At 41.0% G+C, this 47,989-nt stretch carries 44 protein-coding genes, 1 tRNA gene and 2 pseudogenes (1 of these 47 only partly in view); 44 read left to right on the top strand and 3 right to left on the bottom strand.

All coding sequences use genetic code 11. The annotated features are described in order from the left end of the window. The 9 genes and pseudogenes from DW059_RS01585 to spoIVA form a co-directional block, all read left to right on the top strand. On the top strand, positions 1–36 hold the end of the coding sequence (locus DW059_RS01585; protein ID WP_117697145.1) for a class II aldolase/adducin family protein. Its footprint begins 702 nt before the window's first position; 36 of the gene's 738 nt are visible here — the last part of the coding sequence; the start codon falls outside the window, past its left edge; it ends in the stop codon at positions 34–36. A gap of 90 nt (positions 37–126) precedes the next feature. Then, positions 127–537 (top strand): C-GCAxxG-C-C family protein, encoded by a 411-nt coding sequence (locus tag DW059_RS01590; RefSeq protein WP_117697147.1) that lies wholly within the window; start codon positions 127–129, stop codon positions 535–537. A gap of 230 nt (positions 538–767) precedes the next feature. After that, positions 768–2,162, top strand: a complete 1,395-nt coding sequence (locus DW059_RS01595; RefSeq protein WP_117697149.1) for an ABC transporter substrate-binding protein — start codon at positions 768–770, stop codon at positions 2,160–2,162. 86 nt (positions 2,163–2,248) lie between these two features. Then, positions 2,249–3,091, top strand: a complete 843-nt coding sequence (locus tag DW059_RS01600) for a carbohydrate ABC transporter permease (RefSeq protein ID WP_117697151.1) — start codon at positions 2,249–2,251, stop codon at positions 3,089–3,091. Beyond that, a pseudogene (locus DW059_RS01605) lies at positions 3,091–3,974 on the top strand (carbohydrate ABC transporter permease). The gene DW059_RS01600 and the pseudogene DW059_RS01605 overlap by 1 nt, the downstream one beginning before the upstream one ends. Before the next feature lie 54 nt (positions 3,975–4,028). Next, positions 4,029–5,039, top strand: coding sequence for a LacI family DNA-binding transcriptional regulator (locus tag DW059_RS01610; RefSeq protein ID WP_117697153.1), 1,011 nt, complete (start codon positions 4,029–4,031; stop codon positions 5,037–5,039). A gap of 25 nt (positions 5,040–5,064) precedes the next feature. Then, positions 5,065–6,582: a 4-alpha-glucanotransferase gene (gene malQ / locus DW059_RS01615; RefSeq protein WP_117697155.1), complete on the top strand. Its 1,518-nt coding sequence runs from the start codon at positions 5,065–5,067 to the stop codon at positions 6,580–6,582. 1 nt (position 6,583) lies between these two features. Further along, the gene (locus DW059_RS01620; protein WP_117697157.1) at positions 6,584–7,513 is read left to right on the top strand and encodes a diacylglycerol/lipid kinase family protein; all 930 of its coding nucleotides are present in this window, start codon (positions 6,584–6,586) and stop codon (positions 7,511–7,513) included. A 52-nt stretch (positions 7,514–7,565) separates the two neighbouring features. Continuing rightward, complete coding sequence (spoIVA, locus tag DW059_RS01625) at positions 7,566–9,053, top strand: stage IV sporulation protein A (RefSeq protein ID WP_117697158.1); 1,488 nt, start codon at positions 7,566–7,568, stop codon at positions 9,051–9,053. Here spoIVA and DW059_RS01630 read toward each other — a convergent pair. After that, positions 9,033–9,875: an AraC family transcriptional regulator gene (locus DW059_RS01630; RefSeq protein ID WP_117697160.1), complete on the bottom strand. Its 843-nt coding sequence runs from the start codon at positions 9,873–9,875 to the stop codon at positions 9,033–9,035. The two genes, spoIVA and DW059_RS01630, sit on opposite strands and share 21 nt — an antisense overlap. Before the next feature lie 184 nt (positions 9,876–10,059). Between DW059_RS01630 and galE the strand changes: the two genes are divergently transcribed. The 18 genes and pseudogenes from galE to cls all read left to right on the top strand — a co-directional run bounded on the left by galE (position 10,060) and on the right by cls (position 29,692). Next, positions 10,060–11,076: a UDP-glucose 4-epimerase GalE gene (gene galE / locus DW059_RS01635; protein WP_022242586.1), complete on the top strand. Its 1,017-nt coding sequence runs from the start codon at positions 10,060–10,062 to the stop codon at positions 11,074–11,076. Positions 11,077–11,160: 84 nt separating this feature from the next. Next, positions 11,161–11,232: transfer RNA gene (locus DW059_RS01640), tRNA-Glu, on the top strand. Between the two features lie 398 nt (positions 11,233–11,630). Further along, positions 11,631–13,610: a type I pullulanase gene (gene pulA / locus DW059_RS16265; RefSeq protein WP_242986052.1), complete on the top strand. Its 1,980-nt coding sequence runs from the start codon at positions 11,631–11,633 to the stop codon at positions 13,608–13,610. Continuing rightward, positions 13,607–14,266, top strand: coding sequence for a hypothetical protein (locus tag DW059_RS16270; protein WP_242986053.1), 660 nt, complete (start codon positions 13,607–13,609; stop codon positions 14,264–14,266). Before pulA ends, DW059_RS16270 begins: the two co-directional genes overlap by 4 nt. 144 nt (positions 14,267–14,410) lie before the next feature. Beyond that, entirely contained in the window at positions 14,411–14,878 is a 468-nt protein-coding gene (rimP, locus tag DW059_RS01655) for a ribosome maturation factor RimP (RefSeq protein WP_022242582.1), read from the top strand. Between the two features lie 51 nt (positions 14,879–14,929). After that, on the top strand, positions 14,930–16,090 hold the full coding sequence (gene nusA / locus DW059_RS01660; RefSeq protein ID WP_117697162.1) for a transcription termination factor NusA: 1,161 nt from the start codon (positions 14,930–14,932) through the stop codon (positions 16,088–16,090). Next, a complete protein-coding gene (gene rnpM / locus DW059_RS01665; RefSeq protein WP_022242580.1) occupies positions 16,077–16,355 on the top strand; it encodes an RNase P modulator RnpM in 279 nt (92 codons plus the stop codon). Before nusA ends, rnpM begins: the two co-directional genes overlap by 14 nt. Further along, a complete protein-coding gene (locus DW059_RS01670; RefSeq protein ID WP_022242579.1) occupies positions 16,342–16,659 on the top strand; it encodes a L7Ae/L30e/S12e/Gadd45 family ribosomal protein in 318 nt (105 codons plus the stop codon). The genes rnpM and DW059_RS01670 overlap by 14 nt, the downstream gene beginning before the upstream one ends. Positions 16,660–16,674: 15 nt before the next feature. Further along, positions 16,675–19,505, top strand: a pseudogene (gene infB, locus DW059_RS17490) (translation initiation factor IF-2). Positions 19,506–19,528: 23 nt separating this feature from the next. Continuing rightward, on the top strand, positions 19,529–19,891 hold the full coding sequence (gene rbfA, locus DW059_RS01685; protein WP_022242577.1) for a 30S ribosome-binding factor RbfA: 363 nt from the start codon (positions 19,529–19,531) through the stop codon (positions 19,889–19,891). Between the two features lie 35 nt (positions 19,892–19,926). Further along, positions 19,927–20,877, top strand: a complete 951-nt coding sequence (locus DW059_RS01690; RefSeq protein WP_117697168.1) for a DHH family phosphoesterase — start codon at positions 19,927–19,929, stop codon at positions 20,875–20,877. A gap of 12 nt (positions 20,878–20,889) precedes the next feature. Next, positions 20,890–21,822, top strand: a complete 933-nt coding sequence (gene truB, locus DW059_RS01695) for a tRNA pseudouridine(55) synthase TruB (RefSeq protein WP_117697170.1) — start codon at positions 20,890–20,892, stop codon at positions 21,820–21,822. A 32-nt stretch (positions 21,823–21,854) separates the two neighbouring features. After that, a complete protein-coding gene (locus DW059_RS01700) occupies positions 21,855–22,778 on the top strand; it encodes a bifunctional riboflavin kinase/FAD synthetase (RefSeq protein ID WP_022242574.1) in 924 nt (307 codons plus the stop codon). A 174-nt stretch (positions 22,779–22,952) separates the two neighbouring features. Further along, on the top strand, positions 22,953–24,071 hold the full coding sequence (locus DW059_RS01705) for a C40 family peptidase (protein ID WP_117697173.1): 1,119 nt from the start codon (positions 22,953–22,955) through the stop codon (positions 24,069–24,071). A 144-nt stretch (positions 24,072–24,215) separates the two neighbouring features. Further along, positions 24,216–24,482, top strand: a complete 267-nt coding sequence (gene rpsO, locus DW059_RS01710; protein ID WP_022242572.1) for a 30S ribosomal protein S15 — start codon at positions 24,216–24,218, stop codon at positions 24,480–24,482. A 293-nt stretch (positions 24,483–24,775) separates the two neighbouring features. After that, a complete protein-coding gene (locus tag DW059_RS01715; RefSeq protein WP_117697175.1) occupies positions 24,776–26,869 on the top strand; it encodes a polyribonucleotide nucleotidyltransferase in 2,094 nt (697 codons plus the stop codon). A gap of 238 nt (positions 26,870–27,107) precedes the next feature. Next, complete coding sequence (locus DW059_RS01720; RefSeq protein WP_117697177.1) at positions 27,108–27,998, top strand: S8 family peptidase; 891 nt, start codon at positions 27,108–27,110, stop codon at positions 27,996–27,998. Positions 27,999–28,156: 158 nt separating this feature from the next. Then, positions 28,157–29,692, top strand: coding sequence for a cardiolipin synthase (gene cls, locus DW059_RS01725; protein WP_117697179.1), 1,536 nt, complete (start codon positions 28,157–28,159; stop codon positions 29,690–29,692). 8 nt (positions 29,693–29,700) lie between these two features. Here the strand turns inward: cls and DW059_RS01730 are convergent, their stop codons facing one another. Further along, positions 29,701–30,963, bottom strand: a complete 1,263-nt coding sequence (locus DW059_RS01730; RefSeq protein WP_117697181.1) for a D-alanyl-D-alanine carboxypeptidase family protein — start codon at positions 30,961–30,963, stop codon at positions 29,701–29,703. Between the two features lie 98 nt (positions 30,964–31,061). Between DW059_RS01730 and DW059_RS01735 the strand changes: the two genes are divergently transcribed. From DW059_RS01735 to DW059_RS01810, 17 genes are all read left to right on the top strand, one after another. Continuing rightward, entirely contained in the window at positions 31,062–31,919 is an 858-nt protein-coding gene (locus DW059_RS01735; protein ID WP_117697182.1) for a metallophosphoesterase, read from the top strand. 107 nt (positions 31,920–32,026) lie between these two features. Continuing rightward, the gene (locus DW059_RS01740) at positions 32,027–32,776 is read left to right on the top strand and encodes a segregation and condensation protein A (protein ID WP_022243723.1); all 750 of its coding nucleotides are present in this window, start codon (positions 32,027–32,029) and stop codon (positions 32,774–32,776) included. Between the two features lie 23 nt (positions 32,777–32,799). Continuing rightward, entirely contained in the window at positions 32,800–33,369 is a 570-nt protein-coding gene (gene scpB / locus DW059_RS01745; protein ID WP_022243724.1) for an SMC-Scp complex subunit ScpB, read from the top strand. A gap of 80 nt (positions 33,370–33,449) precedes the next feature. Next, entirely contained in the window at positions 33,450–34,334 is an 885-nt protein-coding gene (locus DW059_RS16275; protein WP_242986054.1) for a D-alanyl-D-alanine carboxypeptidase family protein, read from the top strand. Continuing rightward, positions 34,232–34,711: a hypothetical protein gene (locus DW059_RS16280; protein WP_242986055.1), complete on the top strand. Its 480-nt coding sequence runs from the start codon at positions 34,232–34,234 to the stop codon at positions 34,709–34,711. The genes DW059_RS16275 and DW059_RS16280 overlap by 103 nt, the downstream gene beginning before the upstream one ends. 141 nt (positions 34,712–34,852) lie before the next feature. Beyond that, the gene (locus DW059_RS01755; protein WP_117697184.1) at positions 34,853–36,289 is read left to right on the top strand and encodes an acyl-CoA carboxylase subunit beta; all 1,437 of its coding nucleotides are present in this window, start codon (positions 34,853–34,855) and stop codon (positions 36,287–36,289) included. A 13-nt stretch (positions 36,290–36,302) separates the two neighbouring features. Next, positions 36,303–37,037, top strand: a complete 735-nt coding sequence (locus DW059_RS01760; protein WP_117697185.1) for an OadG family protein — start codon at positions 36,303–36,305, stop codon at positions 37,035–37,037. Positions 37,038–37,065: 28 nt separating this feature from the next. Then, on the top strand, positions 37,066–37,431 hold the full coding sequence (locus DW059_RS01765) for a biotin/lipoyl-containing protein (protein WP_022243728.1): 366 nt from the start codon (positions 37,066–37,068) through the stop codon (positions 37,429–37,431). 10 nt (positions 37,432–37,441) lie between these two features. Next, positions 37,442–38,593, top strand: a complete 1,152-nt coding sequence (locus tag DW059_RS01770) for a sodium ion-translocating decarboxylase subunit beta (RefSeq protein WP_117697187.1) — start codon at positions 37,442–37,444, stop codon at positions 38,591–38,593. Positions 38,594–38,603: 10 nt separating this feature from the next. Further along, entirely contained in the window at positions 38,604–40,022 is a 1,419-nt protein-coding gene (locus DW059_RS01775) for an oxaloacetate decarboxylase subunit alpha (protein ID WP_022243730.1), read from the top strand. Positions 40,023–40,262: 240 nt separating this feature from the next. Continuing rightward, entirely contained in the window at positions 40,263–40,904 is a 642-nt protein-coding gene (locus DW059_RS01780; protein WP_117697189.1) for a PilZ domain-containing protein, read from the top strand. A 73-nt stretch (positions 40,905–40,977) separates the two neighbouring features. Then, positions 40,978–41,907 carry a MurR/RpiR family transcriptional regulator gene (locus DW059_RS01785; protein WP_022243732.1) on the top strand — a complete coding sequence of 310 codons (930 nt, stop codon included), beginning with the start codon at positions 40,978–40,980 and terminating at the stop codon, positions 41,905–41,907. Next, positions 41,900–43,135, top strand: a complete 1,236-nt coding sequence (locus DW059_RS01790) for an NAD(P)/FAD-dependent oxidoreductase (protein ID WP_117697191.1) — start codon at positions 41,900–41,902, stop codon at positions 43,133–43,135. Before DW059_RS01785 ends, DW059_RS01790 begins: the two co-directional genes overlap by 8 nt. A 36-nt stretch (positions 43,136–43,171) precedes the next feature. Continuing rightward, positions 43,172–43,837 (top strand): (d)CMP kinase, encoded by a 666-nt coding sequence (gene cmk, locus DW059_RS01795; RefSeq protein ID WP_117697193.1) that lies wholly within the window; start codon positions 43,172–43,174, stop codon positions 43,835–43,837. Position 43,838: 1 nt separating this feature from the next. Next, the gene (gene ispH / locus DW059_RS01800) at positions 43,839–44,717 is read left to right on the top strand and encodes a 4-hydroxy-3-methylbut-2-enyl diphosphate reductase (protein ID WP_022243735.1); all 879 of its coding nucleotides are present in this window, start codon (positions 43,839–43,841) and stop codon (positions 44,715–44,717) included. Further along, on the top strand, positions 44,698–45,789 hold the full coding sequence (gene rpsA, locus DW059_RS01805; protein ID WP_117697195.1) for a 30S ribosomal protein S1: 1,092 nt from the start codon (positions 44,698–44,700) through the stop codon (positions 45,787–45,789). Before ispH ends, rpsA begins: the two co-directional genes overlap by 20 nt. Positions 45,790–45,809: 20 nt before the next feature. Continuing rightward, on the top strand, positions 45,810–46,583 hold the full coding sequence (locus DW059_RS01810; protein ID WP_117697197.1) for a CheR family methyltransferase: 774 nt from the start codon (positions 45,810–45,812) through the stop codon (positions 46,581–46,583). 169 nt (positions 46,584–46,752) lie between these two features. Here DW059_RS01810 and DW059_RS01815 read toward each other — a convergent pair whose 3' ends face one another. Further along, positions 46,753–47,859 carry a ribonuclease H-like domain-containing protein gene (locus tag DW059_RS01815; protein WP_117697199.1) on the bottom strand — a complete coding sequence of 369 codons (1,107 nt, stop codon included), beginning with the start codon at positions 47,857–47,859 and terminating at the stop codon, positions 46,753–46,755. Positions 47,860–47,989 lie beyond the last annotated feature (130 nt).

The raw sequence follows: 47,989 nt of genomic DNA on the forward strand, positions 1-47,989 counted from the left end.
TGTATCCGCAGGAAAAATCTTTTGCCAGATGGATAGAAAAGAAAACGTTTGGCAGAAGGCAGCATTTTATAAGCAAGAAAAAGTTATTACAGAGAATAGCGGGAAACAGAAAAAGGAGATTAGAAGATGACAATAGAAGAAAGAGTAAAATTAGCAGAAGAAAAACATCACAGTGGTTATAACTGTGCGCAGGCAGTATTATGCAGTTACAGTGATAAGCTTGGAATTGACGAGGAAACTTTATTCCGTCTGTCCGAAGGATTCGGCGCAGGAATGGCAGATATGCAGGGAACCTGTGGAGCAGTAACCGGCATGTATATGATTGCAGGAGCACTGGGAAGCTCGGGAGCAATTGAAAAGGGCATGACCAAAGGCAGAACATATCAGACAGTAAAGGGACTGACAGCAGCATTTGATGAAAAAAACGGCTCTCATATCTGTAAAGAATTAAAAGGAATTGAAACCGGAAAGATTTTGCGGAGCTGCGATGGCTGTATTGAAGATGCAGTCCGTATAGCAGAGCACTTGTTTTCATAGAAAAAACACAATTTTATGGTAAAAGTGCACAAAAACAGAATGCTAAAATTATATAAGTGTACAAAATGTTAAAAACCCCATTGCTATTTTTGAGTAATGGGGTTATATTATATACATCCACTGAAAACGTTACCGAGAACGTAACCAACCAGGTTTCAGACGAGTCGGAATACAGATTGGGGAAGAGGTTTTCAGGAAGGACAGCATATTATATTTTAGGAGGATGTACTATGAAAAGAAAATTAGTATCTCTCATGTTAGTTGTATCTATGACAGCAGCTATGGTTGCTGGATGTGGAAGCGACGACAAGAAAACAGCTGACAATAATGCAGCAGGAACAGAGAAGACAGATGACAACAAAGAAGCAGCAAGTGGTTCTGTTTACTACTTGAACTTCAAACCAGAACAGGATCAGCAGTGGCAGGATCTTGCAAAAGCTTACACAGATGAGACTGGTGTTCCAGTTGAAGTTGTTACAGCAGCATCTGGTACATATGAAGAGACTTTAAAGTCTGAGATGGCTAAATCTGATGCACCTACACTTTTCCAGGTAAACGGACCGGTTGGTCTTGCAACATGGAAAGATTACTGTGCAGACTTATCAGGAACAGATGTTTATTCACATGTTAAGAGTGATGACTTTGTACTGAAAGATGGAGATGAAGTAAAAGGTATTGCATATGTACTTGAGACTTATGGTCTTATTTACAACAAAACAGTATTAAACGCATATTGCGGAATGGATGGAGCTAAAGTTACTTCTATCGATGAAATCAACAACTTTGCAAAATTAAAAGAAGTAGCAGATGATATTCAGTCAAGACTTGCAGAAGTAAGTGAAGCAGCTGGTCCTGAATATGACCTTAAGGGTGCATTTACTTCAGCAGGTATGGATTCATCTTCTGACTGGAGATTCAAAACCCATTTAGCAAACCTTCCAATCTACTATGAATACAAAGCAGATGGAATCGGATCTACAGATGCTATCAAAGGAACTTACCTTGATAACTACAAACAGATCTGGGATTTATACACAACAGATTCTACTTGCGAAGGCTCTATGTTAGCAAGCAAGACTGGTGATGATGCAACAGCTGAATTTGGCTTAGGTGAAGCTGTATTCTATCAGAATGGTACATGGGCATACAATGATATTATCAATGCTGGTGTATTAACAGATGATGACCTTGGAATGATGCCTATCTACATCGGAGTTGATGGAGAAGAGAATCAGGGACTTTGTACAGGATCTGAGAACTACTGGTGTATTAATGCTAATGCTTCTGAAGAAAACATCAAAGCAACAGAAGATTTCTTGAACTGGGTTATTACAAGTGACACAGGACGTGACGTTGTTGCTAACCAGATGGGCTTCACAACACCATTTGATACATTTGATGATGGATATCAGGCAAGCAATGCATTCATGGATGCAGCTAACCAGTACATTGCAGATGGTAAGACTTCTGTAGCATGGTGCTTTACAACAATGCCTTCTGAGGCTTGGAAAGATGGCGTAGGTTCTGCATTAACAGCTTATGCTGCTGGAACAGGTTCCTGGGATGATGTTGTAACTGCATTCGTTGATGGCTGGGCTTCTGAGTACGCAGCAGCAAACGAGTAAGACTTATCACATATAATTAGAACGATATGTGAAAAAAGGGCGGGCGGATATCGCCTGCCCTTTATAAAAGGGAAAGGAAAAATATTATGAACAAATCAATTAAAAAATATTTTCCTCTTTTTGCACTTCCAACGTTAGTTGCATTTACAATTGGTTTTATAATTCCTTTTGCTATGGGTATCTATCTTTCTTTTTGTAAATTCACAACTGTTACGGATGCAAAGTTTGTAGGACTATCTAACTATACCAAAATCTTTGGAGATGAGACATTTGTTCACTCATTATGGTATACAGCACTCTTTACAATTGTTTCTGTGCTTGCCATTAACTTTTTTGCATTCGTAATTGCGATGCTTTTAACAAAGGGTATTAGAGGAACAAATGCGTTCCGTACCATTTTCTTCATGCCGAACCTGATTGGTGGTATTGTATTAGGATATATCTGGCAGTTGATTTTCAATGGTATTCTCGCAAATTACAGCAGAACATTGGTATATAATGAAAAATATGGTTTCTGGGGTATGATTATCCTGATGTGCTGGCAGCAGATAGGTTATATGATGATTATCTATATCGCAGGTATCCAGAATATTCCTGGAGATTTGATTGAAGCTGCAGAAATCGACGGGGCAACTTCCTGGCAGGTACTTAAAAATGTAACCTTACCGATGGTAATGCCATCTATTACCGTATGTACATTTTTAACACTGACCAACGGATTTAAATTATTCGACCAGAACTTAGCATTGACAGCAGGTGAACCTGCAAAGAGATCACAGCTTTTAGCATTGAACATCTATGATACTTTCTATGGTAGAAACGGATGGGAAGGCGTTGGTCAGGCAAAAGCAGTTGTATTCTTTATTCTGGTAGCAATAATTGCACTTGGACAGAACTATCTGACCAGACGTAAGGAGGTGCAGCAGTAATGAGTAATGTAAGAAAAGCAAAACATGGCTGGATTTTTACCATTATATTTACTATTTTAAGTGTACTGTGGGTACTTCCAATTGTAATCGTATTTATGAACTCCTTTAAATTAAAGGCATATATTAACCGATTCCCGTTCCAGTTAGGACCGTTTAAAATGACTGACGGATGGGACAGATTTGTTGCCGGAGTACAGAAGGCATTTGTTGGATTAACCAACTATGCAGAAGGTATCCGCAAGATTAACTTCTTTAATGCGTTTGGAACATCATTATTTATCACAGTATGTTCTGTTGCGGTAATTATTCTCTGCACATCTATGTGTGCATGGTATATCATCCGCGTGAATGATAAGTTTTCAAAAGGTTTATATTGCCTTTGCCTGTTTTCCATGATTGTACCTTTCCAGATGGTAATGTTTACATTATCCAAGCTGTCCAATATGTTACATCTTGGAAATCCGGTTGGAATCATTTTAGTATATCTTGGATTTGGAGCAGGACTTGCGGTATTCATGTTTACCGGCTTTGTAAAGAGTATCCCGCTTGAAATCGAAGAAGCAGCAATGATTGATGGATGCAGTCCGATTCAGACATATTTCCAGGTTGTATTTCCGATTTTAAAGCCTACGGCAATTACAGTTGCAATTCTTCAGGTAATGTGGATTTGGAATGACTACCTTCTTCCATATCTGGTACTCGATATCAGAAAATGGAAAACGATTCCGATTGCAATTCAGTATTTGAAAGGTGGATATGGCTCTATCGACTGGGGTGCAATGATGGCTATGCTGGTACTGGCAATTCTTCCAATTATCATTTTCTATGGATCTGTCAGAAATATATTATCGAAGGCGTTGTTGCAGGAGCTGTAAAAGGTTAAGCATTTATATAATAAGTATTTCGCTATAGATATAGTGTAAAGGCAGGACAAAACATGACAATAAAAGATATTGCAAAAGAATCCGGGTATTCAGTAAGTACTGTGTCGAGGGTTCTGAATAACAGGGATGATGTGAGTCCGGAAGCAGAAAAGAAGATTCGGCGGATTGTTGCAGAACACAATTTTGTTCCAAATGGAAATGCGAAGCATTTGAAACAGATTGCCTCTAAAACCATCTGCGTACTGGTAAAAGGTACGTCAAATATGGTTTTTTCAGGGATAGCAGAAGAAATTCAGACGATTGTAAATAAGACCAGTTATACATTGAATATGATATATCTGGATGAAGAAGAAAATGAAGTAGAACAGGCAATTATTCAGTGTCGTGAAAGAAAACCTCTGGGGATTTTATTCCTCGGAGGTAATCCTGCATTTTTCAGGGAAAAGTTTCATGAAGTAAAAGTTCCATCGGTATTAGTGTCTACTGCAGGAAAAGATCTTGGCTTTCCGAACCTGTCCAGTGTAGCAACAGATGATGTGGAAGCGGCGAAATGTGCCATGAATTATCTGGTGAATCAGGGGCATGTTCATATTGGGGTAATTGGAGGAAATTTAAGTTCTTCTTATGTCAGTGAACAGCGTTATATCGGGTGCGAGAAATGCTTTGGTGAAAAGGGAAGAATATTTGATTACGATAAATATTTTGTGAAAGCAAGATTTGACTTTGGAAGTGCATATCGGGCTACGGAAAAACTTTTGGAGAAGGCAAAGGATGTGACTGCTATATTTGCGATGAGTGATGTCATGGCAATTGGAGCAATTCGTGCGATACGAGACAGAGGCCTGTTGGTACCGGATGATATTTCCGTTGTGGGGTTTGACGGAATACCAATGGCGGATTACTATAATCCAAAGCTGACCACTATAAGACAGCGGTACCAGACGATGGCACAACGCAGTCTTGAAATACTATTTCGTACAATTGACTTGAAAACCAAGGCAGTACATGAGATAATACCTTTTGAACTTGCACTGGGGGAAAGTGTTCGTGAGATAGGAAAATAATCTAGTTTGCAGGAGGAATTTAATTATGAGAACAAGTGGGATATTAATGCATATATCTTCACTTCCGTCACCATACGGAATTGGTACAATGGGAAAGGAAGCCAGAAAATTTGTAGACTTTTTGGATAAAGCAGGACAGACTTACTGGCAGATATTACCGATATGCCCAACCAGTTATGGAGATTCTCCGTATCAGTCATTTTCAAGCTTTGCGGGGAATCCATATTTTATTGACTTAGATTATCTTTGTAAGGATAAGTTACTGACAAAAAAGGAATGTTTAAGCTATGAATGGGGAGAAAATCCGGAATTTGTAGAGTATGGAACACTTTATGAAAACCGTTTTCCTTTATTGAAAAAAGCATATCAGCGCTTTAAAAAAGCATTACCGGATGATTTTGCGGACTTTTGTGAGAAAAACAGTGACTGGTTAGAGGACTATGCACTGTTTATGGCATTGAAGGATGCAAATGGCGGGGTTGCATGGTTTGAATGGAAGAAAGATTTAAAACTCCGCAAACCATCAGCAATTGAAAATGCGAAAGAAGAATTTGCAGATGATGTTGAATTCTGGAAAATGCTGCAGTATCTGTTCTTCAAACAGTGGACAGAGCTGAAAGCATATGCTAATGAAAAAGGCATTCAGATTATCGGTGATGTACCTATTTATGTTGCTGGTGACAGCGCAGATGTATGGGCAAATCCGGGACAGTTCTATTTAGATGAGAACCTGGATCCAATTGATGTATCCGGATGTCCTCCAGATGCGTTCTCTGATGATGGACAGTTATGGGGTAACCCGTTATTCCGTTGGGATACAATGAAGAAGGATGGTTATACCTGGTGGACAAAACGTATCAAAGCAATGTCTGAATTGTATGATGTTGTTCGTATTGACCACTTCAGAGGTTTTGATTCATATTACGCAATTCCTGCAAAGGATAAGACAGCAAGAAATGGAGAGTGGAGAGAAGGTCCTGGTATGGACCTGTTCAATGCTCTGGAAAAGAAACTTGGCAGATTAAATATTATTGTAGAAGATCTGGGTTATTTAACACCGTCCGTAAAACAGTTGTTAAAGGATACCGGTTTCCCTGGAATGAAGTTAATCCAGTTTGCTTTTGACAGCAGAGAAGAGAGTGATTACCTTCCACATACATATCAAAAGAATTGTGTTGTTTATACTGGAACTCATGATAATGATACCATTATGGGATGGTTTAAGACGGCTCCAAAGGAAAGCGTTAAATATGCCAAAGAATATTTAAGATTAAACAAAGAAGAAGGATATAACTGGGGCACCATGAAAGCAGTATGGGGCTGTGTTGGTGATATGGCTATTGTTCCGATGCAGGATATTCTTGGAATTGGCAGTGAAGGACGTATGAATACACCATCTACACTTGGCATGAACTGGAAATGGCGTGCAGTAGATGGACAGATTACTTCGGCACTTGCAAAGAAAGTCTGCAAAAATATGGAAATCTACTGTAGAAAGAGAAAAACAAAAGAAGAGCTGGAAGCTTTAGAAACAGCAGAATAAAATGTATCATTTTATAGTAAACAATACCTCGGGAGGCGGCAGGTCCAAACGGGTCTGGGAGGAACTGCAGAATTACCTTCTGGAGCATGAAATAAGGTATAAAGCACATTTTACAGAGTATGAGGGTCATGCGAAGAAGCTTGCAGACCGTGTATGTGATATTGATAGAGAAAAAGTGTATCTTATTGTGGTCGGTGGTGATGGTACGTTAAATGAAGTACTGAACGGGATGCATGATTTTGAAAAAATCCGGTTTGGCTACATACCGACCGGCTCTGGGAATGATTTCGCAAGAGGTATGAAAATCAATGGAACACCTACAGAAAATTTAGAGCGGATACTTCAGGCGGAAGAGACAACGCCGATTGACTTAGGCTGCGTCAGCTGGGTGGAAGAAGGACAGAAGGAACAGAAGATTTTTGCAATTAGTTCCGGTCTTGGACTGGATGCGGATGTATGTAAACAGGCACTGCATTCCGGATTAAAGAAAGCATTAAATAAACTGGGACTTGGTTCATTAACCTACGTCTGTCTTACGATAAAATCCCTGTTTACCATGCCGACAGCAGAGGCGAAGATAGTATTTGACGATGAAGTGGAAGAGCCGATTCCCCGGATGATTTTTATTGCTGGAATGAATCAGTATTGTGAAGGCGGTGGAGTGCCGATGGCTCCGGAGGCCGTGGCTACGGATGGAGAATTTTCGGTCTGCTGTGGCTATGGAGTGGCAAGGTGGCGCACCTTTTTCCTGTTGCCATTTCTGGTAAAGGGAAAACATACAGGATTTAAGTGCTTTGATATCCATAACTGCAGAAAATTCAGCGTGGATTTGGAAAAGCCAATGGTATTGCATGCTGACGGAGAATATTGCGGGGATGTGACACACGCAGAGTTTAGATGTCTTTCAGGAAAACTGAATATTTTGTTATAATGGTGACTTCCTCCTGCATATACATATAACAGTATAGGCAGGAGGAATTTATATGGAAAATTTTAATACAGGCACTTACGATATGTATAAAGATATCAGTGCAAGGACAAATGGGGAAATTTACATAGGTGTGATTGGAGCTGTGCGGACCGGAAAGTCATCTTTTATCAAACGTTTCATGGAGCTGATGGTACTTCCGTTTATGGAGGATGAAAACAGCCGCCAGCGTGCGGTGGATGAAATGCCACAGGCGGCCCAGGGGAAAACCATTATGACAACAGAGCCGAAGTTTATTCCAAAAGATGCTGCAAAAATCCGGCTTGGCGAAGATACCGAAGTAAAAGTGAGGTTGATTGACTGTGTGGGTTATATGGTAGAGGGTGCCACCGGACATCTGGAAAATGGCGTGGAGCGAATGGTAAAGACGCCTTGGTTTGAAGAGGAAATTCCTTTTACAAAGGCAGCAGAGGTCGGGACCAGAAAGGTTATTAATGACCATGCAACCATTGGAATTGTAGTAACTGCAGATGGCAGTTTCACAGATATCCCGCGGGAGAATTATGTGAAAGGTGAGGAAGAAACCATAAAAGAGCTGCGGAGAATCGGAAAACCCTTTGTTATGGTACTGAATTCCGTAAAACCATACAGCGAGGAAACGGCACAACTGGCAAAAGAATTAGAAGAAAAATATGAAGTCAGTGTATTTCCACTGAATTGTGAGCAGCTTCGAAAAGAAGATGTCTATGCAGTGCTGAAGGGTATCCTCTATGAATTCCCGGTGGTGAAGATGAATTTCTTTCTTCCGAAATGGGTAGAAATGTTGGAAATGAGTCATCCAATCAAAGAAAATGTGGTTGCAAATGCTGGAAAAATGCTGTCGGAAGTAACACTGATAAAAGATTTGATGGATTACAAGATGGCTCCGGAGGGAGATTACATTTCCAATATGATGATGCAGGCGGTGAATCTGGAAAATGGCACAGCAGATATCCGGCTGGATATTGCAGATCAGTATTATTATGAAAATATCAGTGAACTGACTGGAACAGAAGTGACCGGGGAATACCAGCTTATTTCCATGATAAAGGAGCTTTCTGAGAAACGTAAGGAATATGAGAAAGTAGCGGATGCGGTACAATCGGTAGAAATGAAAGGATATGGAGTGGTGAGTCCGAAGCTTTCAGATATTAAAATGGATGATCCGGTGCTGATTAAACATGGTAATAAATTCGGCGTAAAAATTAAGGCAGTAGCACCGTCTGTTCATATGATCCGGGCAAATATTGAAACGGAGATTGCACCGATTGTAGGAAGTGAAGAGCAGGCAAACGACCTGATTCATTATATCAAAGAGGGACAGAGCACAGAAGATGGAGTCTGGGGAACCAGCATTTTTGGAAAATCCATTGGAGAACTGATGGAAGACGGTATCCGCAGCAAGATTGGCATGATGGATGATGAAAGCCAGATGAAGCTGCAGGATACCATGCAGAAGGTTGTAAATGATAATAATGGCGGATTAGTCTGTATTATTATTTAAGGATGCAAGCCGGTAATCCCGGGGCGATATTCCTTTCAGCTTGTGGAACGTCTTGGAAAAATGCAGCCCATTGTCAAAGCCTACGGAATTAGCTACAGCAGTAATGGATAGGCTGGAGTGTTCTAAGAGATAGCATGCCTGTTTTAAACGAAACTGGGTCAGATAATTTTTCGGAGACTGACCCAGTATGGTTTCAAAAGAGCGGTACAGATGGCTCCGGCTTACGCCTACATAATCAGCAATATCATCTACGCGGATCGGATAGGAATAGTTGGCGGAAATATAGGCAATTCCTTTCTGGACATAGTTGCTGGAACTGTTATACTGTTCATTATTGCTGGCATGTTTCATAAAAAGAGCCAGCGTCTGATAGAGTCGTCCGGTCATTTCTACAGAATCCATGAAATCATTTCCGCGGGCTTCATAGATACCGAGAAGGTGTTCCCGGATGGATTCGGAAAGCGGCGTCTGGTGAATCAGTGGAAAATCCCTGGAAAAATCTGTGGCATTCAAAATAATGGCAGCGTCACTGCCATTAAAGCCTACCCAGGCATATTCCCACGGGTCTTTTTCGTCTGCATAATAGGTGATTTCGGTCTGAGGGTAGACAAGGAAGGTATCTCCGGTGGAAAGGGCATAAACTTTACCACCAACAGAATAATATCCTTTGCCGGATAGAATGTGATGAATCAGATAATGGTCACGGATTCCCGGTCCCCACTGGTAAAGAGGTTCACATTTCTGGAAACCGACATTATAGACGGAAAGGGAAACCAGTTCTTTTTTATTTACTTTATAAGAATTCTTATATTTTGGGTCCATCGTATGCCTCCCTTCTGGAATTTGCAGATAGATTATAGATATATTATAGAGGCTGTCCTTTGCAGATGCAACAAAAATACATATTGTTTATACAATAGATACTGTTCAAATACAGGAATATAAGGTATACTCTTATTTGTAAGGAACACGAAAATACATATTTTAGTACAAAGGAGTGGAGAATATGTCTATTTTAGTTACAGGTGGAGCAGGTTATATCGGAAGTCATACCTGCGTGGAATTACAGCAGGCAGGCTATGACGTAGTAGTGCTGGATAATTTATCCAATGCCAGCGAAAAATCATTAGAGCGTGTAAAAGCGCTTACTGGAAAAGAAGTTACATTTTACCGTGGAGATATATTAGACCGTGATATCTTAAATGAAATCATGGAAAAAGAGAAGATTGACTGCTGCATTCATTTTGCAGGATTAAAAGCAGTTGGAGAATCTGTGGTAAAGCCATGGGAATATTATAATAACAACATTGCAGGAACATTGACATTAGTAGATGTGATGCGCCAGCACGGCTGCAAGAATATTATCTTTTCTTCCTCCGCGACCGTATATGGTGATCCGGCACAGATTCCAATCACAGAGGAATGCCCGAAGGGACAGTGTACCAATCCATATGGCTGGACGAAATCCATGTTAGAGCAGATTCTTATGGATATGCAGAAAGCTGATCCGGAATGGAATGTTATCTTATTAAGATATTTTAACCCAATCGGAGCACATCAGAGCGGGACTATGGGAGAAAACCCGAATGGAATTCCGAACAATCTGATGCCATATATTACCCAGGTGGCAGTTGGAAAGTTAAAAGAGCTTGGCGTATTTGGAAATGATTATGATACACCGGACGGAACCGGGGTAAGAGACTACATTCATGTAGTAGACCTGGCAAAGGGACATGTAAAGGCATTAAAGAAGATTGAGGAAAATGCCGGATTAAGTATTTACAATCTTGGTACCGGACATGGTTATAGTGTACTTGATATTGTAAAGAATTTTGAAGAAGCAACAGGCGTAAAGATTCCTTATTCCATTAAGCCACGTCGTGCCGGCGACATTGCGACCTGTTATTGCGACCCTTCAAAGGCAGAGCGGGAGCTTGGCTGGAAAGCAGAGTTTGGCATTCGTGAAATGTGTGCCGATTCCTGGAGATGGCAGAAGAATAATCCAAATGGATATGAGGACTAGAAAGAAGCTGAAGAAAAAAATTGCAAAAAAATTAAAAAAAGTGCTTGCAATTTAGAGGGCGTCGTGTTATAGTATCACTTGTCCGGTTCATTGGTCAAGCGGTTAAGACGCCGCCCTCTCACGGCGGAAACAGGGGTTCGATTCCCCTATGAACTGCTCACTATTAATAATTTAATAGCCCAACCCATAGAAGATGCTGAAAGCCAGATAATGGTTTTACAGCATTTTTTATTTACGCGAGTAGCGAGAAAAATCGCATGCTTGCATGCAGATTTGGCAAGCACTGCGATAACTCGAGAAACTCGCAAAGTGTGTTTATACTATTTTGCGTAAAAATTCGAATTGCAATAATTAACTAAAATTTACGAAAATATCTCTTCCAAATCAGCATATATTATGTTATAATTTACTATGTTTCCGGTAATAAACAAGGAAAAAATAAGCAAATCTAACAAATGTATGATGGAGGGTGACATGAAGAGAAGAGGAAAAGCATTGGGGATGGCATTGCTGCTTATCATGATGACTGTTTTTCAGTAGTCTCAGATGCGGCAATGGTAAAGGCTGACGAACTTTTGATTAAGCTGCATTACCACAGAGCAGACGACAATTACGATGGATGGGATGTCTGGATGTGGGGAGAAGGTGCGGATGGTGCAGCTTATGAACTGGCAGAGGAAGATGGTGACCATGTGGCAACCATGGAAGTAACACCGGGTACAACCTCTGTTGGATTTATTGTGCGTACAGCAGACTGGACCAAGGATGTTGATGAAGACCAGTTTATTGATATTTCCGAGATGGTATCCGGCACTGTGGATATTTATGTGGAGTCCGGTGTGAAAGGATATACCAAAGAATATGGTGATGATGCTGTAACCGGAACTAAATTATCCGGAGCCAAATATGATGGGGAAAGCGCGGTAACCGTTCAGATGACCGGAGCAATTGAAGGGGATCTGATGCAGGCATTTTCCATTAAGAGTGCCGATGGTGTGGCGGTTACTATCAAAGAAGTAACACAAGATGATGATTTCGTATATCAGGTAGTTGTGGAAGAACCATTAGATGCTTATAAGAGCTATCAGATTACATACGAAGGAACTGAATATAAAGTAGTGATGCCGAGCGTATATTCCACCAAAGAATTTGAAGAAGAATATACTTATGACGGAGATGACCTTGGTGCAACCTGGACAAAAGACAGCACAGCGTTCCGTCTCTGGGCACCAACCGCACAGGCTGTTTCTGTAAATCTCTATGAATCAGGAACAGAAGGAACCGATGATTTAATCGAATCCATTCCAATGACTGCAGATATAAACGGAACCTGGGTGGCATCAAAGGATGGAGATTTAAATGGTACCTATTATACTTATACCGTTACCATTAATGGTGAGGAAAAAGAAGCCAATGACCCATATGCAAGAACCACAGGTGTCAACGGAAAACGTGCCATGATAATTGATTTGGAATCCACCAATCCGGAAGGGTGGGACAGTGACAGTAACCCACATGCCGGAGAGGGTATTAATGATGCTGTTATTTATGAAATGCATATCCGTGACGTCTCTTCAGATTCCAGTTCCGGAATTGAAAACGTTGGAAAATATTTAGGACTGACAGAGACCGGAACCACAACTGAAAATGGTGTTCCGACCGGACTTGACCATATCAAGGATTTGGAAATCACACATTTACATTTACTTCCGTTTTATGATTATGGTTCCGTAGATGAAACAAAGCTGGATACACCGCAGTTTAACTGGGGATATGATCCGGTCAACTACAACGTACCGGAAGGCTCTTATTCCACGGATCCATATCATGGAGAAGTCCGGGTGAAAGAAGCTAAAGAAATGGTAAAGACGTTACATGATAATGATATCAGTGTCGTTATGGACGTGGTTTACAATCATGTATACAATGCAGGAGAATTCTGTTTTAACGTAATTGTGCCGGAGTATTTCTCAAGAGTAAATGATAATGGGACTTATTCTAATGGTTCCGGCTGTGGAAATGACACAGCATCCGAGCGTTCCATGGTGAAGAAATATATTGTGGACTCTGTGAAATACTGGGCAGATGAATATCATATTGATGGCTTCCGTTTTGACCTGGTAGGACTTTTGGATACGGAAACCATGAACGAGGTAATCGAGGAAGTGCACAAAGACCACCCGGATGTTATCTTCTACGGAGAAGGATGGTCGATGCAGACAAGCCTTACCAAAGAAGGATATTCCATGACAACACAGACCAATTCCACAGAAGTACCGGAAATGGCTTTTTTCAGTGATACGTTAAGAGATTTGTTAAAAGGAAATACATTTTCAACTACAGAAAAGGGTTTTGTATCCGGAGCAAATGGCAAAGAGAAGACTTTACAGAAATGCTTTATGGGATTATCACCGGAATGGTGTACTACACCTTCCCAGTCCGTTAACTACGCATCCTGTCACGATAATCTTTCCCTGATGGATCGTATTATCCGTTCTACTCCGGAAGCTTCGTGGAGGAGCGAATCCGCATGAACAATCTTGCAGCAGCCATTTATATGACGGCAGAGGGTGTTCCGTTTATGCAGGCAGGAGAAGAATTCTTAAGAAGCAAAGTGAAAGCAGATGGTGGTCTTGATGAAAACAGCTATGCCTCACCAGATTCAGTAAACAGCTTAAAATGGAGTAATCTGGAAGATGAACAGTATCAGAATGTTTACCAGTATTATAAAGGACTGATTGCATTCCGTAAGGCACATCCGGTGCTTCGCCTTGATAATGCAGAGGATGTAAAAGCACATGTGACTCCGGTGGAAGATTTAGATGATAATGTAGTAGCGTTTGAAATTACCGGCGGTGTTGACGGAGAGACAGCAGATGGAATGTATGTGATCTTCAATGCCAATAATGAGAATAAAGAAGTAACACTTCCGGAAGGAAGCTGGAATGTATGCGTCAATGATACTTTAGCAGGAACAGATACGATTGGAACAATTTCCGGAACAGCAGAAGTAGCACCGGTTTCTGCATTGATTTTAGTAAAAGGTGATGGAAATGGCAGTACAGCAGTAGCATCTGCAGGAACATTACCGGCATGGATGGCATATGTATTTACACTTCTGGTTGCCGTAGTGATTGCAGCCTGTTCTGTCTGTTCACAGAAAAAGGCAGGAAAAGCCGGCAGAAAGTAGATAATTTGGAAATAAAATCTTGCAATTTAAGAAAATAGTGCTATAATAATACAGTACATGATGATTTAGGCTTTGAGAGTGGGCGTTGCGTCCACTCTCAATTCATGTTTAGAACAAAATTTAAGCAGATGGAAAGGTGGTTACATGTCCAGAAAAGAAATTTATGAACAGAAGACAGAAAGCTTCATTCAGCCAATCGTTGATAAGTATCATTTTGAACTGGTAGATGTGGAATATGTCAAGGAAGGTTCCGACTGGTACTTACGGGCTTACATTGATAAGGAAGGCGGAATTACCGTCAATGACTGTGAAATGGTAGCACGGGAAATGAATGAGATTCTGGATCGGGAAGATTATGTGGAAGACTCTTATATTTTTGAAGTGAGTTCGCCGGGACTTGGCAGACCGTTGAAGAAAGAAAAGGACTATGTCCGTTCTATGGGAAAAGAAGTGGAGATACGTCTGTATCGTGCCATAGATCATGAAAAGGAATTTTGTGGAGTCTTAAGTGCATATGATGAGAATACCGTAACAATTGAAGACGAATCTTATGGACAGAAGGTATTTGATAAGAAGGATATTGCATTAATCCGTCTTGCCATCGATTTTTAATCATTAACATAGCATACAACTTAGAAAATAAGTATATAGGAGGATAAAGAAATGAATAACGAGTTGTTGGAAGCATTGACAATACTGGAGCAGGAAAAAAATATCAGCAAAGAGACTTTACTTGAGGCAATTGAGAATTCTCTGCTGACTGCATGCAAAAACCATTTTGGAAAGGCAGATAATATTAAAGTAAATATTGACCCGGAAACATGCGAGTTCCATGTGCTTGCTGAGAAGACCGTAGTGGAAAAAGTAGAAGATGATGTAACAGAAATCAGCCTTGCAAATGCACGCATGATTGATTCTGAGTATAATCTTGGTGATGTGGTAAATGTAGAAGTTAAATCCAAAGAATTTGGACGTATTGCAACACAGAATGCAAAGAACGTAATTTTACAGAAGATTCGTGAGGAAGAAAGAAAAGCAATTTACAGCGAATATTATAGCATGGAAAAAGACGTTGTAACCGGAATTGTACAGAGATATGTTGGAAAAAATATTTCCATTAATCTTGGTAAAGCAGATGCCATTCTTACTGAAAATGAGCAGGTAAAGGGTGAAGTATTCAAACCGACCGAACGTATCAAGGTATATATTCTGGAAGTAAAATCTACACCAAAGGGACCAAAGATTATGGTTTCAAGAACACATCCGGAATTAGTAAAACGTCTGTTTGAAGCAGAAGTTACTGAAGTAAAGGATGGTATTGTAGAGATTAAGAGTATTGCCCGTGAAGCAGGAAGCAGAACAAAGATTGCTGTTTACTCCAATGACCCTGATGTAGATCCGGTAGGAGCATGTGTAGGTATGAATGGAGCCAGGGTAAATGCTATCGTAAGTGAATTACGCGGTGAGAAAATTGATATCATTAACTGGAATGAGAATCCTGCTATGTTAATCGAGAACGCATTAAGCCCAGCAAAAGTTATTTCCGTAATCGCAGATGGCGAAGAGAAGAGCGCAAAGGTTGTTGTTCCGGATTATCAGTTATCCCTTGCTATCGGTAAAGAAGGACAGAATGCAAGACTTGCTGCAAGACTGACCGGATTCAAGATTGATATCAAGAGTGAGACACAGGCAAGAGAGTCCGGTGAATTCATGGATTATGAAAATGATTACGAGGACTATGATGAGGAGTATGAAGAGGGTTATGAGGAAGGTTATGAAGAAGAAAACGCAGGAGATGGTGAGTTCATAGATGGCAACGAATAAGAAGATTCCTATGCGGAAATGTGTAGGATGCCAGGAAATGAAAAGCAAGAAAGAACTGATTCGGATTATTCATACGCCGGAAGATGAACTTGTAGTGGACTCCACTGGAAGGAAGAATGGAAGAGGCGCATATATCTGTCCGAATATGGATTGCTTTTTGGCAGCAAAAAAGACAAAGGGCTTGGAAAGATCTTTGAAAATGGCGATTCCGGAAGAAATATATGAGGAGTTGCAAAAGGAGATGCAGAATATTGAAACAAGATAAGGTGTTATCCATGCTTGGACTTTCTGCCAAGGCAGGAAATGTTGCAAGCGGAGAATTTTCAACAGAGAAAGCGGTAAAAGAAGGAAAGGCTCATCTGGTCATTGTCGCAGGAGATGCTTCAGATAATACGAAGAAACATTTCCGTGATATGTGCAGCTTTTATGAAGTGCCATTTTATGCTTATGCTGATAAGGAGAGTCTCGGACATCATATTGGAAAAGAATTTCGGGCATCATTGGCAGTTACCAACGAAGGTCTTGCCAAAGCCGTCATAAAGCAATTGAAACTGTTAACAACTGAATAACGGAGGTAGTTATATATGTCAAAACTCAGAGTATATGAACTCGCAAAAGAATTAAATATAAAGCCGCAGGATGTTTTGGATTCCTTAAAAGGAACCCAGTATGAAGTAAAGACATCCAGTAATAGTATAGATGAAGATGCACAGAAACTGGTGCGTTCTAAAGTAAACGGAGCAGCAAAACCGGCAGTAAAGCCAGCAGCAGAGACAAAGCCGGCAGGCGAAGCAAAAGCTGCAACAGAAGCAAAGCCAGCAGGTGAAACAAAAGCTACAGGCGAGGCAAAATCAACAGAGGCACCGGCTCGACCGAAGAAAAAAGCAAGTATTTCTGCTGTATTTAACCCACAGAACAGCAAGACCAATCCGGGAAGCAGACGTCAGGCTTATCACACCAATGCCAAGACCGGAGAAACAAGAAGACCGGCACCGGCTGCAAGACCAGCTCAGCCTGCAAAACCGGCAGCACCAAAGCCTGCAGAAGTAAAAGCTGCAGAAGTTAAGCCGGCAGAGGTAAAGGCAACAGAAGTTAAGGCTGCAGAAGTAAAACCAGCAGAAACGAAAACTGCAGAAGTAAAGACTACGGAAACAAAAACTGTTCAGGAGAAACCGGTAGTGAAAACAGAAGAGAAGAAGACGGAGACAAGAAACTTTAACAATAACCGTCAGCAGGGAGACAGACCATACAACAATAACCGTCCACAGGGAGACAGACCGTATAATAACAACCGCCCGCAGGGAGACAGACCGTACAATAACAACCGCCCGCAGGGAGACAGACCGTACAACAATAACCGCCCACAGGGAGACAGACCATACAATAATAACCGTCCACAAGGCGACAGAAATGGAAGAGGCGGAAGAAATGGTGGAAGATTCGATCAGGAATTAAACCGTTTCAATAAAGAAGCAATCCAGGCAGGACCGGACGATTTAAGAAAAGAAAGCCGTGAGAACCGTGACCGTGACAATACCCGTAAGAAACAGGTGCAGGAGCACGATAAGTTAGGAAGCAAGAAACAGGAAAGATATGTAAATCTTGAGAAAAACGGCGGTAAGAAGAAACGTCCTGCACAGCCGAAACCAAAGGAAGAAGATACCATCCGCAGCGTATCCCTGCCGGAGCGTATGACGATTAAGGAACTGGCAGATAAGATGAAGGTTCAGGCTTCTGAAATCATCAAGAAGCTCTTTATGAAGGGACAGATGGTTACCGTAAATCAGGAAATCGACTATGACAGTGCAGAAGAAATTGCACTGGAATTTAACTGTATTGCAGAGCCGGAAGAAAAGGTAGACGTAATTGCAGAGCTTTTAAAAGAGGATGAAGAAAGAGAAGAAGATTTAGTTCCAAGACCACCTGTTGTCTGTGTAATGGGTCACGTTGACCATGGTAAAACATCCCTTCTGGATGCAATCCGTAATACACATGTAACAGACCGTGAGGCTGGTGGTATCACACAGCATATCGGAGCATATGTGGTAAGTATCAACGGACAGAAGATTACCTTCTTAGATACACCGGGACATGAAGCATTTACCGCAATGCGTCTGCGTGGAGCAAAATCTACCGACATCGCAATTCTTGTAGTTGCAGCAGATGATGGTGTCATGCCACAGACTGTAGAAGCAATTAACCATGCTAAAGCAGCCGGAATTGAAATCGTAGTAGCAATCAATAAGATTGATAAGCCAAATGCCAATATCGACCGAGTAAAACAGGAGTTATCCGAATATGAACTGATTCCGGAAGACTGGGGTGGAAGCACCATCTTTGTACCGGTATCTGCTCATACCCACGAGGTATTGACCAGTTATTGGAAATGTTATTATTAACAGCAGAAGTCAGCGAATTAAAGGCAAATCCAAAACGTAAAGCCCGTGGTGTTATCATTGAGGCACAGCTGGATAAAGGAAGAGGAGCTGTAGCAACTGTTTTAGTACAGAAGGGAACCCTTACAGTTGGTGAGCCGATTGCCTGTGGTAGTGCATATGGTAAAGTGCGTGCCATGATTGACGATAAGGGAAGAAGAGTAAAAGAAGCCGGACCATCCATGCCGGTAGAGATTTTAGGACTTTCCAGTGTACCGGATGCAGGAGAAACATTCGTAGCATGTGACAGTGAAAAAGATGCAAGAAACTTTGCAGAGACATATATTTCCGAAGGAAAGGCAAAACTGTTAGAGGAGACCCGTTCCAGAATGTCTTTAGATGATCTGTTCTCACAGATTCAGTCCGGAGATGTAAAAGAGCTGGATATCATCGTTAAAGCAGACGTCCAGGGTTCTGTAGAAGCCGTAAAACAGAGTCTTGTAAAACTTTCCAACGACGAAGTTGTGGTTAAGATTATCCATGGCGGTGTTGGTGCAATCAACGAATCTGATGTTACTTTAGCATCTGCATCTAACGCAATCATCATTGGATTTAACGTAAGACCGGACCCTACAGCAAAGGTTACTGCTGAAAATGAAGGTGTAGATATCCGTCTGTATAAAGTTATCTATAACGCAATTGAAGACGTAGAAGCTGCTATGAAGGGAATGTTAGATCCTGTATACGAAGAAAAAGTAATCGGCCATGCAGAAGTTCGTCAGATTTTCAAAGCATCCGGTGTTGGTAACATTGCAGGTTCTTATGTATTGGATGGTAACTTTGAGCGTGGATGTAAAGTCCGTATTACCCGTGAGGGAACACAGATATTTGAAGGAAATCTTGCTTCCCTGAAACGTTTCAAGGACGATGTGAAGGAAGTAAAAGCCGGATATGAGTGTGGTCTTGTATTCGAAGGATTTAATGATATTGCAGAACTGGATCAGGTAGAGGCATATAAGATGGTAGAGGTTGCCAGATAATCTGATAGAAGGACAGGAAAATTATGCAAAAAAATAGTATGAAAAATATGCGGATAAATGGAGAAGTTCAAAGAGAACTCTCCAACATTATCCGGAGTGAAGTAAAAGACCCGCGTATTGCGCCGATGACCAGCGTGGTTGCCGTAGAAGTGGCACCGGATTTAAAAACCTGTAAGGCGTATATCAGTGTATTCGGAGACGAAGAAGCTCAGAATAATACAATCAAAGGTCTTAATAGTGCAGAAGGGTATATTCGTCATGCCCTCGCAAAAAGTATCAATTTAAGAAATACTCCGGAGATTCGGTTTATCCTGGATCAGTCCATTGAGTATGGTGTAAACATGTCAAAGAAAATTGATGAGGTAATTGGACAGGAAGAGTCCTAAGCCTCATCCGAAGAGAAAGAGAGCAGGTGTTGCCAATGAAATTAGAGGAACAGCTTTATGATGTGAAGCGTGTAGCAATAGCCGGTCATGTAAAACCTGACGGAGACTGTGTAGGTTCCACGTTAGCAGTATATAACTATATCAGAAAATATCATCCGGAAATGGAAGTGGAACTCCATCTGGAACCGATTCCAAACATTTTCAAATTCCTTGCAAATGCAGATAAAATTGACAGCTCTTATATAGAAAAAGAGCCATACGATTTATTTATTGCATTGGACTGCGGCGATGAGAAACGACTGGGAAATGCAGTGAAATATTTTCATGCAGCAAAACGCACCTTCTGTGTTGACCATCATATCAGCAATCAGAACTTTGCAGATGCAAACTACATTTTCCCGGAGGCAAGTTCAACCTGTGAGCTTGTATATGAACTCATAGATGAAGAGAAGATTACAAAGGAAATTGCAGAATGTATTTATGTGGGAATTGTGCATGATACCGGTGTGTTCCAGTATTCCTGTACTTCTGCAAAGACCATGAACATTGCCGGCAGGCTGATGGAAATGGGGATTGATTTCAGCCGTATCGTGGATAAGACTTATTATGAGAAAACTTACGAGCAGAACCGGATTTTAGGTCAGGCATTGGTGGACAGCCAGCTCTTTTTAGATGGAAAATGCATTGCATCTATCGTAACCAAAGAAGAAATGGAAAAATACCAGGTTCTTCCGAAACATTTAGAAGGAATCGTACAGCAGCTTCGTGCTACCAAAGATGTGGAAGCTGCAATCTTTCTTTACGAAAATGAGGATGGAAGCTTTAAAGCAAGCATGCGTTCCAGTGGTAAGGTAGATGTGGCAGTTATTATGATGTCCTATGGTGGAGGCGGTCATATACGGGCAGCCGGAGCAACCATAGAAGGCAATGCCAAAGAGATTCTTGAGGGAATCGTAAAGGACGTTGAAAAACAGCTTTTGAAATAGACAGGATAACGTATGGACGGAATTATTAATGTAAGAAAAGAAAAAGGATTTACGTCCTTTGACGTAGTTGCAAAGCTACGTGGAATTTTAAAAATGAAAAAGATTGGACATACAGGTACGCTTGATCCGGATGCGGAGGGCGTACTTCCTGTATGTATAGGAAAAGCAACCAGAGTCTGTGACCTTTTAACTGATAAGGACAAGGTATACGAGGCAGTCATGCTTTTGGGAAAAGAAACGGATACCCAGGATATGACAGGAACCATATTAAAGGAATCCGAGGTAAATCTTTCCATAGAAGAAGTAAAGCAGTGTATTGAAAGTTTTGTGGGAGAATATGCACAGATTCCGCCGATGTATTCTGCACTGAAGGTCAATGGAAAGAAATTATGTGACTTAGCAAGAGAAGGTGTGGAAGTAGAACGCAAGGCAAGGAAGGTTCAGATATTAGATATTGCAATTTTATCAATCGACTTGCCGCGAGTGACCATGCGGGTGCACTGTTCCAAAGGAACTTATATCCGGACATTGTGCCATGACATCGGAGAAAAATTAGGTTGTGGAGCCTGTATGGAGTACCTGGTACGGACAAGCGTTTCAGATTTTCAAATAGAAGCTGCAAAAACACTGCAGGAAATTGAGACAATAATGAAAAGTGGTAAGATAGAAGAGATTTTATATCCCATTGATACCGTATTTAAAAATCTGCCACAGATTCACAGCCGCAAAGATAGTACGGCACTTTTATATAATGGAAATAAGCTGCCGCTGCCTGTGATAGCAGAGGCAGAGACGATAGAGCATACGCTTGCTTCTTTTTATAAAGAAGATGACTGCAAAAAAGTCAGAGTGTATGACAATGCAAATCATTTTGTTGGAATATATGAATACCGTACAGCGGACAGGCTGTTTAAGCCGGTAAAACTTTTCTTTACACAGCAATGAGAAGGAAAAAGACATTTAAGCAGGTATAAAAAATGAAGTATATACATGGAACAACAGAATTTCATATTGAAGAAGAATGCGTGCTTTCCCTTGGCAAATTTGATGGTCTGCACAGAGGACATGAGACTTTATTAGAACATATGATGGAGCAGAAGAATAAAGGCTGTGCAACGGTACTATTTACCTTTGCCATTCCGCCGAGACCGGGCAGGATAAATGAAGTCCAGAAGGTGCTTACGACGAATGAAGAGAAGGTTGCAATCTGTGAAGAGCAGGGCATTGATTATCTGATTGAATATCCTTTTACCAAAGAAGTCATGACCATGGAACCGGAAGCATTTATTGAAATGCTGGCTTCTTCCATGAAAATCCGTGGTATTGTGGTTGGAACAGATTTTCATTTCGGACATAACCGCCGCGGAGATTACCATCTGCTGGAAATATATGCGAAGAAGCTGCATTATGAACTTAAGGTAATAGATAAGGTTCAGTATGAGAATCGGGATATCAGCAGTACCTTTATCCGGGAAGAAGTAGAAAAGGGCAATATGGAAAAAGTAAAATACCTTCTTGGCTATGATTATTTTGTGGAAGGTGTTGTAATACATGGCAGAGAAATGGGCGCGAAGGTACTTGGAATCCCGACCATAAATATCATACCGCCGGAAAACAAACTGCTTCCGCCGTTTGGCGTCTATGTTTGTGATGTTGTAGTAGGGGATAAGACGTATCATGGAATCGCAGATGTTGGATGTAAGCCGACTATCGAAGGGGTTAATCCGGTGGCAGTGGAAACCAATATTTTTGATTTTAATGAGAATCTCTATGGAAAGAAAGTGCGTGTCTGCTTCCGGAGCAGAGAGCGCAGCGAGATGAAGTTTGAATCCTTAGAGGCTTTAAAGCAACAGCTCGAACAGGATATTGCCTATGGCAGATTTTATGTACAGCAGCATTAAATATATGAATTTCGTAAAATTTCGAACAATTGTTACATAATTGTTACATATTTATGTTGACATTATGAAATCACGTTGCTATAATCTTAAAATATGGAGAAGCATATTGATTCGAACAGATGCGGAAATGCAGGGTGCATTTTGCATCGTTACAATGTCAGGAGGCATATTTTTATGAAGAACAATAGAAAGTGGAAGACAACAGCATTTATTCTTACCTGTGGACTTACAGTGGCGCTTGAGGGTGGCGCAGCTGCACAGACATCAGCAGGTTCCGGCTTAAATGCAGGAATATTTGCTACAATGGATTCCTATTATAATACAGATATTGTTGTTTCAGCAACCAATACTGTTACAACGATGGAAGGACAGTCTGAGGATGCTGCAGCAACTGATACAACGGTACCTGCAGATACAGCAGCAACCGATACAGCGGTACCAGCAGATACAACAATCTGTGGATATACCAATCTTGGTATTGCACAGGTTGACAGCAGTTTAAATGTAAGGGAACAGCCGGATACCAATTCTGATATCGTAGGAAAGATGCAGAACGATGCCGGATGTGAAATATTAGAGGACGATGGCGAGTGGCTTAAAATTGAATCTGGTCAGGTAACCGGATATGTAAAAGCAGAATATATCATTACCGGAGAGGCAGCTGTAGCAAAAGCCCAGGAAGTAATGAAGACCATTGCAACCGTTACAACACAGACTTTAAATGTACGTGCTGAGATGAATACCGATTGTACCAAACTGGCATTGATGCCGGAAGGAGAAGAATTAGAGGTTTTAAATCAGTATGATGGCTGGGTGGAAGTAGACTTAGATGGTGATGTAGGATATGCAAGCACCGACTATGTAGAGATTTCACAGCAGCTGCCAAAGGCACAGACCATGACAGAATTAAAATATGGTCAGGGTGTTTCAGATACAAGAGTATCACTGGTGGCTTATGCAACACAGTTTGTCGGTAATCCATATGTATGGGGCGGAACCAGCCTTACCAGAGGAGCGGACTGTTCCGGATTCGTATTATCCGTATATGCAAATTATGGCGTATATCTGCCACACTCATCCAGAGCACAGGCAGGATGCGGAACCAGAATCAGTGCATCCGAAGCACAGCCGGGAGATTTGTTCTTCTATGGTAGCGGTAAGGGCATCAACCATGTGGCAATCTATATCGGAAATGGTCAGATTGTTCATGCAAGTTCACCTTCTACCGGAATCAAGATTTCCAATGCATATTATCGTTCACCAGTATGTGTTGTCCGTGTATTAGGAAACTAGATAAGGAAACTAACAGAATTTTGTTTACAAATAATAAGTAGTATGTTATATTTGTTAGGTATGATTTAGCCGATATTCGGTAGATGGACACTCCGACCTTTTACTGATTATCAGGCGATAAGAAAATATAAGGAGGAAACGTAAATGTTATCAAAAGAAAGAAAAGAAGCAATCATCGCAGAATATGGTAAAACTGCTACAGACACAGGTTCACCAGAGGTACAGGTTGCACTTTTAACAGCCAGAATCAATGAGCTGAATGAGCACTTAAAAGTAAATCAGAAGGATCATCATTCCAGAAGAGGACTTTTAAAGATGGTTGGTCAGAGACGTCGTTTACTGGCTTACTTAAAGAAAGTTGATATTGAAAGATATCGTTCTTTAATCGAACGTTTAGGTTTAAGAAAGTAATTTCTTGTAAAAGGAAACCGTATAGAATAGAGCGGAGTTGTCCGCTCTATTTTTCGGTTGCTAGGCTTCCACAGGTTGCCGGATATCTGTAAGGAACTGCAAGTACAGAGTCTTATGGATGACAATGTAAGAACGGCAGAAGGACGATTCCGAGACCACTGATTAGTGCAATTACAGATTGTGTTAATCAGTAGTTTCGGTCGATACACCTCCGGATGGCTGCAAACAGCACCATTTCGGAACTTCTGCCATAATAAGCAGGAATATCCTGTATACAAAAAAGGAGAAATGATATGTACCAGAGTTATTCAATGGAACTTGCCGGAAGAACTCTTACGGTTGATATTAACCGTGTGGGTAAACAGGCAAATGGATGTGCATTCATGCACTACGGTGATACCACTGTATTATCTACTGCAACAGCATCTGAAAAGCCAAGAGACGGAATCGACTTTTTCCCTCTTAGCGTAGAGTTCGAAGAGAAATCATATGCAGTAGGAAAAATCCCTGGCGGATTTAATAAGAGAGAAGGAAAAGCATCTGAGAATGCAATCCTTACTTCCCGTGTAATTGACAGACCTATGCGTCCGTTATTCCCAAAGGATTATCGTAATGATGTAACATTAAACAACCTCGTTATGAGCGTTGACCCGGAATGCCGTCCGGAAATCGTAGCAATGCTTGGTTCTGCGATTGCAACCTGCATTTCGGATATCCCATTTGACGGACCATGTGCTATGACACAGGTCGGAATGAAAGATGGTGAATTTGTAATCAACCCATCCCAGGAAGTTTGGGACAATGGTGATTTACAGTTGACGGTTGCTTCTACCAGAGAGAAAGTAATCATGATTGAAGCCGGAGCAAATGAGATTCCGGAAGATAAAATGATTGAAGCAATTTACATGGCACACGACATCAACCAGACCATTAATGATTTCATTATGAAACTGGTAAACGAAGTTGGTAAGCCAAAACATGAATATACAAGCTGTGCAGTTCCAGAGGAAATGTTTGCAGCTATGCGTGAGATTGTTACACCGGATGAGATGGAAGTAGCAGTATTCTCTGACGACAAACAGACCAGAGAAGAAAATATCCGTAAAGTAACAGAGAAAATGGAAGAGGCATTTGCAGATAACGAAGAGTGGCTTCCATTAGTTGGTGAGGCTGTATATCAGTATCAGAAGAAGACCGTTCGTAAGATGATTTTAAAAGACCACAAACGTCCGGATGGAAGAGCAATCAACCAGATTCGTCCGCTGGCATCTGAGGTTGATATTATTCCTAGAGTACATGGTTCTGCTATGTTTACCCGTGGACAGACTCAGATTTGTGATGTTGTAACATTAGCTCCATTATCTGAAGTTCAGAAAATCGATGGATTAGATGAGAATATTACCACCAAGAGATATATGCACCATTACAATTTCCCATCCTACTCTGTTGGAGAAACAAAACCTTCCAGAGGACCGGGACGTCGTGAAATCGGACATGGAGCACTGGCTGAGAAAGCATTGGTTCCGGTTCTTCCTTCTGAAGAAGAATTCCCATATGCAATCCGTGCCGTATCCGAGACCTTTGAATCTAATGGTTCTACCTCTATGGCATCTACCTGTGCATCCTGTATGGCACTTATGGCTGCAGGTGTTCCGATTAAGAAAATGGTTGCAGGTATTTCCTGTGGTCTGGTAACTGGTGAGACAGATGATGATTACATCGTATTAACCGATATTCAGGGACTTGAGGACTTCTTCGGAGATATGGACTTCAAGGTAACCGGTACACATGACGGTATTACTGCAATCCAGATGGATATTAAGATTCACGGATTAACAAGACCTATCGTAGAAGAAGCAATCAGAAGAACCAGGGAAGCAAGACTTTATATCATGGACGAAGTTATGTCCAAAGCAATTGCTGAGCCAAGAAAAGAAGTTGGACAGTATGCTCCAAAGATTCTTCAGGTTCAGATTGACCCGGCTAAGATTGGTGATGTAGTAGGTCAGAAGGGTAAGACAATCAACGAGATTATCGACCGCACTGGTGTTAAGATTGACATCAATGATGAAGGTGCAGTAAGCATCTGTGGTACCGATAAAGCAATGCTTGAGAAAGCTGCTGACATGATCCGTATCATTACAACTGATTTTGAAGAAGGTCAGATTTTCACTGGTAAAGTAGTAAGCATCAAAGAATTTGGTGCATTCATCGAATTTGCACCGGGCAAAGAGGGAATGGTTCACATTTCCAAGATTGCGAAAGAGAGAATCGAACATGTAGAAGATGTTCTGACTCTTGGTGATACAGTAACCTGTATCTGCATGGGCAAAGACAGAATGGGAAGAATCAGCTTCTCCATCAAGGATGTTCCTGCTCAGAACTAATTGCAGATTCGTGGCATGTGATTTTTCAATACTCACATAAATAAAATAAGGCGTATGCTTTTGCGGATGAAAATCCACAAGGGTATACGCCTTTTTACGTAAGTAGCGAAGAAAAAAGTCTGGCAGAAAAAAAGAGCCGAGTTTGCTGGGTAAACTTTTTTCGGGTATCCGGAAAGCACTGCAGGTGGTCAAAAATGCTGCACTGCATATATTATAAGAAAACATAAAATGGTGCAGTATGGAACGGGTCAGACAGATTACAAGGGTGAATGAAGCTCATAAACTAGGATATATTGGAAATAATGTCACGGTAGCCGTGATGGATACAGGAATTGGAACTCATATTGATTTTGGACAAAGAATCAGAGGATTTCGTGATTATGTAGGTGATAAGAAGATACTTTATGATGATAACGGTCATGGAACCCATGTTTCCGGAATTATTGCAGGTTCCGGTTTTGCTTCTCATGGACGTTACCGGGGGATGGCACCGGGAGCAGCGATATATGCGATAAAAGTATTAGACCGTATGGGAAAGGGAAATACCAGACTGGTGGTATCTGCATTAAAATGGCTGATTGCAAATTATGGGAAAATGAATATAAGAATCTTAAATATTTCCGTAGGAATGCTTGCTTCGGCCAGAAGGGAAGAACAGGAGGAATTGTTAGCAGCAATTGAAGCAGTCTGGGACGCAGGAATCGTAGTGGTTGCTGCTGCAGGAAATAACGGGCCAAAGGATAAGAGTATTACGATACCGGGGCTATGCCGGAAGATTATAACGGTGGGCAGCAGTGATGATGAGGAAGGAGAAGTAAAAAATCTGGGTCTGATGCGTGGGTATAGTGGGAGGGGTCCGACGGAAGCCTGCATTATGAAACCAGAAGTAGTGGCTCCTGGAACAGCGATTGTCAGCTGTAAGCGGATGGGAAATGGTTATGAGATGAAAAGTGGAACCTCTATGGCAACACCGGTGGTGGCGGGGGCGGTCGCGGTGCTTTTAAGCCGTTATCCAAATCTAAAACCGGCAGAAGTAAAACTGCGGCTTTATGAGACGAGTGTAGATACTGGAAAATCCAAGCATGCACAGGGCTGGGGGAGGCTGGATGTCATGCGGCTGATTCGATAAAAGAAAATAGCCTGGAAGAGATAAAAAGCAGAAAGAAAGAGAAAGAGACAGAGACAGAGGGAAAGGAATACGCCGGACATTTGATTTCTGGGAGAAAATGCGGTAGAATGAAGAATACGCATAAAACAAGGGGTAGAAAAGAAAGAGGAGGGAATAAGGTGAAGAAAATAGTTAAAGTTTTAATCAGCAGACTTTTTATCACAGTTTTACTTATTTTACTTCAGTTTGGATATTTATTTTATCTGCTGCTGGAAGTTGGTAAAATGTCTACTTACATCAACCTGATTCTCAATATACTTGCATTTATCGTAGCTTTATTCGTTGTAAATCGAAGAATGAATCCGGCATACCGGCTGGCATGGGTATTTATTATTCTGATGTTTCCATTGCTCGGATTATTGCTGTACGTGGTATTTGGAAGACCGGAACTCACCAGAAAGGCAAGAGAGAAAATGAACCGTGTAAATGAGGAAGTAGAACCGCTTCTTACAGAAGATAGAGCGTGCAGAGAACGGCTGGCAGAAGAAGATTCGGTTGCCGCTGGACAGTCTTCATATATCAGTGACTGGGCGCATTTTCCAGTTTATGAACATACAGCAACAAATTATTATCCGTCCGGAGAAGAAATGTTTCCGGTTATGTTAGAAGAAATCCGGAAAGCGAAAAAGTTTGTTTTTCTGGAATATTTTATTTTAGATGATGGAAAGATGTTCCGGGAGCTGATTCAGCTTTTGAAGGAAAAAGTGGAAGAGGGCGTAGAAGTACGTCTGATTTATGATGATGTTGGCTGCATTACGACACTGCCGAATAATTTCTATAAGGAATTGCAGAAAATCAGAATTAAATGTGCGGCGTTTAATCCGTTGCGGGCGAGACTTGCTGTCATTATGAATAACCGTGACCACAGAAAAATCCTCGTTATTGATGGAAATGTTGCATTTACTGGTGGAATCAATATTGCAGATGAATATATCAATGAAATTGAGCGGTTTGGATACTGGAAGGATACCGGAATCCGTATGAAAGGTGCAGCAGTATGGAGCTTTACCTGTATGTTTCTTGAAATGTGGAATTATATAATAAATTCCACGGAGGATTATGAGAAGTTCCGGCCGGATGCAGACTATGTGGCAAAGATTCCATCCGTTGGATATGTGCAGCCGTATAGTGATACACCGTTAGATCACGAAAATACCGGCGAGAATGTATACATGAACATTATTAATTCAGCACAGAAGTATGTCTACATTTTCACCCCGTATCTGATTATTGACCATGAAATGCTGGTAAGCCTTCAGAATGCGGCAAAACGTGGTGTGGATGTGCGGATTGTAACACCTGGAATTCCGGATAAGAAATTTGTTTATCTTCTGACACAGGCAGATTATGGTGTTCTTATTGAAAGTGGTGTAAAGATTTATCAGTATACACCGGGATTTATTCATGCAAAGAGTTTTGTCTGTGATGATAAAATTGCTACCGTAGGCAGTATCAATCTGGATTACCGCAGTATGTATCTGCATTTTGAATGCGGAGTCTGGTGCTATAAGACCGAGGCAGTGCTGCAGTTAAAAGAAGATGCACTTGCGGTAATCGGACAGTCACAGCAGATTGATCTGGAATTCTGCAAACACAGATTTGTAGGAGTACGGATGATACAGACCTGTCTGCGTCTGCTGGCCCCGCTTTTGTAGAAAAGGTTTTACAGGGAGAAGAAATAAGTAAGCGTCTTACGAAAATAATCCTGGTAGGTAGCTTTTGGAATTGTAGTATCATATAAGACACGGATGGAGCCGATTTCTTTTTCATTTAATGTATAGTAAAGTGTGCCGGCTTCTTTTCCCTGTGTTACCGGAGCTTTTATTTCTTCTGGAAGAGAAAGCTTTTTTTCAATAAGATTTAAGTCATTTCCTGCAGTATCAAGATATGAAAAGGTTCCTTCATAGGAAAGACTGACCTTTTTATCGGTGCCACCCCGTACGGATAATTCCGGCAGAGCGGGCGGTGTGGTATCCTGATAGAGCCGGCATACGGAAAAACCATAGTCTAAAAGGGCGGACGCATCAGCAAAACGCACTTTATAATCCGGTGCAGCCATAATGACTGCGATGAGTTTAATGTTATCTTTTTCAGCAGTGGCTGAGACACAGTACTTGGCAAGACCGGTGGAACCGGTTTTTAATCCAGTGGCATAGGCGTATTGTTTGATGAGCTTATTGGTGTTGGTTAAACCAAATTCGGAAGACCCTTTTTTCGTGACATGGGTAATATTTTCCATCCAGATGGTGGAATAATTATGTATCTGCGGATATTTTGTGATTAATTCCCGGGACATTAGAGCAACATCATAGGCACTGGTCATATGATTGTCAACGTCAAGACCGCAGCAGTTAACAAAGTTGGTATCCTTCATACCAAGTCCGGCAGCCCGCTCATTCATCTGGGCAACGAAGGCATCTTCCGAACCGGCAATGAATTCTGCCATGGCAACGCAGGCGTCATTGGCACTGGCAACACTGATACACTTTATCAAGGTATCAACGGTCTGGGTTTCACCCGGTTCTAAGAAGACCTGGGAACCGCCCATACTTGCAGCATGTTCCGAAACTGTGACAACATCATCTAAGGAAATTTTTTGTGTGTCCAGAGCATCGAAAATCAGAATCAGCGTCATGATTTTCGTAATGCTGGCAGGATGCAGGATGGAATGAGCATCTTTTTCATAGATGATGGTTCCGGTAGATGCTTCCATTAAAAGAGCACTGGGAGCGGACAATGCGACCGGAGCAGATGCATCGGAAGCAGCATCCGGATTGGAAGCATCTGGCATGGAAGCATCAGGGGATGGATTGCCGGATTCTGTAGAACTTTCGTTTTCTGCAAGAACAGAAAATTGTGATGCCATTGGTAAAAAGGCCGGGCTGAGAAGAGACAGGCTTATGAAAATGGAAAGAATGGTATGCATAAGAATACCTCCGGTATGTTCTATTACATTTTAATAGAGAAGAGAAAGAAATATGCAGATAAAGCATGGTTTATTTTGTTGATGCAAAGAGGTGAAAGATGTTATTAAAAATCATTATTGTAATAGCATGTGTGATTTTGGTTTACATAATCTGGCAGTGGCAGGAATTAAAAAAATTTGCAAGAACGGATTATGAGATAAAAAGTGGTAAAGTGCAAAGAGAATATAAGGCAGCAGTACTGGCAGATTTGCATGGTTTTCAGTATGGAAAAGACAACATCCGGCTTTTAGATGCAATTAGAAGTGGACAGCCGGATCTGATTCTGATTCCAGGAGATATGGTGGTCAGCAGGAAAAGTGACACCTATGAGACAGCGTTAAAGATATTGGAAGAGCTGTGCAGGATTGCACCGGTTTATTATTCTTACGGAAATCATGAATCCCGTGCCCACATAAGAAAAAGTGAGTATCAGGAGAAATTTTTCGCTTTTGAAAATAAGGTAAAAGAGCTTGGCATCCATGTACTGCATAATGAAACAGAAGCTTTTGGAGAACTGGCGGTTACCGGGCTTGAAATTCCATTGTCCTGTTATAAAAAAGGAGTGGATGTGCCACTTCCACAGGATTATCTTGAGAAAACGCTTCCGAAGCAGACGGAAGATACATTTCAGGTGCTGTTAGCACACAATCCAAGATATGCGAAGGAATATGCAGACTGGGGAGCGGATTTGACTTTTTGCGGACATAATCATGGAGGACTGATACGGATTCCGGGCGTTGGAAGCCTGATTTCTCCGCAGTTTCAGTGGTTCCCGAAATATGATGCAGGAGCCTTTGATTTTGAGGGAAAGAAAGTAATCGTAAGCCGGGGGCTTGGAACCCATACCTTTCATATCAGAATCTTTAACCGGGCGGAACTTGTGTTTATGGTTATAAAACCACAAGATATTGCTTGATTTGTGGTATAAAGTTGTGAAAAACACTAAATCTTGTGAAAACACTTGCGTTTTTTCTTAGATACCGTTAAAATAGATGTGCTAGGAAAGAATGGAGAGGTTTTGAAATGGAATTAACAGTAAAGCTGCAGGTGTTCGAAGGACCGTTAGATTTGCTCCTTCATCTGCTGGATAAGAATAAAGTAAATATCTATGATATCCCAATTGTGGAGATTACCAATCAGTATATGGAATATATCCGGGAAATGAAGCGGCAGGATTTAAATGTTATGAGTGAGTTCTTAGTTATGGCAGCCACACTGATTGATATTAAATCAAAGATGCTTCTTCCGGCAAAAGAGACAGAAGAAGAGGAAGCAGAAGACCCGAGAGCAGAACTGGTAGAACAGCTTTTGGAATATAAGATGTATAAATGCATTTCCTATGAATTAAAAGACCGTCAGATGGATGCGGAAAAGGTGATGTTTAAGGAGCCGACGATTCCGGACGAGGTAGCTGCCTATGAAGAGCCGGTGGATTTAGAGGAACTGATGGCAGATGTCACATTGAAGAAATTGAATGATATTTTCAAATCCATCATGCGTAAGCAGGAAGATAAGATTGACCCGGTTCGTTCCAAATTTGGCAAGATTGAGAAAGAAGAAGTATCACTGTCCGATAAAATGGTATATTTAGAGCAGTATGCAATGACACATCCACATTTCAGCTTCCGCAGTCTTTTAGAAGCACAGTGTGGCAAGATGGAGATTATCGTGACCTTCCTTGCAGTGCTTGAGCTGATGAAGATGGGCAAGATAACCATTTATCAGGATAAAATATTTGATGATATCAGAATAGAGTCCAAGGTTGCAGCCTAGGCTCTTATTATATGAGGGTAGTAATGGAAGAAAAGAATTATGAAGCAATTATAGAAGCAATTTTATTTACCATGGGGGAATCGGTAGAATTGGATAAAATTGCCAATGCAATTGAATTAGACAAACAGGAAACTAAAAAGAAAATAGAAGCACTCCGGCAGAAATATGAGCAGGAAGAAAGAGGTATCCAGATTATCGAACTGGACGGCGCTTATCAGATGTGTACGAAGAATGAAATGTATGAATATCTGATTCGGATTGCAAAACAGCCAAAGAAGCGTGTTCTTACAGACGTACTGCTAGAGACCTTATCCATCATTGCTTATAAGCAGCCAATCACCAAGGCGGAGATTGAAAAAATCCGTGGCGTATCCTGCGACCATGCAGTAAGCAAACTGGTGGAATATAATCTGGTCAATGAAGTGGGAAGATTGGATGCTCCGGGCAGACCTATGCTGTTTGGCACAACAGAGGAATTCTTACGGAGCTTTGGTGTGCATTCCATCGATGAACTCCCGGTGCTGAATGAAGACCAGGTGGAAGAATTCAAGCATCAGGCTGAACAGGAAGCGGAAATGAAGCTTGAAGTATAGCAACAGGGAATGTAGTAAGCGGAAGTATAATCATAGAAAGAAATGAATAGAATGCAGAGAAAATGTATTTCGGAGCGGTCATGAAAAAGAGACGGTGGAAGAAAATGACAGCATTATCTCTGCTTTTTATATTTTTTAGTTCCAATCATATTCCGGCAGAACTGCTGCCACAGGATAATCCGGATGAAACGCAGGAAGAAAATGAAATAGAAATCGAAGAACCAAAGAATTTGTACGCGCTGTCTGCATGCTTAATGGATGCGGATTCAGGGCGTATTTTGTTTGGAAAAGAAGAGGATGTGCGCCGGGCAAATGCCAGTACGACAAAGATTATGACATTGATTGTAACCTTAGAGCATGCAGATTTAAATAACGTGGTTACATTTTCTGATTATGCAGCCTCCCAGCCGGATGTGCAGCTGAATGGAGCAAGTGGGGAACAGTTTTTATTAAAAGACCTTTGTTTCTCTCTGATGTTAGAATCCCACAATGATTCGGCAGTGGCAATTGCGGAACATGTGGCAGGAAGTGTGGAGGCATTTGCTGGCTTGATGAATGAGAAGGCGGCGGAGCTTGGCTGCATGGATACCTATTTCATTACGCCAAACGGACTGGATAAGGAAGATGAAAACGGATTCCATGGAACGACAGCAGCCGACCTTGCCCGGATTATGAGCTATTGCATCAATGAGTCTCCCATGAAAGAGACTTTTCTTGAAATTACGCAGACACCGTCCTATTCCTTTTCTAATATAGAAGGAACACGAAACTACAGCTGCAATAATCACAACCGTTTCCTTACGATAATGGACGGAGCAATCAGTGGTAAAACCGGTTTACGGGCAATGCCGGATACTGTTATGTGGGAGCATTGCGGCGGGATGACCGTACCTATGTGGTGGCACTTTTGGGCTGCGGCTGGCCAAACAATAAGAACTATAAATGGGCAGATACAAAACAGCTGATGCAGTATGGAATCGATTCTTTTGAAAAGGTAAATCTTCTGGAGTTGGAAATCCCCAAGGAAGCAGAATGTCCCCTTGAGATAAGTGGGGCAAAGACAGAAGACTGTAGCAGAATTAAGATGACAGAGGTTCAGAACAGGACAGAGGAAAAACAGATAGAAAATATACTGCTTCGTAAGGATGAATCCATTGAATTTAAATTGGAGAGAAAGCAGAGACTTGAGGCTCCGGTGGAAGCAGGAACTACTGTTGGAACCCTTAAGTATATACTGAACGGGCAGGTGGTGAGAGAGGAAGAACTTGTCTTAAAAGACAGTGTTCCGGCATGGGATTACCGCTACAGCTGCCTCAGAATGGTTGACCTTTTTTCTTTATAAAGTCAGAAAATCAGCCATAAAATGCGATATGTAAAATCTGTGAAAAAATTAACAATTTGCTATTGAAAAGTTTTGGTCAATGTACTACAATTACCCTAGCGAAAAATTTTATTTTTTCTAAAATAGATGGAGGACTAAGAGATGAGCAACAGAAGTAATAACTTAGCAGAACAGAGAATTTGCCGTTTGCTGGATGAAAACAGCTTTATGGAAATCGGTTCTCTGGTAACCGCAAGAAATACGGATTTTAATCTGGCAGATGAAGCTACGCCATCAGATGGTGTCATTACCGGACATGGTCTGATTGATGGTAATCTGGTATTTGTCTACAGTCAGGATTCTTCCGTATTAAATGGAACAATTGGCGAGATGCATGCAAAGAAAATTGCAGCTGTTTATGACAGGGCGATGAAGATGGGTGCACCGGTAATCGGACTTTTGGATTGTGCCGGAGTTCGTCTTCAGGAATCAGTAGATGCTTTGAATGCATTAGGAATGATTTATGAAAAACAGGTTATGGCATCCGGAGTAATTCCACAGATTTGTGCTGTATTTGGCAACTGTGGCGGCGGACTTACCGTAGTACCTGGATTATGTGATTTTGCATATATGGAAGCTGATAAAGCCAAAATGTTTGTAAATGCACCAAACGCAATCGAAGGAAATTACGTTGGAAAATGTGATACTTCTTCTGCAGATTTCCAGAGCACAGAGACCGGCGTCATTGATATGGCAGGTTCTGAAGAAGAAATCTTTGCACAGATTCGTGAACTGGTCTGCATGCTTCCGGCAGATAATACAGAGAATGGTTATATGGAAGACTGTGAAGATGATTTGAACCGTGCATGCGAAAATGTAGATACCATGAAAGGCGATCCTCGTTTCGTATTAAGCGAGATTTCTGATAATCACAATTTCTTAGAGACAAAGAAGGATTATGCAAAGAGCATGGTAACCGGATTCATCCAGTTAAACGGACTGACTGTCGGTGCTGTTGCTAACTGCACAGAAGAATATGATGAAGAAGGAAAGAAAGTCGCAGAGCATGATGCAGCACTTTGTGCAAAAGGCTGTGAAAAAGCTTCTGAATTCATCCAGTTCTGTGATGCATTTGATATTCCTGTATTATCTCTTACCAATGTGGCTGGATTTACAGCAACAAAATGCAGCGAAAGAAGACTTGCAAAAGCTCTGGCTAAACTTACATATGCATTTGCAAATGCTACCGTTCCTAAGGTTAGCCTGCTTACCGGTAATGCTTACGGAAGTGCAGCAGTAATGATGAACTCCAAAGCAATCGGTGCTGACCTTGTATACGCATGGCCGGATGTTAAGACCGGTATGATGGATGCACGTCTTGCAGCAGAGATTATGTATGCAGACGCTGATGCGGACAAGCTTGCTGAGAAAGCAAAAGAATATGAGGCATTACAGTCTAACGTTGTAACTGCAGCTAAGAGAGGATATGTAGACTTGATTATTGAGCCTGCTGATACCAGAAAATATCTTGTAGCAGCTTTTGAAATGCTGTTTACAAAACGTATGGATACTCCATATAAGAAACATGGAACAAAATAGAAAGGTGAATCTTATGAAGAAAAAATTGTGGATGCTTGTATGTGTTTGTCTGCTTGCATTTTCTGTTACGGCCTGTGGTAAGACAGATCAGACTTCAATAACATTCAATGGAGGCACCTATGACCAGTGGAAGGATACAGTACAACAGACAGTACAGCAGATAACTACTGTGTCAGAAGCTGATATTGATAATGCTCTTTCTTCCATTTCAGAGAAGAGCGATGCAGTAAACTACAACTTCTATAGCAGTTGGAAAGAAGCTGTTGCTGACGAAGGAGATTTCCAGGGATTTGGTGACTTTACCATGACAGAGTCAAATAAGACAATGGTAATGGAACAGACATTGAATTATACCAACCGTGATTTGAGTTTTACTGTTGTATTTGATACAACTACAGACACACCGGAACTTACCAGTATGACATTTGACAAGGTATATTCACTTGGCGAGAAAATGGGCAAAGCCGGAATGAATACACTTATGGGCATGGGTACCGTATTTGTAATCTTAATTTTAATCAGTATTATTATTTATGCATTCCGCATTATTCCTTATTTACAGAATAAGAAAAAGAATGCGGCTGATGCAACTGCTGCAAAAGAAGATAAAGTAGTAGAACAGATTGCTCAGAAAGAAGAGCTGGTTCAGGATGATTTGGAACTTGTTGCAGTTATCTCTGCTGCAATTGCGGCAGCAACAGGAAGTTCTACAGATGGATTTGTAGTACGTTCCATTAAGAGAAGATAGTTTGAAGAATAATTAGGAGGATATAAAGATGAAAAACTATACAATTACAGTAAATGGAAATGTTTATGATGTTACCGTAGAAGAGAACGGAGCATCTGCACCTGTAGCTGCACCAAGAAAGGCAGCAGCAGCTCCTGCAGCAAAAGCAGCAGCACCTAAGGCAGCAGCCGGAGCAGGAAGCATTAAGATTGAAGCCGGAGCAGCCGGAAAAGTATTCAAGATTGAGGCTCAGCCTGGAACAGCAGTAAAGAAAGGTGATGCAGTTCTGATTCTTGAAATTATGAAAATGGAGACTCCTGTTGTTGCACCGGAAGACGGAACAGTTGCAAGCATCGAAGTTGCAGTTGGTGACAGCGTAGAAGCAGGAGCATTACTTGCTACAATGAACAACTAGGAGGAAAATTATGTTAAGTTATGTTGGAGACACAATGAGTAACCTCCTGCATCAGACTGCATTCTTTAACCTGACCTGGGGTAACTACCTTATGATTGTAATTGCCTGCGTATTCTTATATCTGGCAATCAAGAAAGGTTATGAACCTCTTCTTCTGGTTCCGATTGCATTTGGTATGCTTCTGGTTAATATTTATCCGGACATTATTGCAAGTCCGGAAGAGACCAGCAATGGTGTCGGTGGTTTACTTTATTATTTCTATACTCTGGATGAGTGGTCAATCTTACCTTCTCTGATTTTCCTTGGAGTTGGTGCGATGACAGACTTTGGCCCTTTGATTGCAAACCCAATCAGCTTCCTTTTAGGAGCAGCAGCACAGTTCGGTATTTTCGGAGCTTACCTGCTTGCAATTCTGATGGGATTCAATGACAAGGGAGCAGCAGCCGTATCTATTATCGGTGGAGCAGATGGTCCGACCTCTATCTTCCTTGCCGGTAAATTAGGACAGGCTGCATTGATGGGACCGATTGCGGTGGCAGCATATTCTTATATGTCTCTGGTTCCGATTATTCAGCCGCCAATTATGAAACTGTTTACAACAAAGAAAGAACGTGCAATCAAGATGGAGAACCTTCGTCCGGTATCCAAACTGGAGAAGATTTTGTTCCCTATCGTAGTTACTACAATTGTATGTCTGATTCTTCCGACAACTGCTCCGTTGGTTGGTATGCTTATGCTTGGTAACCTCTTCCGTGAGTCTGGTGTAGTCAGACAGCTTACAGATACAGCATCCAATGCTTTGATGTATATCGTAGTTATTCTTCTGGGTACTTCCGTTGGTGCATCTACCAGTGCAGAAGCATTCTTAAATTTCAGCACACTTAAGATTGTTGCTCTTGGACTGATTGCATTTATGTTTGGTACTGCAGCCGGAGTCCTCTTTGGAAAACTGCTTTGCTGGATTACCAAAGGAAAAATTAATCCGTTGATTGGTTCTGCCGGAGTTTCCGCCGTGCCTATGGCTGCGCGTGTATCGCAGAAGGTCGGTGCAGAAGAAGACCCGACAAACTTTTTACTTATGCATGCAATGGGACCAAACGTTGCCGGTGTTATCGGTACAGCAGTAGCTGCCGGTGTATTTATGGCAATCTTTGGTATATAGGAGGATAGAAATGTCAGAAGAAATGAAAAAACCTTTAAAAATTACAGAAACTGTTCTTCGTGATGCACATCAGTCTCTGATTGCAACCAGAATGACAACAGAACAGATGCTTCCAATTATCCCGAAAATGGATGAAGTTGGATATTATGCAGTAGAGTGCTGGGGTGGAGCAACATTTGATGCCTGCCTTCGTTTCTTAAAGGAAGATCCATGGGAGAGACTTCGTAAATTAAGAGATGGATTTAAGAAAACTAAACTTCAGATGCTGTTCCGTGGACAGAATATCTTAGGATATCGTCCATATGCAGATGATGTGGTTGAGTATTTCGTACAGAAATCTATTGCAAACGGAATTGATATTATCCGTATTTTTGACTGCTTAAATGATGTTCGTAACCTTCAGACAGCAGTAACAGCATGTAACAAAGAAAAAGGACATGCTCAGGTTGCATTATCCTATACATTAGGAGATGCTTACACCTTGGATTACTGGATGGAAATGGCAAAGAGAGTAGAAGACATGGGTGCTGATTCCTTATGTATTAAGGATATGGCAGGACTTTTAGTTCCTCAGAAAGCAACCGAACTGATTCAGGCTCTGAAATCTTCAACCAGCCTTCCAATCGAACTGCATACACATTATACTTCCGGTGTTGCTTCCATGACATACATGAAAGCAGTAGAAGCTGGATGTGACATTATCGATACCGCAATGTCACCATTTGCACTTGGAACCAGCCAGCCTGCAACCGAAGTTATGGTAGAAGCATTCAAGGGAACACAGTATGATACCGGTCTTGACCAGAACAAACTGGCTGAAATCGCTGATTACTTCCGCCCAATGCGTGAGGAAGCATTAGACAGCGGTCTGATGAATCCAAAGGTACTTGGTGTTAATATCAAGACTTTATTATATCAGGTACCGGGTGGAATGTTATCCAACCTGATTTCCCAGTTAAAAGAGCAGGGACAGGAAGATAAATACGAAGAAGTACTGGCTGAAGTACCTCGTGTTCGTAAAGACCTTGGTGAGCCACCACTTGTTACACCTTCTTCCCAGATTGTTGGTACACAGGCTGTATTTAACGTATTAATGGGAGAACGTTACAAAGTTGCTACCAAAGAGACCAAGGATATTCTTCTTGGAAAATATGGTCAGACTGTAAAACCTTTCAATCCGGAAGTTGTGGATAAGGTTCTTGGTGCTGACAAAGATAAGGCAATTACCTGCCGTCCGGCAGACTTACTTGAGCCTGAATTAGATAAGATTGAAGCTGAAATGAAACAGTACAAACAGCAGGATGAAGATGTATTATCTTATGCATTATTCCCACAGGTTGCTACTGAGTTCTTCAAATATCGTCAGGCACAGCAGACGAAAGTTGATACAACAATTGCAGATACAAAGAACGGAGCATATCCGGTATAGGGTACCTTGCTATCTATAGCAGTAAAGAAGCGGCTACAGACAAATATGTCTGTAGCTGTTTTCCTTTTGATTGGTATAATGGAATATCAGAATTACATAAAAATTCTATGGACAAGAGGACAAAAGATTGCTATGATGAAGTCATGATTTGTCATGGGGTAGACAATTTTAATTGCAAAGCATTTGAAAATATTGTGGCAGTTCTTTCACGGTATTTGGAGAGGAAAAAGGTGAAGGACAATGAAACTGTATGAATTGGGGACAGGGGAGCCGGTGCAGGTGCTGGTGAAAGTGGAGAATGCTTCAGCAGAATATGATAGTACAGTTGCTTTTGGAAAAGAAGGCATTTTATTAATTGAGCCAATACGTTATGATGGAAAAATTATTAATTTTTCCGGAGATAAGGTGCATATCAGTGTAATTTATATGGAAGATGGAATCAAACCGCTGATATGGGAGGGGTGCAGAATGCAGACCGTCCAGGCAGGAAAAGAAAAATATCATGCAATTGTATGCAAGCGTGATGGAATGAAATGGAACCGCAGACAGGCATACCGCCAGTATCTGGGACTGGATGGAACGTTATCCATTGACAGTACCAGAGCAAATCATTCTGTGATTGTGAAAGATATCAGTGCTACCGGAGTGTCATTTGTGGGGGTGCCGGATATGAATTATCTTTCCATGGGACCGTTTCATTTGACGTTTGAAGATAAAGCAAGCAGGCTTAAGGTACAGTTAACCGGTACTGCTGTTCGTCAGGAGCCGGTAGATGAAACGAAAGTGATTGTAGGATGTACGGTAAAGCAGGCAAATCTCGACTTGGGGACTTATGTCGCCTCCAAGCAGAAGCAGGAAATTGCCAGACGACATGGAAACTGACGAAAATCCTGCAAAAAAATGTTAAAACGACATAAAAAATGCAAATTTTTTGTAGAATCGAGAAGAAGGAACTATGAATGGGAATACCAATGATTTGACCAGTCGAATCAACGAATGTTATGGAAGTTTAAGCAAAGGACAGAAAATATTAGCAACCTATATTACGGATAATTATGATAAGGCTGTATTTCTTACGGCAGCAAAAATGGGACAGGTAGTAGGTGTGAGCGAATCGACTGTAGTACGATTTGCTACACATTTAGGCTATAAGGGTTATCCGGAATTTCAGAAGGCTTTAGAGGAGATGGTTCGGAATAAGCTCAACTCCATTCAGCGTATGGAAGTGACTTATGGAAGAATCAGCCAGTCGCATATATTAGAAACGGTATTGCAGTCGGATCAGGAGAAAATTAAGGATACCTTGGAACATATTGATGAGCATGCTTTTGAACTGGCAGTAGATACCATTATCAAAGCAAAACATATTTATATTGTTGGAATACGAAGCTGCGCTCCACTGGCAGCTTTTATGGCGTTTTACTTTAATCTGATGTTTGAAAATGTGACATTGCTTCAGACCAATAATTCCAGTGAATTATTTGAACAGATGGTGCGAATCAGTAAGGATGATGTCATTATCGGAATCAGTTTTCCAAGATATTCCATGCGTACCTTAAAGGCAATGGAATTTGCCAATAACCGGAATGCAAAAGTAATTACATTAACAGATAGTGTGCATTCCCCAATGAATTTATATTCTTCCTGTAATCTGATTGCAAGAAGTGATATGGCATCTATTGTGGATTCTCTGGTGGCACCGCTTAGTGTTATCAACGCACTGATTGTTGCTCTGTGTATGAAGAAGCAGGGTGAGGTTGCCAAGACATTGGAGACCCTGGAGGATATCTGGAATGAATATCAGGTATATGAAAATGATGAAATTAATTATATTGATGATAAAATCAAAATGAGATATGCCAAATTAGGAGATGCAGATGAGTAAGGTACTTGTAATCGGTGGTGGACCAGCGGGCTGTTTTGCAGCAATTGCTGCGGCAGAGCAGGGACATCAGGTCGTATTGTTAGAACGCAATGAGAAAATCGGGAAAAAATTATTCATTACCGGAAAAGGAAGATGCAACCTTACCAATGCATGTGATACGGAAGAACTATTTTCAAACATTCCAAGGAATTCCAAGTTCTTATACAGCGCAATCTATTCTTATGACAATTTCCGGGTCATGGATTTCTTTGAACAGAATGGAACACCGGTAAAGGTGGAACGGGGAAACCGTGTATTTCCGGTATCAGACCATTCATCGGATGTCATTGCAGCCTTAAAACGCTCCCTGGATGCACATAAAGTAAAGATTATGTATCATACAACGGTAGAAAAGCTTATGGTATCGGAGAATTGTGTACATGGAGTAATTACTGCAGAGGGAAAGAAAATGCCGGCAGATGCAGTAGTTATTGCAACAGGCGGCTGTTCTTATGCATCTACCGGTTCTACCGGGGATGGTTATCGTTTCGCAGAAGCCTGCGGACATACCATAAAAACCTGCAGTCCATCCCTTGTGCCTTTTAACGCAGAAGAGGAATATGTCAAAGAATTGCAGGGGCTATCGTTGAAAAATGTAAAGGCGAGCATTTATCAGGGCAAAAAGCTTTTGTATGAAGCTTTTGGAGAAATGTTATTTACCCATTTTGGCGTAAGTGGACCTCTGATGTTAAGCGCCAGCAGCGTGGTAAATGATGCGGTAAGAAAACAGCCGTTGCAATTATACATTGACTGGAAACCCGCACTTTCAGAAGAACAGTTAGATCACAGAATTTTAAGGGACTTTGAAGAGGCAAAGAACCGGCAGGTGATTCATGGAATTGAAAAATTATATCCGTCCAAATTCCTGCCGATTATTTTAAGACTTGCTAAGATTCCAGCAGAAAAGCGTGTCAATGAAGTAACCAAAGAGGAACGGCAGCGCCTGGTGGAACTGACAAAGAAGTTCCCGGTTACACTGACTGGTTTACGGGGCTTTTCGGAAGCCATTATTACAAAGGGCGGTGTTTCTGTAAAAGAAGTAAATCCATCGACCATGGAATCAAAATTAACAAAGCATCTTTATTTTGCCGGAGAGGTATTGGATTTGGATGCATTTACTGGCGGCTTTAATCTGCAGATTGCCTGGTCTACCGGATATCTGGCAGGAAGCAGCATTGGAAATGAATAAAGAGAATAAAAAAACAGAAAAATCGGAGGATGAGAAATGAGCTTTAATATAGCAATCGACGGACCGGCAGGAGCCGGAAAAAGCACTATAGCAAAACAGCTTGCAAAGGAACTTTCTTTTATATATGTAGATACAGGAGCCATGTATCGGAGTATGGCATTGTATTTTATGAGAAATGACATTGCAAAGGAAGATGAGGCAGCAATTTCAGATGCCTGTAAAACCGTGGAAGTATCTATTGCTTATGAGAACGGAGAACAGCAGGTGCTTTTAAACGGTGAGAATGTCAGCAAAGAAATCCGGAAAGAAGAAGTTGGAAAAATGGCATCTGCCACCAGTGTTTATAAGGAAGTCCGCAAAAAACTGGTTGAATTACAGCAGAAGCTTGCAGCAGATAAAGATGTTATCATGGATGGAAGAGATATCGGAACCTGTGTGCTGCCGAATGCCCAGGTAAAGATTTATCTTACTGCAAGTGTTGAAACAAGAGCCGAGAGAAGATATCAGGAATTGCAGGAAAAAGGTGCTGCCTGTGACTTGGAAGTGATTAAAAAAGATATTGCGGACCGTGATTATCAGGATATGCATCGGGAGATTTCACCATTAAAGCAGGCAGAAGATGCCATTCTTGTAGATTCTTCGGATATGGGAATTGAAGAAGTGGTAGAAACCATCAAAAATATTTATAGGGAAAAATGTTAATATGAAAAATGTCAGAGTTGCAAAAAGTGCAGGTTTCTGCTTTGGCGTAAAGCGTGCAGTAGATATGGTTTATGCACAGCTTGAAACAAACGATGAAACAAAGGATGGAATAAAAGACCCGATTTATACTTACGGACCGATTATTCATAATGAAGAAGTGGTAAAGGATTTAGAGGCAAAGGGCGTAACCGTAATCCATGATATTTCAGAAATAGAAGAATCAGAAAAAGGAACCATCGTCATCCGTTCCCATGGTGTAGGCGAAAAAATATATCAGACATTAGAAAATGCCGGTTACCATATCGTGGATGCCACCTGTCCTTTTGTAAAGAAGATACATCGTCATGTACGGGAATATGGAGATGCCGGTTATCATGTTGTAATTATCGGAAATGCCAGCCATCCGGAGGTAGAAGGAATCCGTGGATGGGGAAATGAAGAGGAAATTACGGTAATTGGAACGAGGGAAGCAGCAGAAAATTTCCGGGTTTCAGCAGGAAAAAAGGTTTGTATCGTATCACAAACGACATTTAACTACAATAAATTTCAAGAATTAGTTGAAATTATAAATAAAAAAGGTTATGATATAATTGTTTTAAATACAATCTGTAATGCAACGGAAGAGCGGCAGACCCAGTCGAGGGCTTTGGCAAAAGAAGTTGAAGCGATGATTGTGGTTGGTGGGAAGAGCAGTTCCAACACACAGAAGTTATTTGAAATATGTAAAAACGAATGTGCAAATACTTACTATATACAAACCATAGATGATTTGGATCCGGCAGTACTTCGGACCATTGATAACGTAGGTATTACCGCAGGGGCATCTACCCCAAATAAAATTATTGAGGAGGTTCAAAATAATGTCAGAAATGAGTTTTGAACAAATGTTGGAAGAATCTTTTAAAACAATAAGAAATGGAGAGGTAGTCGAAGGCGTCGTTATCGGTGTTAAGCCAGATGAGATCATCCTTAATATTGGATATAAGTCAGACGGAATTATTACACGTAATGAATATACGAACGAAGCAAATGTAGACCTGACCACCGTTGTATCCGTAGGTGACACTATGGAAGCCAAAGTTTTAAAGGTAAATGATGGAGAAGGACAGGTACTTCTTACTTACAAACGTCTTGCTGCTGAAAAAGGAAGCAAGCGTTTAGAGGAAGCATTCAACAATCAGGAAGTGCTTACCGCAAAGGTTACACAGGTATTATCCGGTGGATTAAGTGTTGTAGTTGATGAAGCAAGAGTATTTATTCCTGCAAGCCTTGTATCAGATACTTACGAGAAAGATTTATCTAAGTATGAAGGACAGGAAATTTCATTTGTAATCACTGAGTTCAACCCAAGAAAGAGAAGAATTATTGGTGACAGAAAACAGCTTTTAGTAGCAGAGAAAGCTGAAAAACAGAAAGAACTCATGGAGAGAATCCATGTTGGTGATGTTGTAGAAGGTACAGTAAAGAACGTAACAGACTTTGGCGCATTCATCGACCTTGGTGGAGCAGACGGACTGTTACATATTTCTGAAATGTCCTGGGGACGTGTTGAAAGTCCTAAGAAAGTATTCAAAGTTGGCGATACTGTAAAAGTATTCATCAAAGATATCAATGAGAGTAAGATTGCACTGAGCATGAAATTTGAGGATGAGAATCCTTGGAATAATGCTGCAGAGAAATATGCAGTAGGTAATGTGGTAACAGGTGTTGTAGCAAGAATGACAGACTTTGGTGCATTCGTAGAATTAGCTCCTGGTGTAGATGCATTACTTCATGTATCCCAGATTTCTAGAGAGCATGTTGAGAAACCTTCTGATGTATTAAAAGTAGGTCAGGAAGTAGAAGCTAAAGTAGTTGACTTTAATGAAGAAGACAAGAAAATCAGCTTAAGCATGAAAGCACTTCTGCCAGAAGAGGAAACTGATACAGAAGAAGTTCCTACAGAAGAATAATAAGGTAGGAGGTAGCATATATGTTTGAAGGCTATGAAAAGTTTAAAAAAGATATATATGCAATGACCACGATTGACTTAAATGCTTACAAAGAGAAACAGATGCGTCGTAGGATTGACAGCCTTTTGGTAAAGAATAAGGCTCAGTCCTATGATGAGTATGTACATCTGCTTCATACAGATAAAGAGAAGTTTGACCAGTTTATTAATTTCCTGACTATTAATGTTTCAGAATTTTACCGGAACCCGGAACAGTGGAAGTTTTTGGACGAAGAGGTTTTCCCGGCACTTATAAAACAGTTTGGCAGCAATTTAAAAATCTGGAGTGCAGCGTGTTCTACCGGAGATGAGCCATACTCTCTTGTAATGGCTTTATCAAAGCATGTTCCGCTGAACCAGATACATATAATTGCTACTGATATTGATAAACAGGTACTTGAGAAAGCAAGAGTTGGACTTTATAACGAAAAGAGCATTGAATCTGTACCGGATGATTTGAAGCGTAAGTATTTTACACAGGTAGGAAAATCCTATAAGATTTCCGATGAAATCAAAAAGCATGTAGAATTTCGGGAACATAATCTTTTGCGGGATTCATATCCATCAGGTTGTCATTTGATTGTCTGCAGAAATGTAGTAATTTATTTTACAGAAGAAGCAAAAGACGAGATTTATCGCAAGTTCTATGATTCTTTGGCAAAAGATGGAATGTTATTTATCGGAAGTACAGAGCAGATTATGAATTATCGTGAGTTGAATTTAAAAAGACATCAGTCATTTTTCTTTCAGAAATAATAATGACATAGTAAAGACCTCATTCTCAAAATTGGGAAAGAGGTCTTTTTTTACAGGAAATTGCTTTCCTGTAAAGTAAAAAACGCTCCGCGAGGATGTGCATCCGTAAAGAGCTGACAGCACTGGCGACAGACTGCCAGTGACAGCTTCTGCCGGTACAGGAAGAGTATCACTTGATTTTTTTTGCTTTTATAGCGTCTAACAAGTGATTTACATAACTTTTGATAAGCTCCGGAGATGAAAGAAATTTTTCCGTAAGTTCAAAGTAAGATATTTTTTCCTTATAGTCGTGTTTAAAAGAAGGAGAAATAAGCTCTTCGTACTGTGGAAGAAAGCTTCCTTCATGCCGGGTATAGCAGGTGGCAGCGGTAGCCTGTCTGCGGTGTTCTTTATCGACATATGATGCTACACTTTTGTGCATTGCAGTATCTTCAGCCGGAAGATAATAATAATCCTTATAATTTGGAAAGAAATATTTCAGGGCATCCTCTTCTAAACGGACGGAGAGGGTGCATTTTTTGCCCTTTGCATAGAAATAAACAGAACCCATGCGGCAGGAAATATGCCTTGGAAATGGAAATTCCGGCTCAATAGAAAGAATCAGTTCTTTCTTTTCCTGCTGCTTATAATCTGTATATTCAGAAACAGAAGCACTGCAGGATAAATACTGTCCGTAAAACAGATGGACATAGGATAAGACGGGAAGTAATGCAGGCATATCCAGAACATCTTCGTAGTTGTGGAGCAGAAGAATTTCCAATTTATCCGGACGTGGTTCCTTGGTATACGAATGATAGATCTCAATCAATTCACCGCCGGAATATAAGTCATCCCTGCCAATACCAAGAAAAGCTTCGATGGTCTTCTGCTTGTAATTTGGCAGCTGGAGAATATGCTTTATCTGGGAAATGGATTTGAAAATATCCACATAAGTAAAATCAGCAAAGTGCTCGTTACATCCATAAGTATTGCATTTTGCTTTCAGATACGGAATATCAAAGCCGATTCCATTGAAAGTGATAATTGTATCAAAACCGTCTAATAGCAAAAGAAACTGCTCAAGTACTTCTTTTTCTTCTTCCGGTGTTTCGGCAAAAAACTGTTTGATATAAAGCATCTGTTCTATGTGATAGGCACATCCAATCAGATAAAGACTGGTATGAGCCGGGGAAAATCCGGTAGTTTCGATATCGAAAAAGACAGAGGAAGCAGTGAATATTTCCTCATCTAAATTCGAAGCCGGACTATATGGAATTTCATGTACAATTGTTTTCATATCTGTCCTCCTGTTATTTTTTTATTATACACGATGTATGGGAAAAAAGTAATCATTCCTTGTTTAAAATCGACAAAAATATTGAGAAAAAATCTTTTTAGTGTGTCAAAAAAAACTAATTTGTGTTATA

Origin of the sequence: Roseburia sp. AF42-8 (assembly GCF_003435965.1) — a bacterium.
GTDB classification, from domain to species: domain Bacteria; phylum Bacillota; class Clostridia; order Lachnospirales; family Lachnospiraceae; genus Roseburia_C; species Roseburia_C amylophila.

Bases quoted from the DNA above. Each gene is read 5' to 3' on its own strand.
- DW059_RS01590 (WP_117697147.1), top strand. From the start codon at position 127: ATGACAATAGAAGAAAGAGTAAAATTAGCAGAAGAAAAACATCACAGT.
- DW059_RS01595 (WP_117697149.1), top strand. From the start codon at position 768: ATGAAAAGAAAATTAGTATCTCTCATGTTAGTTGTATCTATGACAGCA.
- DW059_RS01600 (WP_117697151.1), top strand. From the start codon at position 2,249: ATGAACAAATCAATTAAAAAATATTTTCCTCTTTTTGCACTTCCAACG.
- DW059_RS01610 (WP_117697153.1), top strand. From the start codon at position 4,029: ATGACAATAAAAGATATTGCAAAAGAATCCGGGTATTCAGTAAGTACT.
- malQ (WP_117697155.1), top strand. From the start codon at position 5,065: ATGAGAACAAGTGGGATATTAATGCATATATCTTCACTTCCGTCACCA.
- DW059_RS01620 (WP_117697157.1), top strand. From the start codon at position 6,584: ATGTATCATTTTATAGTAAACAATACCTCGGGAGGCGGCAGGTCCAAA.
- spoIVA (WP_117697158.1), top strand. From the start codon at position 7,566: ATGGAAAATTTTAATACAGGCACTTACGATATGTATAAAGATATCAGT.
- DW059_RS01630 (WP_117697160.1), bottom strand. From the start codon at position 9,875: ATGGACCCAAAATATAAGAATTCTTATAAAGTAAATAAAAAAGAACTG.
- galE (WP_022242586.1), top strand. From the start codon at position 10,060: ATGTCTATTTTAGTTACAGGTGGAGCAGGTTATATCGGAAGTCATACC.
- pulA (WP_242986052.1), top strand. From the start codon at position 11,631: ATGGTAAAGGCTGACGAACTTTTGATTAAGCTGCATTACCACAGAGCA.
- DW059_RS16270 (WP_242986053.1), top strand. From the start codon at position 13,607: ATGAACAATCTTGCAGCAGCCATTTATATGACGGCAGAGGGTGTTCCG.
- rimP (WP_022242582.1), top strand. From the start codon at position 14,411: ATGTCCAGAAAAGAAATTTATGAACAGAAGACAGAAAGCTTCATTCAG.
- nusA (WP_117697162.1), top strand. From the start codon at position 14,930: ATGAATAACGAGTTGTTGGAAGCATTGACAATACTGGAGCAGGAAAAA.
- rnpM (WP_022242580.1), top strand. From the start codon at position 16,077: ATGGCAACGAATAAGAAGATTCCTATGCGGAAATGTGTAGGATGCCAG.
- rbfA (WP_022242577.1), top strand. From the start codon at position 19,529: ATGCAAAAAAATAGTATGAAAAATATGCGGATAAATGGAGAAGTTCAA.
- DW059_RS01690 (WP_117697168.1), top strand. From the start codon at position 19,927: ATGAAATTAGAGGAACAGCTTTATGATGTGAAGCGTGTAGCAATAGCC.
- truB (WP_117697170.1), top strand. From the start codon at position 20,890: ATGGACGGAATTATTAATGTAAGAAAAGAAAAAGGATTTACGTCCTTT.
- DW059_RS01700 (WP_022242574.1), top strand. From the start codon at position 21,855: ATGAAGTATATACATGGAACAACAGAATTTCATATTGAAGAAGAATGC.
- DW059_RS01705 (WP_117697173.1), top strand. From the start codon at position 22,953: ATGAAGAACAATAGAAAGTGGAAGACAACAGCATTTATTCTTACCTGT.
- rpsO (WP_022242572.1), top strand. From the start codon at position 24,216: ATGTTATCAAAAGAAAGAAAAGAAGCAATCATCGCAGAATATGGTAAA.
- DW059_RS01715 (WP_117697175.1), top strand. From the start codon at position 24,776: ATGTACCAGAGTTATTCAATGGAACTTGCCGGAAGAACTCTTACGGTT.
- DW059_RS01720 (WP_117697177.1), top strand. From the start codon at position 27,108: ATGGAACGGGTCAGACAGATTACAAGGGTGAATGAAGCTCATAAACTA.
- DW059_RS01730 (WP_117697181.1), bottom strand. From the start codon at position 30,963: ATGCATACCATTCTTTCCATTTTCATAAGCCTGTCTCTTCTCAGCCCG.
- DW059_RS01735 (WP_117697182.1), top strand. From the start codon at position 31,062: ATGTTATTAAAAATCATTATTGTAATAGCATGTGTGATTTTGGTTTAC.
- DW059_RS01740 (WP_022243723.1), top strand. From the start codon at position 32,027: ATGGAATTAACAGTAAAGCTGCAGGTGTTCGAAGGACCGTTAGATTTG.
- scpB (WP_022243724.1), top strand. From the start codon at position 32,800: ATGGAAGAAAAGAATTATGAAGCAATTATAGAAGCAATTTTATTTACC.
- DW059_RS16275 (WP_242986054.1), top strand. From the start codon at position 33,450: ATGAAAAAGAGACGGTGGAAGAAAATGACAGCATTATCTCTGCTTTTT.
- DW059_RS01755 (WP_117697184.1), top strand. From the start codon at position 34,853: ATGAGCAACAGAAGTAATAACTTAGCAGAACAGAGAATTTGCCGTTTG.
- DW059_RS01760 (WP_117697185.1), top strand. From the start codon at position 36,303: ATGAAGAAAAAATTGTGGATGCTTGTATGTGTTTGTCTGCTTGCATTT.
- DW059_RS01765 (WP_022243728.1), top strand. From the start codon at position 37,066: ATGAAAAACTATACAATTACAGTAAATGGAAATGTTTATGATGTTACC.
- DW059_RS01770 (WP_117697187.1), top strand. From the start codon at position 37,442: ATGTTAAGTTATGTTGGAGACACAATGAGTAACCTCCTGCATCAGACT.
- DW059_RS01775 (WP_022243730.1), top strand. From the start codon at position 38,604: ATGTCAGAAGAAATGAAAAAACCTTTAAAAATTACAGAAACTGTTCTT.
- DW059_RS01780 (WP_117697189.1), top strand. From the start codon at position 40,263: ATGAAACTGTATGAATTGGGGACAGGGGAGCCGGTGCAGGTGCTGGTG.
- DW059_RS01785 (WP_022243732.1), top strand. From the start codon at position 40,978: ATGAATGGGAATACCAATGATTTGACCAGTCGAATCAACGAATGTTAT.
- DW059_RS01790 (WP_117697191.1), top strand. From the start codon at position 41,900: ATGAGTAAGGTACTTGTAATCGGTGGTGGACCAGCGGGCTGTTTTGCA.
- cmk (WP_117697193.1), top strand. From the start codon at position 43,172: ATGAGCTTTAATATAGCAATCGACGGACCGGCAGGAGCCGGAAAAAGC.
- ispH (WP_022243735.1), top strand. From the start codon at position 43,839: ATGAAAAATGTCAGAGTTGCAAAAAGTGCAGGTTTCTGCTTTGGCGTA.
- rpsA (WP_117697195.1), top strand. From the start codon at position 44,698: ATGTCAGAAATGAGTTTTGAACAAATGTTGGAAGAATCTTTTAAAACA.
- DW059_RS01810 (WP_117697197.1), top strand. From the start codon at position 45,810: ATGTTTGAAGGCTATGAAAAGTTTAAAAAAGATATATATGCAATGACC.
- DW059_RS01815 (WP_117697199.1), bottom strand. From the start codon at position 47,859: ATGAAAACAATTGTACATGAAATTCCATATAGTCCGGCTTCGAATTTA.